Annotated in this window: 50 protein-coding genes, 1 pseudogene and 1 riboswitch (1 of these 52 running past the window's edge); of the genes and pseudogenes, 31 read left to right on the plus strand and 20 right to left on the minus strand. The window is 66.8% G+C overall.

Annotated features, from left to right (window positions below):
- Positions 1 to 198: 198 nt before the first annotated feature.
- Together IEX49_RS11885 and IEX49_RS17065 are read left to right on the plus strand one after the other, a co-directional pair.
- On the plus strand, positions 199 to 537 hold the full coding sequence (locus IEX49_RS11885) for a thiamine phosphate synthase (RefSeq protein ID WP_188806562.1): 339 nt from the start codon (positions 199 to 201) through the stop codon (positions 535 to 537).
- A gap of 141 nt (positions 538 to 678) precedes the next feature.
- Positions 679 to 945 carry a hypothetical protein gene (locus tag IEX49_RS17065; protein WP_308421946.1) on the plus strand — a complete coding sequence of 89 codons (267 nt, stop codon included), beginning with the start codon at positions 679 to 681 and terminating at the stop codon, positions 943 to 945.
- Here IEX49_RS17065 and IEX49_RS17070 read toward each other — a convergent pair.
- Together IEX49_RS17070 and IEX49_RS11895 are read right to left on the minus strand one after the other, a co-directional pair.
- Positions 903 to 1,523: pseudogene (locus IEX49_RS17070) on the minus strand (NtaA/DmoA family FMN-dependent monooxygenase); the annotation flags it as partial. The gene IEX49_RS17065 and the pseudogene IEX49_RS17070 sit on opposite strands and share 43 nt — an antisense overlap.
- 13 nt (positions 1,524 to 1,536) lie before the next feature.
- A complete protein-coding gene (locus tag IEX49_RS11895; protein WP_115932243.1) occupies positions 1,537 to 2,301 on the minus strand; it encodes a 3-oxoacyl-ACP reductase in 765 nt (254 codons plus the stop codon).
- 46 nt (positions 2,302 to 2,347) lie between these two features.
- Positions 2,348 to 2,451: riboswitch (TPP riboswitch) on the minus strand.
- Between the two features lie 277 nt (positions 2,452 to 2,728).
- Here IEX49_RS11895 and IEX49_RS11900 point away from each other — a divergent pair.
- On the plus strand, positions 2,729 to 3,904 hold the full coding sequence (locus tag IEX49_RS11900) for a zinc-dependent alcohol dehydrogenase (RefSeq protein ID WP_188806389.1): 1,176 nt from the start codon (positions 2,729 to 2,731) through the stop codon (positions 3,902 to 3,904).
- A 117-nt stretch (positions 3,905 to 4,021) separates the two neighbouring features.
- Here IEX49_RS11900 and IEX49_RS11905 read toward each other — a convergent pair whose 3' ends face one another.
- Positions 4,022 to 4,531 carry a pyrimidine dimer DNA glycosylase/endonuclease V gene (locus IEX49_RS11905; protein ID WP_188806390.1) on the minus strand — a complete coding sequence of 170 codons (510 nt, stop codon included), beginning with the start codon at positions 4,529 to 4,531 and terminating at the stop codon, positions 4,022 to 4,024.
- A gap of 158 nt (positions 4,532 to 4,689) precedes the next feature.
- On the opposite strand from IEX49_RS11905, the gene IEX49_RS11910 reads away from it, so the two are divergent.
- The 4 genes from IEX49_RS11910 (at position 4,690) to IEX49_RS11925 (ending at position 9,355) form a co-directional block, all read left to right on the plus strand.
- A complete protein-coding gene (locus tag IEX49_RS11910; RefSeq protein WP_229672621.1) occupies positions 4,690 to 5,505 on the plus strand; it encodes a TspO-related membrane protein in 816 nt (271 codons plus the stop codon).
- A gap of 272 nt (positions 5,506 to 5,777) precedes the next feature.
- Positions 5,778 to 6,830 (plus strand): Fic family protein, encoded by a 1,053-nt coding sequence (locus tag IEX49_RS11915; protein ID WP_229672622.1) that lies wholly within the window; start codon positions 5,778 to 5,780, stop codon positions 6,828 to 6,830.
- 116 nt (positions 6,831 to 6,946) lie between these two features.
- A complete protein-coding gene (locus tag IEX49_RS11920; protein ID WP_188806392.1) occupies positions 6,947 to 8,356 on the plus strand; it encodes an MFS transporter in 1,410 nt (469 codons plus the stop codon).
- 270 nt (positions 8,357 to 8,626) lie between these two features.
- On the plus strand, positions 8,627 to 9,355 hold the full coding sequence (locus IEX49_RS11925) for a class II glutamine amidotransferase domain-containing protein (RefSeq protein WP_188806393.1): 729 nt from the start codon (positions 8,627 to 8,629) through the stop codon (positions 9,353 to 9,355).
- Between the two features lie 122 nt (positions 9,356 to 9,477).
- Here the strand turns inward: IEX49_RS11925 and IEX49_RS11930 are convergent, their stop codons facing one another.
- The 5 genes from IEX49_RS11930 to IEX49_RS11950 are packed head-to-tail and all read right to left on the minus strand — an operon-like array spanning position 9,478 to position 15,131.
- A complete protein-coding gene (locus tag IEX49_RS11930) occupies positions 9,478 to 10,422 on the minus strand; it encodes a PaaX family transcriptional regulator (protein WP_188806394.1) in 945 nt (314 codons plus the stop codon).
- Positions 10,419 to 11,714, minus strand: a complete 1,296-nt coding sequence (locus IEX49_RS11935; RefSeq protein WP_188806395.1) for a cytochrome P450 — start codon at positions 11,712 to 11,714, stop codon at positions 10,419 to 10,421. Before IEX49_RS11935 ends, IEX49_RS11930 begins: the two co-directional genes overlap by 4 nt.
- Position 11,715: 1 nt before the next feature.
- Positions 11,716 to 13,359: a phosphonate ABC transporter, permease protein PhnE gene (gene phnE / locus IEX49_RS11940; protein WP_188806396.1), complete on the minus strand. Its 1,644-nt coding sequence runs from the start codon at positions 13,357 to 13,359 to the stop codon at positions 11,716 to 11,718.
- 1 nt (position 13,360) lies between these two features.
- On the minus strand, positions 13,361 to 14,149 hold the full coding sequence (gene phnC, locus IEX49_RS11945) for a phosphonate ABC transporter ATP-binding protein (protein ID WP_188806397.1): 789 nt from the start codon (positions 14,147 to 14,149) through the stop codon (positions 13,361 to 13,363).
- Positions 14,139 to 15,131 (minus strand): phosphate/phosphite/phosphonate ABC transporter substrate-binding protein, encoded by a 993-nt coding sequence (locus IEX49_RS11950; RefSeq protein ID WP_188806398.1) that lies wholly within the window; start codon positions 15,129 to 15,131, stop codon positions 14,139 to 14,141. Before IEX49_RS11950 ends, phnC begins: the two co-directional genes overlap by 11 nt.
- Positions 15,132 to 15,541: 410 nt before the next feature.
- On the opposite strand from IEX49_RS11950, the gene IEX49_RS11955 reads away from it, so the two are divergent.
- The gene (locus tag IEX49_RS11955; RefSeq protein WP_188806399.1) at positions 15,542 to 18,337 is read left to right on the plus strand and encodes an alpha/beta fold hydrolase; all 2,796 of its coding nucleotides are present in this window, start codon (positions 15,542 to 15,544) and stop codon (positions 18,335 to 18,337) included.
- Positions 18,338 to 18,399: 62 nt separating this feature from the next.
- Here IEX49_RS11955 and IEX49_RS11960 read toward each other — a convergent pair whose 3' ends face one another.
- Positions 18,400 to 19,161 (minus strand): IclR family transcriptional regulator, encoded by a 762-nt coding sequence (locus tag IEX49_RS11960; RefSeq protein ID WP_188806400.1) that lies wholly within the window; start codon positions 19,159 to 19,161, stop codon positions 18,400 to 18,402.
- Positions 19,162 to 19,355: 194 nt separating this feature from the next.
- Between IEX49_RS11960 and IEX49_RS11965 the strand changes: the two genes are divergently transcribed.
- Both IEX49_RS11965 and IEX49_RS11970 read left to right on the plus strand, forming a co-directional pair.
- Positions 19,356 to 20,390 carry an ABC transporter substrate-binding protein gene (locus tag IEX49_RS11965; protein ID WP_188806401.1) on the plus strand — a complete coding sequence of 345 codons (1,035 nt, stop codon included), beginning with the start codon at positions 19,356 to 19,358 and terminating at the stop codon, positions 20,388 to 20,390.
- 45 nt (positions 20,391 to 20,435) lie between these two features.
- Positions 20,436 to 21,611 (plus strand): FAD-dependent monooxygenase, encoded by a 1,176-nt coding sequence (locus tag IEX49_RS11970; protein WP_188806402.1) that lies wholly within the window; start codon positions 20,436 to 20,438, stop codon positions 21,609 to 21,611.
- A 51-nt stretch (positions 21,612 to 21,662) separates the two neighbouring features.
- On the opposite strand, the gene IEX49_RS11975 is transcribed toward IEX49_RS11970, so the two are convergent.
- Positions 21,663 to 22,475 (minus strand): metal-dependent hydrolase, encoded by an 813-nt coding sequence (locus IEX49_RS11975; RefSeq protein WP_188806403.1) that lies wholly within the window; start codon positions 22,473 to 22,475, stop codon positions 21,663 to 21,665.
- 301 nt (positions 22,476 to 22,776) lie between these two features.
- On the opposite strand from IEX49_RS11975, the gene IEX49_RS17075 reads away from it, so the two are divergent.
- Both IEX49_RS17075 and IEX49_RS11985 read left to right on the plus strand, forming a co-directional pair.
- Entirely contained in the window at positions 22,777 to 23,673 is an 897-nt protein-coding gene (locus IEX49_RS17075) for an excalibur calcium-binding domain-containing protein (protein WP_308421943.1), read from the plus strand.
- 110 nt (positions 23,674 to 23,783) lie between these two features.
- A complete protein-coding gene (locus IEX49_RS11985; protein WP_188806404.1) occupies positions 23,784 to 24,515 on the plus strand; it encodes an HNH endonuclease family protein in 732 nt (243 codons plus the stop codon).
- 12 nt (positions 24,516 to 24,527) lie between these two features.
- Here the strand turns inward: IEX49_RS11985 and IEX49_RS11990 are convergent, their stop codons facing one another.
- From IEX49_RS11990 to IEX49_RS12000, 3 genes are all read right to left on the minus strand, one after another.
- A complete protein-coding gene (locus IEX49_RS11990) occupies positions 24,528 to 24,785 on the minus strand; it encodes a DUF6480 family protein (protein ID WP_188806405.1) in 258 nt (85 codons plus the stop codon).
- Positions 24,786 to 24,874: 89 nt separating this feature from the next.
- Positions 24,875 to 25,660, minus strand: coding sequence for an IclR family transcriptional regulator (locus IEX49_RS11995; protein ID WP_188806406.1), 786 nt, complete (start codon positions 25,658 to 25,660; stop codon positions 24,875 to 24,877).
- A 77-nt stretch (positions 25,661 to 25,737) separates the two neighbouring features.
- Positions 25,738 to 27,117: an FAD-dependent oxidoreductase gene (locus IEX49_RS12000; protein WP_188806407.1), complete on the minus strand. Its 1,380-nt coding sequence runs from the start codon at positions 27,115 to 27,117 to the stop codon at positions 25,738 to 25,740.
- 245 nt (positions 27,118 to 27,362) lie between these two features.
- Between IEX49_RS12000 and IEX49_RS12005 the strand changes: the two genes are divergently transcribed.
- The 12 genes from IEX49_RS12005 to IEX49_RS12060 all read left to right on the plus strand — a co-directional run bounded on the left by IEX49_RS12005 (position 27,363) and on the right by IEX49_RS12060 (position 40,406).
- Entirely contained in the window at positions 27,363 to 28,586 is a 1,224-nt protein-coding gene (locus IEX49_RS12005) for an ABC transporter substrate-binding protein (RefSeq protein WP_188806408.1), read from the plus strand.
- 78 nt (positions 28,587 to 28,664) lie between these two features.
- A complete protein-coding gene (locus tag IEX49_RS12010) occupies positions 28,665 to 29,672 on the plus strand; it encodes a branched-chain amino acid ABC transporter permease (protein WP_229672626.1) in 1,008 nt (335 codons plus the stop codon).
- On the plus strand, positions 29,669 to 30,721 hold the full coding sequence (locus IEX49_RS12015) for a branched-chain amino acid ABC transporter permease (RefSeq protein WP_159553992.1): 1,053 nt from the start codon (positions 29,669 to 29,671) through the stop codon (positions 30,719 to 30,721). The genes IEX49_RS12010 and IEX49_RS12015 overlap by 4 nt, the downstream gene beginning before the upstream one ends.
- The gene (locus tag IEX49_RS12020; protein ID WP_188806409.1) at positions 30,718 to 31,434 is read left to right on the plus strand and encodes an ABC transporter ATP-binding protein; all 717 of its coding nucleotides are present in this window, start codon (positions 30,718 to 30,720) and stop codon (positions 31,432 to 31,434) included. The genes IEX49_RS12015 and IEX49_RS12020 overlap by 4 nt, the downstream gene beginning before the upstream one ends.
- Positions 31,434 to 32,138: an ABC transporter ATP-binding protein gene (locus tag IEX49_RS12025; RefSeq protein ID WP_159553996.1), complete on the plus strand. Its 705-nt coding sequence runs from the start codon at positions 31,434 to 31,436 to the stop codon at positions 32,136 to 32,138. Before IEX49_RS12020 ends, IEX49_RS12025 begins: the two co-directional genes overlap by 1 nt.
- Positions 32,139 to 32,196: 58 nt before the next feature.
- Positions 32,197 to 32,874 carry an aspartate/glutamate racemase family protein gene (locus IEX49_RS12030; protein ID WP_188806410.1) on the plus strand — a complete coding sequence of 226 codons (678 nt, stop codon included), beginning with the start codon at positions 32,197 to 32,199 and terminating at the stop codon, positions 32,872 to 32,874.
- Between the two features lie 16 nt (positions 32,875 to 32,890).
- The gene (locus tag IEX49_RS12035; RefSeq protein ID WP_188806411.1) at positions 32,891 to 34,366 is read left to right on the plus strand and encodes an MmgE/PrpD family protein; all 1,476 of its coding nucleotides are present in this window, start codon (positions 32,891 to 32,893) and stop codon (positions 34,364 to 34,366) included.
- Positions 34,367 to 34,459: 93 nt separating this feature from the next.
- On the plus strand, positions 34,460 to 35,428 hold the full coding sequence (locus IEX49_RS12040) for an HpcH/HpaI aldolase/citrate lyase family protein (protein ID WP_188806412.1): 969 nt from the start codon (positions 34,460 to 34,462) through the stop codon (positions 35,426 to 35,428).
- Complete coding sequence (locus IEX49_RS12045) at positions 35,428 to 36,615, plus strand: CaiB/BaiF CoA transferase family protein (RefSeq protein WP_188806413.1); 1,188 nt, start codon at positions 35,428 to 35,430, stop codon at positions 36,613 to 36,615. The genes IEX49_RS12040 and IEX49_RS12045 overlap by 1 nt, the downstream gene beginning before the upstream one ends.
- Entirely contained in the window at positions 36,612 to 37,424 is an 813-nt protein-coding gene (locus tag IEX49_RS12050; protein ID WP_188806414.1) for a cyclase family protein, read from the plus strand. Before IEX49_RS12045 ends, IEX49_RS12050 begins: the two co-directional genes overlap by 4 nt.
- Positions 37,421 to 38,905: an MmgE/PrpD family protein gene (locus IEX49_RS12055; RefSeq protein WP_188806415.1), complete on the plus strand. Its 1,485-nt coding sequence runs from the start codon at positions 37,421 to 37,423 to the stop codon at positions 38,903 to 38,905. The genes IEX49_RS12050 and IEX49_RS12055 overlap by 4 nt, the downstream gene beginning before the upstream one ends.
- A 13-nt stretch (positions 38,906 to 38,918) precedes the next feature.
- A complete protein-coding gene (locus IEX49_RS12060) occupies positions 38,919 to 40,406 on the plus strand; it encodes a dihydroorotase (protein WP_188806416.1) in 1,488 nt (495 codons plus the stop codon).
- A 129-nt stretch (positions 40,407 to 40,535) separates the two neighbouring features.
- On the opposite strand, the gene IEX49_RS12065 is transcribed toward IEX49_RS12060, so the two are convergent.
- Positions 40,536 to 41,255: a GntR family transcriptional regulator gene (locus IEX49_RS12065; protein ID WP_188806417.1), complete on the minus strand. Its 720-nt coding sequence runs from the start codon at positions 41,253 to 41,255 to the stop codon at positions 40,536 to 40,538.
- A gap of 196 nt (positions 41,256 to 41,451) precedes the next feature.
- Between IEX49_RS12065 and IEX49_RS12070 the strand changes: the two genes are divergently transcribed.
- The 3 genes from IEX49_RS12070 to IEX49_RS12080 all read left to right on the plus strand — a co-directional run bounded on the left by IEX49_RS12070 (position 41,452) and on the right by IEX49_RS12080 (position 44,410).
- Positions 41,452 to 42,312: an isocitrate lyase/PEP mutase family protein gene (locus tag IEX49_RS12070; protein ID WP_188806418.1), complete on the plus strand. Its 861-nt coding sequence runs from the start codon at positions 41,452 to 41,454 to the stop codon at positions 42,310 to 42,312.
- A 47-nt stretch (positions 42,313 to 42,359) separates the two neighbouring features.
- Positions 42,360 to 43,346 (plus strand): C-terminal binding protein, encoded by a 987-nt coding sequence (locus IEX49_RS12075; protein ID WP_188806419.1) that lies wholly within the window; start codon positions 42,360 to 42,362, stop codon positions 43,344 to 43,346.
- 68 nt (positions 43,347 to 43,414) lie between these two features.
- Positions 43,415 to 44,410: a tripartite tricarboxylate transporter substrate binding protein gene (locus IEX49_RS12080; RefSeq protein ID WP_188806420.1), complete on the plus strand. Its 996-nt coding sequence runs from the start codon at positions 43,415 to 43,417 to the stop codon at positions 44,408 to 44,410.
- A gap of 72 nt (positions 44,411 to 44,482) precedes the next feature.
- Here the strand turns inward: IEX49_RS12080 and IEX49_RS12085 are convergent, their stop codons facing one another.
- From IEX49_RS12085 to IEX49_RS12110, 6 genes are all read right to left on the minus strand, one after another.
- Positions 44,483 to 44,773, minus strand: a complete 291-nt coding sequence (locus IEX49_RS12085; RefSeq protein WP_188806421.1) for a DUF4287 domain-containing protein — start codon at positions 44,771 to 44,773, stop codon at positions 44,483 to 44,485.
- Between the two features lie 230 nt (positions 44,774 to 45,003).
- Entirely contained in the window at positions 45,004 to 45,468 is a 465-nt protein-coding gene (locus IEX49_RS12090; protein WP_188806422.1) for a thiamine phosphate synthase, read from the minus strand.
- A 483-nt stretch (positions 45,469 to 45,951) separates the two neighbouring features.
- Positions 45,952 to 47,901, minus strand: a complete 1,950-nt coding sequence (locus tag IEX49_RS12095; RefSeq protein WP_229672628.1) for a DUF2075 domain-containing protein — start codon at positions 47,899 to 47,901, stop codon at positions 45,952 to 45,954.
- Positions 47,888 to 48,208 carry a nucleotide pyrophosphohydrolase gene (locus IEX49_RS12100; protein ID WP_188806423.1) on the minus strand — a complete coding sequence of 107 codons (321 nt, stop codon included), beginning with the start codon at positions 48,206 to 48,208 and terminating at the stop codon, positions 47,888 to 47,890. Before IEX49_RS12100 ends, IEX49_RS12095 begins: the two co-directional genes overlap by 14 nt.
- Positions 48,209 to 48,413: 205 nt before the next feature.
- Complete coding sequence (locus IEX49_RS12105) at positions 48,414 to 51,143, minus strand: DEAD/DEAH box helicase (protein WP_188806424.1); 2,730 nt, start codon at positions 51,141 to 51,143, stop codon at positions 48,414 to 48,416.
- Positions 51,144 to 51,167: 24 nt separating this feature from the next.
- Positions 51,168 to 52,373 carry a Fic family protein gene (locus tag IEX49_RS12110; protein ID WP_229672629.1) on the minus strand — a complete coding sequence of 402 codons (1,206 nt, stop codon included), beginning with the start codon at positions 52,371 to 52,373 and terminating at the stop codon, positions 51,168 to 51,170.
- 265 nt (positions 52,374 to 52,638) lie between these two features.
- Between IEX49_RS12110 and IEX49_RS12115 the strand changes: the two genes are divergently transcribed.
- From IEX49_RS12115 to IEX49_RS12130, 4 genes are all read left to right on the plus strand, one after another.
- Positions 52,639 to 54,093 carry a GntP family permease gene (locus IEX49_RS12115; RefSeq protein WP_188806425.1) on the plus strand — a complete coding sequence of 485 codons (1,455 nt, stop codon included), beginning with the start codon at positions 52,639 to 52,641 and terminating at the stop codon, positions 54,091 to 54,093.
- 102 nt (positions 54,094 to 54,195) lie between these two features.
- Entirely contained in the window at positions 54,196 to 54,855 is a 660-nt protein-coding gene (locus IEX49_RS12120; protein WP_188806426.1) for a GntR family transcriptional regulator, read from the plus strand.
- A gap of 84 nt (positions 54,856 to 54,939) precedes the next feature.
- Positions 54,940 to 56,673: an IlvD/Edd family dehydratase gene (locus IEX49_RS12125; protein WP_229672631.1), complete on the plus strand. Its 1,734-nt coding sequence runs from the start codon at positions 54,940 to 54,942 to the stop codon at positions 56,671 to 56,673.
- Between the two features lie 92 nt (positions 56,674 to 56,765).
- On the plus strand, positions 56,766 to 56,873 hold the beginning of the coding sequence (locus tag IEX49_RS12130) for an amidohydrolase family protein (RefSeq protein ID WP_188806427.1). It continues 801 nt past the right edge of the window; only the first 108 of its 909 coding nucleotides appear in the window; it begins with the start codon at positions 56,766 to 56,768; its stop codon lies beyond the right edge, outside the window.

The following is a 56,873-nucleotide window of genomic DNA, read 5'->3' on the forward strand; positions in this document are numbered from 1 at the left end:
CCCTTTACACCCAGCGGAAGGAGCCTAAGCAGGTGGCTCTGAACCAGAATAACGATGGCTCCCAAGGCGCCCAACGCATCCAGCGGTCACTGGCTCTCAAACCCAATACGGGTGGCGCTCAGAACGCCGAATATTCAATCAACGGCCGGCTCGAGCACCTCCGCGGCTCCGCCCTCGGGTTCCGAAACCTCGCCAACTATGTGGCCAGGTCCCTGCTGGAATCCGGCGGATTCAGGCCACGTCTACACCCTCGTTTGTGATGAGCCCGATTACTTCTGCACCGGACCGCTGTGGGAGACCCCCACCAAGCCCGGCCGTCCCGCCACCGGCCCGGGTTTTGTCCGGGATGTTTCCGGGCTCATGGCGGGATCGGCGGCGGCGGGCACCCCGTGGTTCGCCATCGGTGGCATCGACGTCGACCGGCTGCCCGAGGTCCTCAATGCCGGGGCGAGCCGCATCGTCGTCGTCCGCGCCATCACCAAGGCCCCCGATCCGGGCGTCGCGGCCCGGCAACTGCGCGGACTGATCCGCGACTGAGCCCTGGACGACGTGGTCGACGAAGTCGTCCAGGTCGTTCGGTAGCCACGGTGGCATGAGGTTGAACCCGTCAGCGGCACCGCAACGGAACCACTCCTCGATCTGGTCGGCGATGTGCTCGGGGGTGCCGACCATGGTGCATTGCCCTCCTCCGGCCGCGAGACGGCCCAGCAGCTGCCGCACCGTGGGCTCCTCGACCTCCACGATCCGCAGGATCGTCGCGTAGCGGCCCTGTGGACCGCTGAACCGCTCGAGCGGGGGCAGTTCGGGGACCGGGGCGTCCAGTTGCCAACCGGTGCAGTCCTGCCCGATGAAGGTGCCAGCTGGGCCAGGGGCTGCTTCGCGGGCAGCAGTGCGTCCGCCCGGGACTGCTTCGCCACGGCCTCCGCCTCCGTGGAGCCGACATAGGTCACGAGTCCGGGCATCACCGCCACCGATGCTGGGTCCCGTCCGGCTGAGCCGATGCGCTTCTTCAGGTCCGCATAGTCACTCTGGGCGGCGGGCAGGTCGTAGGCGACGGCATAGATGCCTTCGGCGTACCGGGCGGCCAGTTCGCGCCCCGGCCCGGAGGCTCCGGCATGGAACAGCACCGGGCGGCCCTGGGATGATCGCGGAACGGTCAGTGGGCCCGACACCCGGAAGTGCTCCCCGGCGTGGTCGATCGGCCGGACCAGGGCTGGGTCTGCGTACATGCCATCTGGTTCCAGGACCAGTGCCTCATCGTCCCAGGAGTCCCACAGCCGTAGCGCCACCTCGATGAACTCGGCGGCCCGCTCGTACCGCTGGCCGTGGCCGGGTAGCGCCTCCATTCCGTGATTGCGGGCCTCGGCGTCGAACATGGACGTGACCACGTTCCAGCCCACCCGGCCGCCGCTGATGTGATCCAGTGACGCCAGCATCCGGGCCGCGAGGAACGGCTCGGAGAACGTGGTCGAGACGGTGCTGACCAGCCCCACGTGCGACGTGGCGCGGGCCATGGCCGTCATGCCGGTCCTCCACTCAATCCATGACCAGTCCGCCGTCGACCACCAGGTTCTGCCCGGTGACCGACCGGGCCCAGGGGCAGGCGAAGAACAGGACGGTGTCGGCGAACTCCTCCGGGGTGATGACCCGACCCAGGGGCGTGCCGGCGGCGATCGCCTCGAAGACCTCCTCGGGAGTGGCCGCGCTGGCGTCAGTGGTGCGTAACAGGCCCCCGGAGACCATGTTCACCGTGATGCCGTGCCGTCCCAGGTCCTTGGCCGTCGTGCGGGTGAGCGACAGCAGGGCCGCCTTCGCCGCTGTGTAGTCGTGGTAGGGCACCACGGGGTTCTGGAACAGGTTGGTGCCGACGTTGATGATCCGCCCGAAGCCCTTCTCCCGCAGGTACGGAAGGGCCGCCTGGATCGTGTTGAGCGCCCCCCGGACGCTGCCGGCGAACTGAGCGGCGAAGTCCTCCCAACCGATCTCCGTCACCCCCGGGCGGGCGTCGCCGTTGAAAGAGAAACCCATCAACGCACTGTTCACCACGGTCGTGACCGGGGCCCCGAAGTGCTCCCGTCCCGTAGCCAGCAAGGCGGCTACTTGCCCCGGGTCGGTGACATCGGCGGGCAGGGCCACGGCCCGGTCCGAACCGAACCGGGAGGCCAGCTCCTCAGCGGCCTGCCGGCTGGTGTGGTAGTTGACGAGAACCCGCGCCCCCTGACCGGCGAAGGCCTCGACGATGCTGCGGCCCAGGCCGCGACCCCCTCCGGTCACCAGGACAATCTGCTCTGCGATCTGCACGGACGCTCCTCAAGGCCGAGGCGAAGGAGCGCAGGCCCGGAGACAACGCCAACCGGGCGGACATCCCTTCGCCAGTACGAACTGGATCAGGTTCAACGGGTCTCATCTCAGCTGGTCGCCAGGTGGGCACCAGCACCCCGTGTCACTGGCCCCGAGCATAGCCGACCCCTTCTCAGCGGTAGGTCGTGGTGTCAGATCAGGAGCACATCACACCAAGGGCCAAGCCAGCGCGCAACATGTTCGCGATCACCCGCGCCAGACAGGTCGAGAGAACCACGAACTGACGAAAACTGCCGGACCCACACACCGTTTATCGGGCAGTCCCAGTAGTAGGTTATCGGGCAGTCCCAGTAGTAGGGTCGGTTCGACCGAATAGATCAGCAGGCTGCCGTTCCCGGTGGGGCGGCGGCCCTGAGACGGAGGACAGATGAAGGCTTTGACATGGCAGGGAAAGCGTTCGGTGAGCGTCGAGGAGGTTCCGGATCCCCGCATCCAGCAACCCACGGACGCGATCGTGCGGATCACCTCGACCGCCATCTGCGGGTCGGACCTTCACTTGTACGAGGTGCTCACCCCGTTCATGGACAAGGGCGACATCATCGGCCACGAGCCCATGGGGATCGTGGAGGAGGTCGGCTCCGCCGTCACCCAGATCAAGGCCGGGGACCGCGTGGTGATTCCCTTCAACGTCTCCTGCGGCCACTGCTTCATGTGCAAGCAGGGCCTGCAGTCCCAATGCGAAACGACCCAGGTTCGGGAGTACAACAGCGGTGCAGTCTTCCTGGGCTATTCCCGCCTCTACGGCTCGGTGCCCGGCGGGCAGGCCGAGTACCTGCGCGTCCCGCACGCGGACTACGGGCCCATCAAGGTCCCGAACGCCGGTGAGGACGAGCGCTACCTGTACCTCTCCGACGTGGTACCCACCGCATGGCAGGCCGTGCAGTACGCCGCGCCCCCGCAGGGCGGCTCTCTGGCCGTGCTGGGCCTGGGCCCGATCGGCCAGATGTCCGCCCGGATCGGCCGCCACCTGGGCTACCGGGTACTCGCGGTGGACCCGGTCGCCGAGCGGCGAGCCATGGCCGAGCGCCACGGCATCGAGACCTTGGACTCCTCCGGCGAGGTGGCCGAGCAGCTGAAGGACCTCACCGACGGCCGCGGCCCGGACTCCATGGTGGACGCGGTCGGGATGGAGGCCCACGGCTCTCCCGTGGCCGGGGTAGCCCACCAGGCCGTAGGGCTGCTGCCGTCCCCGCTGGGCCGCAAGGCGATGGAGACGGCCGGGGTGGACAAGCTCGATGCCCTTTACACCGCCATCGAGGCCGTCCGGCGCGGCGGGACGATCTCGATCAGCGGCGTATACGGCGGCATGAAGGACCCCCTGCCGATGCTCACGATGTTCGACAAGCAGATCCAGTTGCGCATGGGCCAGTGCAACGTGAAACGGTGGATCGACGACCTCCTTCCGCTGGTCGATGACCCCTCGGATCCGCTCGGCGTCCTGGACCTCAAGACGCACACCGCGTCGTTGGACGAAGCCCCGGAGATGTACGAGAAGTTCCAGAAGAAGCAAGACGGCTGTATCAAGGCCGTCCTCAAGCCATAGTCGTGGACCCGCACGGGAGCCCGATCCCTGCGGGGCCGGGCTCCGGCGCGTCATGGACCAACGCACTCACTGGGACACAGCCGCAAGCCGCCACAACCTCATTGAACAGTATGGGGATTAGCCCAGCCGCTCCCACGACTCAATGTCGCCCGGAACGACCTCGAACGACGGGTGGACCTGCGGCACGCTGATGCCGACCAGGCCTTCCAGCCGTTCCGGGGTCCGCTGGCCGATCTTGGCCAGGAGGTGCTTCCACTCGTAGGCGACCTGGCCTTCCGTCACCGGGATCTGGGCGACCGGGAGTCGGGGGACACCAGAGAAGGTTCCGTCCACCGGGAGGTCCCGGCCGGCGTCGTGCGCCAGTCCCGACGCCGGATGGCCGGGTCGGTCGATCCGGGTCACGTCGAAGTTGTAGCCGCGTTCGGTGGCCTCCTCCGCCGTGACCTGGAGGAAGGCGCCGATCGCGGCGGCGGGGTCCGGGTGCGCCCGGAACCTCACCAGCTGCGGGTGCGAACGGTAGCCCTTGGTGCGCCCGGCCAGCACTGCCTGGGCGAGCAGCGCCTCACGCCATCCGCCGGTGAGCCCCTGGCGGTCCAGGTATCGGGGATGGAGACTCCACAGGCGCATGCACCCCATCATCCCGCACCCACCAGACCGCACGCACGCGCACCGGTTCGTCATGTCCCGCCATGTCACCCGGCCGATCCAGCCTTTTATCTCGATGATCGAAATGGTTAGCTCGAACCACGTGCACGAGGATCGACCTACCACCCGAGGAGAGACCCATGGATGCCACTGCCCCACGGACCACCGGACTCGCGATGCCGTTGCTGGTCCTCGTCAGCGGGATCGTCGCCACGGCCGGGGCGTTCCTCGGCAGCGGGATACTCGGCGGCACGCCGATCGCCGAGGCGGCCGGTGGGTGGCTGAATGAGGACTCCACGCCGCTGGCGCCGGCTTCCGGAGCCTTCCGCATCTGGTCCGTGATCTACCTGGGACTGCTCGCCTACTCGGTCTGGCAGCTGCTGCCCGCCCAGCGCCGGTCCGACCGGCAAGGTCTGTTGCGGCCGTGGGCCGTGGCGGCGATGCTGCTCAACTCCGCATGGATCTGGGTGGTTCAGTTCGGCTGGCTGAACCTGAGTCTGGTGGTGATCATGGCGCTGCTCGCCGTGCTCGGCCGCATCCTGATGCTGCTGGTCAGCACCGGGAGCAGTGGCCGAATGGATGCCCTGATCGCGGACGGGACCTTCGGGCTGTACCTCGGCTGGGTCACCATCGCTACCGTGGCGAACACTTCCGCCGTGCTGGGCGCTGCCGGCTTCGACGGTTTCGGGCTTCCGGTCACGGTGCTGTCCTCGGTGGTGCTGGCCGTCGCCGCGGTCATCGGCGTGGCCACGGCCTGGCGCAGCGGTGGGAAGGTCGCGCCCGCCCTCGCCCTGGCCTGGGGGCTGGCCTGGATCACCGTGGGCCGCCTGGACGGCGGACTGGAATCGACCGGCACCGCGGTGGCAGCGGGAGTCGCGGCAGCCGTGGTGCTGATGGCGGCAGCGGTGTTCCGGATGATGGCTACGCCGCGAGTAGACCCCGAGCGCATCCATTGAGATGCCGTAAGGGGCCTTGCGCACCCTCCATACTTACGGTTGGTTACGTGTTTACCAAAGGATAAATCGGTAACCTTTGGTAAGCTGGTCACATGGCCATCAAAGTGCCGACGAGAGGCACATCCCCCTGGGCGGTGGCATGGGAAGACACTGAGTGGGCCGCGCCGGCTGACCGAAGCATGTCACGGCGTCAGCAGTTGGCGAGCCGGGGCCCGTACCGCTCTGCGATTCCCCCGTTCATCGCCGAGCTTTCTCTGTCCTTGGAAGCCGAGGTGGCCACGGAGGCAACCGAGGCATCGATGGAACTGGTTCGTTTCGATGCCGAGATCTCCCGGAGTCTGGGCGGCAACGAGGCGGAGGTCAGCCCCCTGTCCGCGGTGCTGTTGAGGACCGAGTCGGCTTCCTCGTCGCAGATAGAACAGATCACGGCCGGGGCTCGGGCTTTGGCCCTCGCCACCCTGGGTGAGTCCACCGGGCCGAACGCCGCCTTGGTGGCGGCCAACGTGCAGGCCATGCGCCGGGCAATCGCCTTGTCCGACGGGATCACTGCGGCCGGCATCGTCGAGGTGCAGGAAATCCTCCTGCACGATGGATCTCCAGCGCATGCCGGTGCCTTTCGCGGAGGGCCCGTGTGGATTGGCGGACGGGGTTCGACGCCCCACACGGCGACGTTCGTCGCTCCTCGCGCAGAACGGGTTCCAGAACTCATCGAGGACCTGGTGGCCTTCATCCACCGCACCGACATTGACCCCTTGGTGCAGACCGCGGTGGCCCATGCTCAATTCGAGACGATCCACCCCTTTTCCGACGGCAACGGCCGAACCGGTCGGGCCTTGGCGCACGCGATGCTGCGCCAGTACGGGGTGACCCGCCGCATGACGGTGCCCGTGTCTGCAGGACTGCTGGCGAGCGTTGAGTCATATTACGAAGCTCTCGGTTCGTATCGTCAGGGCGACCTGAACCCCATTGTGGCTGAGTTCGCCGAAGCGACGTTCGTGGCGTGCGCCAACGGCCGGCTTCTGGTCCGGGAACTGGAGGAACTCCTGGCGGAATGGACGGATCGGGTCACGGCGCGATCCGATGCGGCGGTGTGGAAGGCCTTGCCGGTCGTCATCTCGCAGCCGGCCGTCACCGTCCAGTACCTGGCGGGCCACTTGGGCGTTTCTGCCCCGGCCGCCCAACATGCCGTAGACCAGATGGTGGACGCTGGGATCCTCGTCCCGGTGGGAAACCGGAAGCGCAACCGGGTGTGGACGGCGAACGCGGCCGTCCGGCTGCTGGACGATTTCGCCGAACGGGCCGGCCGGCGTCGTCATGGCGGTTGATGAGCAGTAGTGAAGACCCCCGGGTGAGCTGGCCCCGGAACCCACCGCACAGCTGCGCGGTACACCCAGCCAGGTCCGGACCTACGATGGAGGACCACCGCCAGAGGGAGCCCGTCATGTGCGAGCAGTCCGCGTCAGCCGGAGCGGCCGGAACGGCCGGTGCACCGGCCGCCACCCACGGCAAGACCCCGAAGAAGGCGGCACTTGCCGCGTGGATCGGGTCCGCCCTGGAGTACTACGATTTCGCTGTCTATGGCACCGCCGCGGCCCTGGTGCTGAACCACCTGTTCTTCCCGGAAGATGCCTCCCCGGGCGTCGCCATCCTGTTGTCCATGGGGACCGTGGGCGTCGCCTACGTGGTCCGTCCCCTGGGCGCGCTCATCATGGGACCGCTCGGGGACCGGATGGGCCGGAAGTTCGTGCTGATGCTGACCCTGTTCATGATGGGCGGGGCCACCTTCCTCGTCGGCTGCCTGCCGACCTATGAGCAGGCCGGGCTGTGGGCACCGGCCCTACTGGTGCTCTGCCGGATCATCCAGGGGATCTCTGCCTCCGGCGAGCAGGCCAGCGCCATCTCCGTGTCCCTGGAGCACTCTGATGAGCACCGCCGGGCCTTCACCACCAGCTGGACGCTGCAGGGCACCCAGTTCGGCACGCTGCTCGCGACCGCCGTCTTCATCCCGTTCACCACGCTGCTCACCGAGGAGCAGCTGTTCTCCTGGGGATGGCGCGTCCCGTTCTGGCTCTCCGCCGTGGTGGTGGTCGTCGCCTGGGTGATCCGCCGCCGGCTGGAGGAACCGCCGGCGTTCGAGGAGACCAAGTCCCACCTGCCGGAGGAGAAGCCGGCGACCCCGCTCAGCCTGATGGTGAAGTTCCACAAGGCCGCCGTGGCCCGGATCGCCTGCGCCGCCATGATCAACACCGTCAACGTGGTGTTCCTCGTCTGGTCACTCTCCTTCGCCACCTCGGTGGTGGGCCTGGACCGCTCCACCATGCTCACCGTGGCCGTGGTGGCCAATGCCGTGGCGCTGGCGGCCATCCCACTGGGCGCACTGCTGGCGGACAAGATCGGCCGGAAACCGGTCTTCATCGCCGGCGTGGTGGGACCCGCGATGATGATGTACCCCTACCTGGGGGCCGTCGCGGCGGGGGACTGGACCCTGATCTTCGTCTACGGCGCCATCCTCTCCGGCTGCCTGTACTCGCTCTCGAACGGCATTTGGCCCTCGTTCTACGCCGAGATGTTCCCCACCCGGGTCCGCGTCACCGGCCTGGCCATGGGCACCCAGATCGGCTTCGCCGTCTCGGGCGGCCTCACCCCGATCGTCGCGTCTGCCGTGGCCGGCGCCCAGGGCACCAACTGGCTTGCTGTGTCTCTGGTGGTGAGTGGTGCCTGCCTGATCTCCGTGGCGGCAGCGCTGACGGCCAAGGAGACCAAGGACAGGACGCTGGCGGGCATCGATGAACTGCACACCACGCGCACCGAGGCGGCGGCGCTGGCCACGCTGGACCGCACTGCCCCGTAGCCCGGGCCGGGACCCTGCGTCACATGTGACGTGCTCCAGATCACATCCTTGGTATGCTAACCGTCACTCCTTCGTGTTAACGGTCAAGCAGCGGCCGCGAACTCTTCGAACGACTCTCGAGGAGGCCCTCGTGCCCATCGCTGTGCCACTGAACACCATCCTGAGCGGTCCCGGCCGTTTGCGGGCTGAACTCACCCAGCCTGCCGCGCCCCCGTGGCCATGCCGGCCGCCGGTGCCCATGGCTGCGTCCGGCTTGCGGGGGACGTGACGATGGGCATCGCTGGCGAGGTCTCCGTCCGCGGGGCGTGGGCTGATACCGCCTGTGTGGACAGGATGATCCAGGCCATGGACGCGGCGAGGGACGCGAGCGGATCAGTGGATCCGGGCATCTGTGACTGGGGTTGGGTGGCGGTGGGCCATCGCCCGCCCGAGACCGGCGATCAGGCCGGTGCCACGGCCGAGTTGATGCTCGATGAGCGGCTGGGCTGGTGCCTGGTGTTCGACGGACAGCTGGACAACGGACCGGGTCTGCGTGAGGAGCTGGACGAATGCTTCCCGTTCCGTTCGGGATCGGACGCTGAAGTGGTGCTCGCGGCCTACCACCGGTGGGGCGAGCGCTTCGTGGACCACCTGCAGGGGGTCTTCGCCCTGGCGCTGGTGGATGCGCCGCGCGAGAAGGTGCTGTTGGCCCGCGACCGGCAGGGGAGCAGGCCGCTGTACGTGTGCGCCGGGGCCGGCCGGCTGCGTTTCGCCTCCACCCTGCCCGGCCTGCTGGCCGCGGGTGGCATCGATACCTCCGCTGACCGGACCGGATTGGGACGCCCTCTGGACCACCGCGGCATGGCTCCGGCCTCGCGGACGGTCCTCTCCGGCGTCGCACCATTGCCGGCCGCCACCCTCCGGGTGCTCGAGGCCCGCGGCCGTGCGCGAGACCGGGTCTACGGTCCGGATGGTCACATCCATCACGGGCGAGAAGGCCGAGGGTGGAGGGTCAGCTGATGGACCCGACCACGGGCACACCCGTCCGGCCGAGGATGTCGTCCTCCGGTTGCTCGACCACCTCCGCCCGGTACGGGCCAGGACGTCCTTCATGATGCTCAGGGCGGGATTGGTTCGGAGGCCTACGAGGGCGAACCGCCCGGTGAGATCAGCCGGTCCGAGGCCGCGAAGGTGTGGTGGTGCACCAGGGGCGCCAGCTCGGGCTGGTGACGTTCGATGATCCTCCGGACGGCGTTCTCCGCGGAGGGCCCCAGGCCGTCGTAGAACAGGGCGGTGGCCGCGGCGGCGCGGCGCAGCGGCGGTTCCTCGGGCAGCAGCGCGTTGGGAAGCCGGGGGTCCTGGTGGACGAGCGGCCGCCATTCGGAGAGGACCTCCGTGCGCAGGCGCAGGGCCTCCACGCCGGTGGGCCACTGGTCTCCGAGGTCCCGGGCCCGGGCCTCCCACCGCAGGGCGAAGGACAGGTACTCCTCATCCAGGGCGTCCGCTTCGAAGGCCCGCCTCAGCTCCAGGGGCGAGACGAAGTGCGGCAGCCGGGCCCCCTCGAACAAGGAGATGAGTGTCAGCACGGGTTCGTCGCCCTGCTTCAGGTGGGCGAACGCCTCCTCGGCGTGGCTGCCCGGCTTGATCCACACCCCGTCATTGAGGTGGCCGAACCGCAGCTGGCGCAGGGTGTCCCGCACGGCCCGGCGCAGGGGGGCTGCGGTCTCCGGCACCCGGTAGGTGATGATGGTCCACGTCCCGTCCCAGGGGCGCTCGCGGTGGGCCTGGAAGATCCGTTCGACGCGCTGGGCCTGGGTCTTCCGGCTGCCGGCGTGGACGGAGTAGGAGGTGCGCCGCCCGTCCTTGTGGGCCGCGAGGAACCCCCGCTGCGCCAGCCGCTGGATGGCCGCCCGGGCACTGGAGGGCGTGATCTCGAGTGCGCCGAGCAGCTCCACCAGGGCACTGGAGGGCAGGGGTTCGCCGCGGCCGAACCAGTAGTCGCCGAGCAGCACCGTGAGCATGCGCTGCGGTGCCACGCCGGATTGGTAGCGGGGGAGGTTCCCGCGGCTCGGATCCGTGGGGCTCACGGCATCCTGTCAGCGGAACGCAGGGCCAGCGGAACGGAGCGGGGGCCGTATTCGAGCCAGTTCATCATCACGATGTCCCCTGCCAATGAGAAGGTCTCCGTCCGGGCGAGCAGCTCCTCTAGGGCGATGAGCAACTCGAGTCGTCCCATCGTAGCGGCCGGGCACTTGTGGGAACCGCGCCCGAAGGACAGGTGCGAGTTCTGCTTGCGCCGCAGGACGAAGGTGTCCGGGTCCTCGAAGCGGGTCTCGTCCCGGTTGGCGGAGGGGAAGATCAAGGCGATGGGCTCGTCCTGGGCCACTGCCCGCCCGTGGATCACGGTGTCCCGCTTGGCGGTCCGTGCGAATACCCGGTACGGGGCGTGCAGGCGGAGCATCTCCTCGATCGCAGAGGGCAGGTCTTCCGGGTGGGCCCGCAGGTGCGCCTGGAGGTCGAGGTCCGTGGCCAGGTGGGCGATGCAGCTGCCCAGCACGGCTTGGGGCGCTCCCATCCCGGCGACGATCAGCTGCCGGATGGTGGCGACGGCGCTGGTCTCCGTGATGGCGGTGTCCGGGTCCAGGGCCGCGCGGTGCAGGCTGGCCACCAGATCCCGGGACGGGTCCGGGTCCTCCTCCAGCCGCCGGTCGTAGATCTCGCGGGCGATCTCATACAGCCGCTTGCTGCACTCCTCAATCACGGGGTTGTCCATGTCCTGGATGGCGAAGCCGTAGCGGACGCCGATCTCCCGGATCTCCCGGGTCTGGTCCCGGGCCAGCCCGAGCAGGGAGGCGAAGCAGTCCATGGCGAACGGCGCCGCCAGGTGACGGACCCCGTCCGGGGAGGACTCCATCAGCATGCCGTCCACCAGGCGGCGGGCGCTGTCGCGGAAGGCGCCGGCGTGCTCGGTGACCACCGAGCGGCGGAACACCGGGTCGATGGCGGTGCGGTAGTCGGTGTGCTCCGGCGGGTCGAAGTGCAGCGGCGGCCGGCGGGAGGCCCGGGGCACGTGCGGCACCACGTTCTGCTTGGCCGTGCTGAACAGCTCGTCGTCCTGGGTGATGGTCAGGATGTCCTCGTAGGTGGTGGCCGCCCAGAAGCCGCCGTAGTCCGCGCTCCAGGGGAACGGGTTCTGCTCGCGCAGGGCCGCGTAGTCCGCGTGGGCCGAGCCGAACGTCTCGTTGCGGTCCGGGGACCACTCGGAGGCACGCGCCCCGCCGACGTCGTCGGTGGCCTGCGGCTCGGTGGCGGAGTGCCCGGTGAACGGGCAGCGGCCGGTGCCGGCCGTCGTCGTGCTCGGGGGGTGTGGGGTTGCCATCTCAGATGACCTTCCTGCGCGCCCAGCGCGCCATTTGCTCCACCGTGACCACCACGACGATGAGGCCGATGAGGATGCCGGCGGTGGACTGGTAGTCGATCGAGGTGACGGATTCGTGCAGCAGGAAACCGATGCCGCCGGCGCCGACAATCCCGAGGACCGCCGATTCGCGCAGCGCCAGGTCCGCGGTGAACAGGCTGTTGCCGATGAAGGAGGGCACGAACTGGGGCCACGCACCGGCCACGAAGGCCTGGAGCCGGCCCGCGCCCACGGCCTCGAGGGCACGGATCGGTCCCGGATCGATGTTCTGCAGCGCATCCGTGAAGAACTTGGAGGCCAGGGCCGTGCAGGAGATGGCCAGCGCCAGGAACCCGGCGAACGGGCCCAGGCCCAGGGCGGCCACGAACACGATCGCGTAGACGATGTCCGGCACGCCGCGGACCACCACGATGACACCGCGCAGCGCCCAGCCGAGCACCGGCACCTTCACGAGGTGATCCGTGGAGAACACCGCGATGACCAGTCCGATCAGCACGCCGAAGGTGGTGGCCGTCAAAGCCATCACGAGGCTCTCGAAGAGGCCCAGGGCGATCTCCGCGGTGAACACCGGCGGCACGAACCCGGTGAGCATGGCCACGGCGTTCTCCCAGCCCCGGGCTAGCCGGTCCGGGGAGATGCTCAGCGCGGACAGGGACAGGATGAAGAGCACGACGCCGGCCAGCAGCCCGGCGCTGCGGCCCACCCGGGGTGCGTTCCAGCCGGGGGAGGAGAGCTCCTTGCCCGGTGGGAACGTCATCGAGTGTTTGGTGTCCCCGGCATGCTCGGACACGGCGCGCTGCACCAGGTTCGAGATGAGCTCGAGGACGAGCAGCAGGACGATGATGACGGCGATGATCCCGGCGGCGCGCGGGTAGTCCAGGCTGCCGATGGAGCGCTGCAGGGCCACGCCGATGCCGCCGGCGCCCACGAGGCCGAGTATGGAGGACGCGCGGATGTTGATGTCCAGGCGGTAGAGGACGAACGAGGTCATCTGCGGCAAGGCCTGGGTGAAGGTGGTGGCGACGAAGACCTGGAAGCGGTTCGCCCCGGTGGCGTTCACGGCCTCCCGGGGTGCGGCAGAGATCTCCTCGAAGACATCCGTCATCATCTTGCCGATCATGCCCACGGAGTGGAACGCGATGGCCAGGGCTCCGGCTGCCGGGCCGAGCCCGAAGATGCGCACGAAGATGATGGCGAAGACGAGGGAGGGCACGGCGCGGCTGACCACGATCAGTGTGCGGCAGAGCCACTGGACCCAGCGCGGCCCGGTGAAGGTGTTGGCCGCGCCGGCCGCCAGCGGGATGGAGACCAAGGCGGCGATGCCGGTGCCGGCGATCGCGATCTGCAGGGTCTCGACCACGAGCGCCGCCAGCTCCGGCACGGGGCCGGTGGTGGCGGGGAACATCCGGCCCAGCAGGCGGGTGATGTCCTCGAAGCCGGCGGCGATGGCCGCGGGGCGGACATCGATCCACCACAGGCCGAAGACCGTGACGGCGCCGAGGATCAGCGGGATCACCCAGGTGGCCGCGGGAGCCCGGGGCGGCCGGGCCGGAGCGGGAGCCGGTGTCCGGCCCCTGGTGCCCGGTGGGGTCAGGGTGGTGGGCATGTCAGGCACCCCGGTGGGCTTGGTAGATGGCGCGGATCTCCGGCTCGCCGGTGGCGTTCGTGGGCTTGTCCAGGATGAACTGCCCGTCCCGCACGGCCACGATCCGGTCCGAGACCTCCAGGGCGAGGTCAACCTGGTGCAGGGAGCACACCACGGTGAACCCGTCCTCGGCACTGAGCTTCTTCAGGGTCTCCAGCACGGAGATGCTGGCCGCCGGGTCCAGGGACGCCACGGGCTCGTCCGCCAGGACCAGCCGGGCGTCCTGCATCAGCATGCGGGCGATGGCCACGCGCTGCTGCTGGCCGCCGGAGAGGGTGTCACACCGCTGGAAGCGCTGGTCCACCAGCCCGACCCGCTCCAGGTTCTCCACGGCGCGTTCGCGCAGCTGCTTCGGGTAGGTCATGATCCCGTAGCGGGGCATGGACAGGGTGCCGAGGGCACCCATCAGCACGTTCTCCAGCGCGGTCAGCCGGCCGACCAGGCCGAACTGCTGGAACACGAAGCCGATCTCGGTGCGCAGGCGCCGCAGCTCGCGCCGGCTGCAGCGGACCGGCTCCCGGCCGAGCACCTGCACGCGGCCCTCGGTGGGGGAGTGGCTGCCGTTCAGCAGGCGCAGCAGGGTCGACTTGCCGGCGCCGGAGGGGCCCACGAGGGCGATGAACTCGCCGGGGTGGATCTCCAGGTCCACCCCGTGCAGCACCGTGTTGTCCCCGAACCGCTTGACGACCCCGTCCAGGGTGATGCTGGGGGAGTGCTGCGCGGTCTCGGCCGCGGGCTTCTCAAGCGTCATCACGGCAGACCTCCGCCTGGGTGGTCTCGCAGATCTCGCGGATCGGATCGTAGTCGGCGTCCGTGGCCGGCTCGAACGCGAAGGCGCCCGTGCCGCCCCACTCGCAGGCGGGGCTGCCGGCCACGTCCTCGCCCCAGGGGGCCGGGGCCTCACGCTGGGCGTCCTCCTCGCAGAAGCCGGCCTCCACGGCGGAGACGGCATCGTACTTCTCCATGGCGCGGACCACGCCGTCCTTGATGTCCTGGGAGAGCCAGGAGCCCACCACCATGGGCGTGCCCGGGATGGGATCGGAGGTGAAGAACGTCTCCGTGTCCCCGTCCTCGATGATGCCGCGGGCCGGCAGCAGCTCCGTCACGAAGGTCTCGGCCACGAACGCGGCATCGCAGTCGCCGGCGATCATCTGTGTGACCGCGACGTCATGGGAGCCGGCGAAGACCGGGTTCAGGTCCTCCTGCGGATCGATGCCCGCCTCCATCAGGGCGGCGGCCGCGGCCAGGTATCCGGTGGTGGAGGCCGGGTCCGTGAAGCAGACGTCCTTGCCCGTCAGGTCCTCCAGCGAGCTGATGCCGCTGCCCGGCGCGGTCACGCCGAGGGAGCTGACCGAGCCGGAGCCGGGCTCGGGCGTGAGCTGGTCCTTCGCCACCGGCTCCACCTCCGCCACGTCTGAGGCCAGGTAGTAGGAGAACGCCCCGTAGACCGCGATGTCCACGCGCTCGGAGACCTGGGCCTCGATCACGCCGGCGTTGTTGCTGACGGCCTGGATCTCCACCGGCAGGCCGGTCTCCTCCTCGATGGCCGCGACCACCGGTTCGAAGGAGGCCAGCAGTTCCTCGCTGTTGTCCGTGGGGACCACGGCGAAGACGAGTTCGGCGGGGGCATCACTGGTGGTGTCCGCCGGGCGGGCGTTGGGACTCTCGCCGCAGGCTGTCAGGGCGATCGCGGCTGCGGCCAGGAGGCCCAGGGTCTTGAGATGGGTGCGCATGGTCTCTCCTCGGGAAAGTCCAGATGGGGGTCAGGTTGTTGTCTGGCCGGGTGAATAAGTGTGGCCAATGAGTGCCGGTAGGGAGAAGTGCAGGGTTAACGTGTCTCGTATCACAGCAGAATCCGTTGTCGATGTCAATGAATGTCGCCCAAAGTCACGCATTGACAGGCGTGCTTAGCCGTGCCACGGTATGAGCCATCTCACGCACTTTGCCGGCGGTGGCGGCACACATGCGCCGCACTTAGCCCTTGAAGCGGCGCGAAATATGCAGTCCATGATGCTGCCTCGTGGATCCGGGGCGGTCGTCGAACCACCGTCGTGCCCGGTGTCCAGCACCTCCGGCACCCTCGTGCACCTCTCATGTTCCCTGTTCCTCCTGTCACTCCTGCACTGAAGGCGAGCCCGAAACCATGCCCACCACCCCTGCCGAGAACCCGGCCGAGCGACACCATGATCACGCCCGACGCCGGGCCCGCATCCCGATCACCCGTCCCTCCCGCCCGGCGCGCACCAATCCCACGGCCAGGCCCCGGCGCGCCCGCGTGCTGGCGGGGGCCACGCTGGCTACTGCCCTCGCCGCGGCGCTGCTGGTCCCGGTGCCCGCGCTGGCGGCGCCGGTGAACGCGGTCGGTGCCGCGCCGACGTCGGCCACGGCCCGCGGGGCGGGTGTCCCCGGAACCGTCCGCGGAGACCTGCCGAACGGGGGCCACTACGTGCTGACGACGCCGCAACGCTGGAACGGGACGGTGCTGGTCTGGAACCCCGGCTACGGCGGCGGCGGTTCCAATCCCTCGGCCGGACCCAGCGCAGGACTCACCGATTGGCTCGTGGAGCGCGGATATGCCCTCGCGGGGACCTCCGCGGCAGAGGGCGGATGGGCCGTGGAGGGCCTGCTGGAGAACCAGCCGCTGGTCATGGGTGTCATCCGTGATCGGCTGGGCGAACCCGAGGACGTCATCGCCTGGGGCTCGTCCATGGGCGGATTGACCTCGGTGGCAGCCCTGGAACAGCATGCGGGCATCATCGACGCGGCCCTGCCGCTGTGCGGATCCGTGGCCGGGGCCATCCCCATGCTCAACGGCAGCCTGGACGGCACCTTCGCCCTGCGGACCCTGCTGGCCCCCGGAGACGAGCGCCTCCAGCTGGTCAACATCAGCGACGAGGCCGAGCGCCAGGCCGCCTTCCGCGAGGTGCTCGACGCGGCGCAGGCCACTCCGGAGGGACGCGCCCGCATCGCACTCGCCGCCAGCCTGGCCCAGATCCCCACCTGGACGCAGACCGGGGATGAGAAGCCCTCGGCGCGGGACTGGGCCGCCCAGCAGGACCAGCTCTACCAGGCGTTCATGTTCGGTGTGGTCTCGCCGCGGCAGCCCCTCGAGGACCGCGCCGGCGGCAACTTCTCCTGGAACACCGATGTGGACTATTCGAAGGCGCTGGCCGCGTCAGACAACGCCACGCTCGTGCGGACCCTGTACCGCCAGGCAGGACTCTCCCTGGACCGGGACCTGGAGACCCTGGCGGGCGCCGAACGGATCTCCGCCGATACGGAGGCGGTCGCCTACATGCAGCGGAACGCGACGCCGGCCGGCGAGATCGACGGCCCAGTCCTGTCCCTGCATGAGACCGGGGACACCGCGCCCACCGTCACCCAGGCCCGCACCTATGCGGACCGCGTGCGGGAGAACGGGGACGAGTCCCTGCTGCGGCAGACCTTCGTGGACCGTCCCGGCCACTGCGACTACGCCGATGCGGAGATCGCCGCGCTTGTGGAGGCGCTGCAACAGCGGTTGGACACCGGACGCTGGGGTTCCGCAACGAAGCCCTCGCACCTGAACCGGACCGCCGACCGGATCGCGCGCCGTGCCGGACTGGACCGGGGTGGCTCGTTCGCGGCCGCCCGCCCCGATCCCCAGAACCGCCCGGAGCGGGGCCCGGCTCCCGGGGTGGTGTCCCACCAGGGGCAACTGGAGGGAGACCGGGCGTACTCTCTGCACAAGCCGGCCGACTGGAACGGTGACCTGGTGGTGATGCCGGGCCGGGACGACCTCACGGGGACGACCGCTCAGTGGCTGGCCGAACAGGGGTACGGGGCCATCGGCTATGAGCTGAGCGACGGGTGGGACCTGGTGCTGGACGAGTCCAACGCCGGGGCAGCCGTGGAGACCTTCCAGCGGCTGGCCGGTGACGCCGATGACGTGGTGGTGGCTGGCCGGTCCCAGGGCGGGCTGACCACCAGGATCGTCGCGGATGCCGCCCCGGAGTGGCTGGCCGGCTCCCTGCCGATGTGCGGCGGTGGTGCGGGGGCCATCAGCACCTGGAACTACAAGCTGGACACGGCCTTCGCCCTGCGGGAGCTGGTGGATCCCGACTCAGCCATGCAGATCCAGGGCATCGAAGACCGTGCGGCCGAGCTGCAGGCCATGAACGAGCTTGTGGCCCTGGCTGATTCCACCGAGCAGGGACGGGCCCGGGCCGTCCTCGCCGCCGCGCTGAGCAAGATCCCGGCCGTGGACCCGGAGACCGGGCAGGAGATCCGCCGTGGCCACCTGGACGCGCGGATCGACCGGTACATCGAGCACCTGCCGTTCGCGATGGGCAGCCACGTGCGTGCCGGCTATGAACAGACCGTGGGTGGCACCTTCTCGTGGAACACTGGGGTGGACTATCGGCGCGAGCTCCAACGCTCGGGCCGCTGGGCCGAGGTGAAGCAGGCCTACCGGGAGGCCGGGCTGTCCCTGACCGAGGACCTGCGCACCCTGGACCGCGCCGAACGACTCTCCGCCGATCCGGAGACGGTACGGCTGGTGGAGCAGACCGCCACCTTCACCGGACGGCTGGAGTCTCCGGTGCTGTCCCTGCACACCACCGGGGACGGGGCCGGGACCATTGCCGATGACGCCGCCTACCGGTCCACCGTGACCGCCGCCGGGTCCGCGCGCCAGCTGCGCCAGACCTTCGTGGCCTCCGAGGGGCACTGTACCTTCACCCCCGCGGAGGAGGCTGCCGCCCTGACCGCCCTGTTCGACCGGATCGAGACCGGCCGGTGGCAGTCCACCTCGCCGCGGCAGCTTGACCGCCTCGCGGCCCGCGTGGACGCCGATTCAGGCCTGGACCTGGGCGCCGCGCGGTTCACCTCGGGCGATGTACCGGGCCAGCCGGCACGGATGTGGGACGTGCGGAACTGGGGTGACTACCGGGTGAAGTGATCATCAGGAGATCCGCCGGAGGTGCCGCGCGGTGGCGTTGCACCTCTGGCGGCCTCTCCCTGTCACCGGGCTGAACCCGAGGCCAGCCGCCGTTCCATCTGATCTGCGTACGGCCTCAGGCGGTGAGCCAGCGAGCGGGCGTCGTCCGACCGGCTGAGCCGCAGGTACGGGACCATGACCGTCACCGCGGCCACCGTCTGGCCGAAGCCGTCCCGCAGTGGCATGGCCAGCGCGGCCACCCCCGGCTGAGCCTCACCGACCTGGATGGCCCATCCCCGGTTCCGCACCTTCTTGATCTCCGCCTTGAGCTGGGCCCAGTCCTGGATCGTTCCCGGCTGGACCGTCTCCAGGGCGGCCCCCTGATACCGCGCCGCCAGATCGTCGTCGGTCAGCCCCGCCAGCAGCGCCCGTCCTGCCGCCGTGGCGTGAGCCGGGGTCACGGTCCGGACCGGGCGGGCAATCCGAACCAGGTGGGTGCCCTCCTCCGTCAGGATGAACCGGATATTCCGGCCCTCCAGGACGGCGAGGCTGGTGGTTTCGAGCATTCCCTCGGCGACCTGCCGCAACACTCCGCCGAGCAGACCTGGCAAGGTCGAGCCACGGGCCACATCGGCGGTGATCTGCCGGAGCGCGGGGCCGATCGTATAAGGGCCGTGGCGCAGTTCTTGATCGAGGTAGCCGGCCTCGGCGCACGTGCGCAAGAGCCGGTGCGCCATGGAGGCGCTGATCTGGAGGGCGCCAGCCGCTTCGGTGAGGGTCATCTCGCCCCGTGAGGCCACGAGCCGGACGAGTCGGAGGGCGCGGTCAGCAGTCTGGAGCGTCATCGCCGCGTTTCCACATAGAGGAAAGCGTGCCACGCGTCTGTGCCGCCATACAAGGGGGGATGTGGCTCCGCCCGAGGGTCGCCATTTTGGCTCGTTCCTCAAGGAGGAAAAGCCCCCCGATTCCATTGTCGATTCCCCGGTTCCGGTCTTTACTTCAGAAATCACCGGCTCCCGTCCCTGACTAAGGAAGCACCATGACCTCCCACGCTGCATCCATCACCCCCTCGCTCCGCCGGGGCCTGGTCGCCGCCCTCGCGGCGGGCACCCTGGTCCTGGCAGGGTGCGGTTCCGGATCGCCGACGGGCACCGAGGACTCCGCCTCAGAGGCCGGCTCGAGCCCCGTGGCGGCGAGTTCCGGGGAGCTGACCAGCATCTCCGTGGGCACCATCGCCATCGCCTCCTCCACGGAGCTCCGCTACGGCGTGGCCGAGGGGATCTTCGAGGACCACGGACTGGACGTCGAGCTCATCGAGGGCCAGGGCGGCGCGGCGCTGTTGCCGGCGGTCCAGAACGGGTCCATGCAGTTCGCGGTGGGCAATCCCATGTCCGTGCTGACCGCTGCGGACCAAGGCCTGCCCATGAAGGTGGTCTCCGGGTATTCCTGGTCCTCCGCCGAGGGTGATGACATCAATGCCGTGATCGCTCGCAAGGACTCTGGGATCACGGGCTTCGACGACTTGGAGGGCCAGACCGTGTCCGTCAACGCCGTCCATACCTTGGGCGACCTCTCGATCATGGAGGCCGCAGAGATGGCCGGAGCTGATCCGGAGAAGATCAACTTCAACGAGATGCCCTTCCCGGACATGCTGGCCCAGCTCGAGCAGGGGAATGTGGACGCCGTGTGGTTGCCCGAGCCCTTCATGGGCCGGGCCCTGGCAGATCCGGAGAACGTGGCCGTCGGGTATCCGAACCAGGAAGTCATGGATGGTATGCCCTTGACCATCGCCTTCACCAGCGAATCCATAGCGGAGGAGAAGCCAGAGCTCGTGACCGCCTTCCAAGAGGCGCTGACGGAATCGGCCGAGCGCGCCGCCCAGGACGAGGAGGGCGTCCGGGCCATGCTGCCCGAGTTCCTGAAGATGGACGAGGAGACCGCTCAGTCGATCCATCTGGAGCCGGCGCACACGGACCTGCCGGTCGAGAAGATGCAGACCATCTATGACCTGATGCTCAAGTACGGCATGGCCGAGAACCCGATGGATGTCGAATCCCTCTACGTCCAGCCTTAAGGCTCGTGCCGTCCGGACCGTCATCGCCACCTTGGAGGAGTAGGAATGAAAGTTGCTGTGATCGGAGCAGGCATCGGGGGATTGGCCGCGGTGGCCGCCTTGCGGCGGCGCGGTATCGAGGCCGAGGTGGTCGAACAGGCCCGGGCGCTCGGGGAGATCGGTGCCGGTATCTCGCTCGCCTCCAACGGCTGGCGATTGCTGGAGCGCCTCGGTCTGCTGGCGCAGATCGAGCAGGTCGGCTCGCACCTGGACCAGGGGTACTTCCAGCTGCGGGAGGACGGCTCCTTCATCTCCACGCTTCGCGAGCCCGGTGCCGCATGGGATCGCCGGGTCTTCGGGGTGCACCGTGCCGACCTGATCGAGGTGCTCGCCTCCGCGCTGCCGGACTCCGCGATCCATACCGGCCACCGGCTGCTCGATCTTGAGCAGGATGACTCTGGGGTGCGCCTGCGTTTTGAGAATGGCGAGACCGCCCGAGCTGATGTGGTGATCGGCGCAGACGGCATCCACTCCGTCGTGCGCCGCCACGTCGTCGGGGAGGTCGCCGCCCCGCGCTCCTCCGGGACCGCGGCCTACCGGGCCCTGGTCCCCGTCACGGGGGCGGAGGACTGGGAATGGGGCACCTCGAAGATGTGGATCGGCCCGGGGAAGCACTTCCTGGTGTATCCGATCCGGGCGGACCGGCTGATCAACATTGTCGCGGTGGTCCCGGCCCACGGGGGAGAGCGGGACTCCTGGACGGCTCCGGGCGATCCGGCGCAGCTCGCCGCGGAGTTCACGGGCTGGGATCCCGTGGTCACTGGTCTGATCGAGCGGGTCACGGACACGTTCCAATGGGGACTGTTTGACCGCCCCCCGCTGGCGAGCTGGACCAGCGGACGGCTCGCCCTACTCGGCGACGCCGCCCACGCCATGCTGCCCCACCTCGGTCAGGGCGGCAGCCAGACCATTGAGGACGCCTTCGCCCTGGCCGCCGCGCTCGAAGGGTCCTCCGTTGCGGACGCACCCGAGGCCTTGGCGCAGTACCAGTCGTTGCGCCTGGAACGGGCGAATGCCGTGCAGCTGGCATCTCTAGAGGCAGGGCATCTCTACGATTCGGTGGTCGAAGAAGAGTACGACGCGCGGGACGAAAGGATCCGGAAAATGGCGCCGTTCTACGGGTGGCTGGCCAGCCATGACGCCGATTCGCTCGTGGCGCCGCCCCTGGCGCCCTCGCGCTGACGGGCGGTGGGATCTACACCCCGACGTCAAGGATCATCCGGCCCAGGGCGCTCAGCAATCCGGCAACCGCACCAGCGAGACCACGGAGGCCAGGGCCCACTCGCGCCGTGACCCGGTGGGCCCGAGGAGGGGCAGCTTCATCCTGCCGCCGGCACTCCACAGCGTGTTGAGCAGTGGAGTCCTCAAAACCAGCCGCGGTGGCCTCAAGGCGGCCGGCCAGAGCGGGTTGCACCCGCCGTCCGTGAGCATGTCACCGGCAATATGGGCCATGACGCCGGTGGCCACGGCCACCACGAAGAGCTGACCCTGGTCGCCCAGCCCCACCGTCACCAGGGCACCCAGGGGAATGGCCACCAGCCAGGGAACCTTCCGTGCCCGGTCCGGCATGAACTTCAGTGCCTTCACCGCGAAGGAGGCCAGTAGTACGGTCCCGAGGCCGGCGCCGATCTGCACGGTGCCAGTGGTGGTGGGCATGGCCAGCAGGGACAGCAGCCATGCGATCAGGGTGAAGGCGGCGAGGCCGAGCAGTGAGTGGGTGCCGTTGCGGTGTCCGCCGGCGATCCTGCCGACAGCCGCACAGATCCACTCGGAGACCGGTGGCAGCGAATGGGCGATCGACGCGCTGCGGTGATCGGCGTCCGGCAGCAGTGCTGCCCCGGCGGCCACGATCGCGCCGGTCAGGATGCCGAGGTCCGTGATCCCCGGGAGCAGCCCGAAGCCCAGCGGGATCGCCTCGGGCAGCACAAGTGCGGATTCCGGTCCGAAGAGCCCGACGCCGGCCAGCGGGCCCAGTGGCACCGCGGAGTCTGCGGCGATCAGCACCCAGCCTGCGGCTCCACAGGCGGCATGGTGCGGTCCCATCATGGGCAGTGTTCCTTCCTGGCGGGCCTCCGAGAAGGCGGCGAGGGAGGGCCAGCTGTCGATTCGCCAGCGACTCAGTTAACCACGAGGTGTCCATGAACCGGTTTGCTCGCTGATCTCGCTGAGAGGGCGACGACGAGGATTGATGGCCACGGCCACAAAAGGAACATTGTGAGAATCAGTTCTTTACGTGAGGTAGGCGCGTGAAAGACCTCAGAGAAAAAACGCGTTTGGGGCTTACTTGTAGGTCCAAGTGCTTGTATGATTTGACTATCACTCGTCTTTTTCTCATGGGGACTTCCAAATGAATACTCTGCCTGGAGCGGACTCTGCCCAGAATGCATCCGCCAACCGAAGGCGATGGCTGATCATCGGCCTGATCGCTCTTGCGGTTCTGATCTTGCTGCTCGTTTTCGCACCCGTGGTTCTGATGCTGTTGTGCATCCCCGCGTTCATCATCGCTCTCATCGCGCTGATTGCGGGTGGTCTCCGCTGGGCCCGCATCCGGAACCGACGCGTTGCCGGTGGACTGGTGGGGGGCACCTTCGTCCTCTTCATCATCGCTGCAGTGGTCTTCAGCACGAGCCTCCCTGCCTCGACAACCGACCCCATCACAGTTTCTGAAGAACCGACTCCGACCATTAGCACGGAGCCGGAACTGGCCAGCTTCGTCGGGGAAGCCTGCGATGCCGATCACCTCATCATGACCCAAGGCGCAGACACGCTCTATTGCGACGACGACGGCCAGGGAGAGTTCGTGTGGTTCACCGCCGCGGACCACGAGGCAGCTGAGGTCGAAGCCCAGAAGGTTGCGGCTGAACAGGCTGCTGCAGAAAAGGAGGCGGCGGAGAAGGCCGCTGCCGAAAAGGAAGCAGCCGACAAGGCGGCCGCGGAGGAAGCGGCACAGAAGGCCGCCGCCGAGAAGGCCGCTGCTGACAAGGTAGCGGAGGAGAAGGCCGCTGCCGACCGGGCCGCTCAGGCCGAGTCTGAGCGGAAGGCCGAGGCTGAAGCTGAAAGGCAGGCCACGCGGGAACGCGAAGCGGCACCGGCACCGGCACCGGAACCAGCGCGAGCGCCGGCGTCGGCCTACTATGCCAACTGCTCCGAGGCTCGCGCCGCGGGTGCGGCACCCGTCTACCGCGGCGACCCGGGCTACAGCAAGAAGCTGGACCGCGATGGTGATGGTGTCGGCTGCGAGTGAAGACTCGTAGTGACAAGCGAGGGGTGATCGTCCTCGGACTCCTGCTGGGGTTCGGTGTGACGGCCTGCGGCGGCCAAGACGTCGCAGCACCGTCCCCCGCCGCTCCACTGATGATCGGTTCCGAGGAGCCCACCCCGGAGCCGATCATCGTGGGGTCAGAAACCCCCGGCCTGCCTCTCACCTCGTCGTTCGGTCCCTCGCTCGTGCCGGTCGAGGAGAGTCTCGCGGCTGGAGTAGCCGTGGAGGAGTCACGTGTTGAGGCGGGCACTGTGCTAGCCCAGTTGGAGACCATCCCCGTCAAGGGGCGTGCACCCCGGACTGGGTATGATCGCGACTTGTTCGGCAGCGGTTGGCAAGATCCTGACGGCAACGGCTGCGATGCTCGCAATGACATCCTTGGCCGCGACCTGACGGAGACGATCGCGAAACCTGGCACCCACGGTTGCGTCATCACCTCGGGTGTTCTTCAAGACCCCTTTACGGCGGAAACGATCGACTTCGTCCGTGGACAAGACACCAGCACGCTCGTGCAGATCGACCACGTGGTGGCGCTGTCGGATGCATGGCAGAAGGGGGCCCAGCTCATGGAGCCGGACCAGCGCGCCGAGTTCGCCAATGACCCGTTGAACCTGCTCGCCGTGGACGGCCCTTCCAACGCGGCCAAGGGTGACGGTGACGCCGCGACGTGGTTGCCCCCGAACCATGGCTATCGGTGTGACTACGTTGCCCGTCAGTCAGCGGTCAAGGCCAAGTATGACCTCTGGATGACTCAGGCGGAACATGATGCCATCCGGAGGATTGTCAGCACACAGTGTCCTGCCCAGAAAGTCTCGACGGAGTAGCGTCCGCACTGGTCAGAACATCCCGGCAATCCGACCGATGATCGCCAGGATGACGAAGACGAAGACCAGCGCGAGGATGACCACGAGCCAGGTCTTGTTCTTGGCACCCACACCGGGCCGGTCGACGTCGAGCTCGTTGTTGGTGGGCCCTACTCCCAGGCCCTCCGCGGGGGGAGTGTCGCCGTCAATGCTGTAGCCCGAGTCCTCGTGCGTCGCGTCGGCCGCCTTCTCGCGGTCGCTGCGTGCGTCGTCGGGATTGGTGTCTGTCACGGATGCCTGCCTTCGGGCGTTGGTGGTGCGGGGCGTGCGTAGGGTCAGGCTAACAAGGCTGACGCCGGGCAGGAGCATCTGAGATCCGATCAGTGCACGGGCGAGTGACCGCCCAGCTGCTCGGTGAGGTGTGCAGCGGCCTCCATCACCCGTCGGCCCAATTCTGCTTCCCTGTCGTCGTCGACCCGAGTTGCCAGCGCGGCAATGCTGAGGGAGCCGGTGACCTCACCGACGGCATCGAACACGGGTGCGGCGAAACTGACTGATTCGGCAACGCGTTCGCTGTCGGTGCGGGCGTAGCCGTGTTCCCGCACGAGGCCCAGTCGTTCCCGGATCCGTTCGGGACGGGTCTCCGTGCGTTCGTTCAGGGCCGGTACCGGCCGGTTGAGGACGTCCTCGATGTCCGCCTGCGGCAGGAAGGCGAGCATGGCGTGACCGGATGCGCCGACCGTGAGGGGAAGACTCAGTCCCACCTGCACTGAGATGCGGATGAGCTGTGAGCTCTCCACCTGCCCGATATAGGTTCTGCGGTACCCCATCCGGGCGGAGAGGGTGGTGGTCTCCCCGGTGTCCTCGGACAGTGCGGCGAGCATGGCCATGCCCTCTTTGCGAAGACTCGATTGTGCCGAGGCTGCGTTGGACAGGGCGAAGGCGCCGTTTCCGAGGGTGTACTTGCGGCTGGCCGGATCCTGGACCACCAAGTGGTTGGTGCCCAGTTCCTGCAGGATGCGGTGGGTCACTGCCTTGCTCAGTCCGGTGGAACGCGCGATGTCGCTGACCCCCAGCAGGGACTTGCCCTGAGAGAACGCCAGGAGGACCTGCACTACCCGTCCGGTCGTGGAGTCCGGTGGGCGGTGGACGGATGGTTCTGTCATGATCCTCATTATTCGACGGGTTCCTCGAGGGAACGAGGGCGATGCTGTGGTGATGGTGCCGGCCAGTGAAGAAAAGCCTATGACCCCCTGTCCCAGGCGGCTACATGTTCTGCTGCGAGCAGGGACAGCCCGAGAGCGGGGAGGAGGCCGTTGCCCGCGAGGTATCCGGAGGGTCCGTGACCTGAGATGCCCGTGGCTGCCCCTCCGGAAGCATAAAGCCCGGTGATCGGGGTGGAACTCTCGCTGAGGACCCGTGCATGGCCGTCCACGGCGAGGCCGCCCTGGGTGTGGAAGAGTGCCGGTTCCACGAAGACGGCACCCAGCTTTCCTTCAAGGGGTGCCTCCCATGCGGTGCGTCCCCAGGGATCGAGGCCGGCAGCGCTGGCGATCGACTGTGCCTGCCGGACGGTCTCGACGAGCCCGAGGGGCTCGATGCCGCAGGACTCGGCCAGGCTGGCAGCATCATCGGCCCAGTGGATCCCGCCGGACTCGACGACGTCCACGAAATCCTGGAAGACCAGGCAGGCATCGTAGATGCGCTGGTCGAGGATGATCCACGACCGCCCCGCGGCGTGCTCGACTGATTCTCGGGCGTACTCCGAGTAGCCCATGGTCTCGTCTCCATAGCGCTGTCCCGCCTCGTTGACCAGGAACCCTCCGTGCATGACGGTGGCCCACGTGGTGAGCATGGCGGACGGGGAGGCCAGTGCGGCATGGCCTTGGTATGAGTCCAGGAATGCGGTGGCCGCACCCAGGTCACGGCCGATCCGCAGGGCATCGCCCGTGGATTCCTCACTGCCGTAATAGGTGGCCCCGGCGATCTCGGGCAGATGCTCGTGCACCAGCTCTCGGTTGGCGCCGTAGCCGTTGGTGGCCAGCAGGACGGCGCGGGTGGGGATCTCCTCTGTTCCGTCCGGACTGGAGACGGTCACACCGCGGACCGAACCGTCCTCAGCGAGCAGAACGTGTTCGAGGCGTGCGGGCACGAGGACGTCGATCAACTCAGAATCACCGACCTTGGCCAGCAGCATGTCCAGCATCGCGCTGCCGGACCGTCCCGGCACGGTGTGGCAGCGGAACTGGCTGTGACCGGGGTACGGGAAGTCGGTCACCAGGGACAGGGGCATCTGCAGGTGATCGGCCATCCACTCCACGAGCCGCGCGCTCACGCCGGCCAGTGCTTGGGCCAGTTCCTCGTCTACGGTCCCGCCGGTCTTCTTCAGCACATCGGCGAGGAAGTTCTCGGGAGAGTCGGCGACGCCGGCCTCTCTCTGCCACCGAGACCCGGCGCCGGGGATCATGGCGGTGGACATCGAGGTGTTGTTTCCCCGCTTGAAGCGCGGGTTCGCCTCCACGACGAGAACCGAGCGTCCCAGTTCGGCGGCACGGAGGGCAGCGATCAGGCCTCCGCCGGCACCGGCCACGACGAGATCGGGACCTTCGAATTCTGCGTTCATCAGCATCTCCTCGGGGAACTGTTCGAGCTTCTGTGACAGAGAATACGCTACCAGCGTTCTGATCAGTGGAACTCGAATTTTCATGGAATTTACACAAAAGGCTAGATAATCCGTGGAAACAGCGGCAGACTATCGGCATGCTGAACCTGTGATCCCATTCACGTGGTCCGGCGGGTGGAACACTTCAGGGATTCTCCCGGCTGATGCCCAGCACCGTTTCAATGCCGACGAAGGGTTAGAGATCAATGCGTAGAAAAAGCCTTGCCGCCGCTGCGGTGGCGATGATGGTGGGACTGACGGCCTGCTCCGGTGGCGGGGCCTCCGCCGGTGCTGGGGACACGATCGCGATCGGGGCCGTCCACCCGCTCTCCGGAGGGCTGGCCGGCGTCGGCGGGATGATGAACGACGGGGCCGCCCTGGCGGTGGAGGACATCAATGAGGCCGGTGGCATCGAGGCGCTCGATGGTGCCCAGCTCGAACTGCGTGACGGGGACAGCCAGGGCTCGGCCCAGACCGGGCAGAGTGAAGCGCAGCGTCTTATCAGCGAGGGCGCTGTGGCCCTGGTGGGCACCTACCAGAGTGACGTCACCGAGAATGTCGCCTCTGCGGCGGAGCGCGCGGACGTCCCCATGGTCATCGACGTCGCCGTTGACGACAAGATCATGGAGCAGGGCTACGAGAACATCTTCCGGATCCAGCCGAACGCCAGCAGCATGGGTCAGGCCGGTGCAGAGACCCTAGCGGCGATGGGCGAGACCGCCGGCGTGGACGTGGAGAAGGTGGCCTACCTCCACATCGAGGGAGCCTTCGGCACCAGCGTGTCCGAAGCCTTCACGGAGGAGGCGGAAGCCCAAGGCATCGAGGTGGTCTCCACGGTCAGTTACCCGGCCACGAATTTCTCGGACGCCACCACCCAGGTGAAGCAGGCGTTGAGTGCGGACCCGGACGTCGTCGTGGTCACCGGGTACTACCCGGACAACGTGCTGGTCGCGGAGGCCGTCCAGGCCCTCAACCCGGACATCCTCGGGGTCTTCGGCATCGCCAGTGGCGCCTTCGACGATTCCTCGTTCCCCGCTGATGCCGGGGCGGCAGCCACCAACGTCCTCAGCGCCAATTACCACTACGCGGCCACCAGTGAGCGGAGCCAGGACATCCGAGAGCGCTTCGAGGAGAAGTATGGCCGTCCCATGGAGACTGCAGCCATGCTCTCCTACCAGGCCGTCGAGGTCATCGCCGCCGGCCTGGAGGAGTCCGGGTCAGCTGATCCGGAGGCGCTCCGGGATGCCATCGCCAACACCAGCATCGAGGATCCACTGCTGGCCTTCGACGGACCTATCGAGTTCGACGAGACCGGGGAGAACAAGAACGCGACGGTGATCGTCATGCAGTCCCAGGACGGGGAGATCGAACAGGTCTTCCCCGAGGAGTTCGCCACGGCGGAGCTCATCTTCCCGGCACGGGACCAGTAGGTCCACGCGCCTCGGACCTTGGCGGGCCGGCGCAACGTCAGCATCAGGATCATGCCAGTAATGAACAGGGGTGTCAGAGTGACACAAACGAGTACAGAGACGAAGGAAGCTCCGGCGGCTCCGCCGCGGCTCCTCGACAACCGACAACTCAGGATCGCCGCCGGGCTCGTCGTGGTGGTCGGCGCGGCCGTGGCCCTGATGTACCTCTTCGGAGGTCAGCCGTCGGGACTGCTGACCCAGTCCTTGATCACCGGGGTCCTGTTGGGTGGGGTCTACGCCCTGGTGTCCCTCGGGCTGACGCTGATCTTCGGCGTGCTGGGCATCGTGAACTTCGCGCAGGGCGCCATGCTGACGATGTCCATGTACATCGTCTTCTTCCTGGCCACGGAGTGGGGGCTCAACCTCTACCTCGCCGCCGCCCTGACCGTTCCGGTGATGTTCGGATTCGGTTGGCTCGTCCAATCGACCGTGCTGAACCGCGTGATGGGGGACAGCACCCATGAGCGCCCCTTGCTGGTGACCCTGGGCTTGTCCCTGCTCATCATCAACGTGCTGTTGATGGTTTTCGGCGGACGCCCGGTGAGCGTGGCCTCGCCGGTCGAGGGGTCGATCAACGTGATCGGTGCCCTCGTGGATGTCCCCCGGCTGATCGCCTTCGGAGGCGCGCTGGCCGTGGCCGTGGCGCTGACGCTCATCCTGCGCAAGACCACGCTGGGACTGGCCATCAGAGCGGTGGCCGCGAACGACGTCGGTGCCTCCTTGGTGGGCGTCAACGTCAAACGCATCTACGCCATGACCTTCGGCGTGGGCGCGACCTGCGTGGCCGTGGCCGGCGGCCTGATGGTCTCTTTCACCTCCCTGGTGCCGTCAGCCGGCGAGCAGTTCACCACCCTGGCCTTCGTGATCGTGGTTCTGGGGGGTCTGGGCAGTATCCCCGGCGCCCTGGTGGGCGGTCTGTTCATCGGCCTGGTCCAGACGGTGGGGTCGCTGTACCTCCCCGGTAGCGGTTCACTGCTGCTCGTCTTCGGCATCTTCCTCCTCGTCCTCTTCCTCCGGCCCCAGGGTCTGTTTGGAGCCAAGTCATGAGCGCCACCACCGAGTCACCGCGGGGCACCAAGCTGCCCTCCGCACTGCCCCAGCGGACCCACGACGGCGCCCGGCGCCAGTACATCTACCTGGCGGTCGGGCTGGTGGTGTTGTTCTTCCTGCCCTTCGTCCTGCCGGAGTCCAGCCAGCCCGTCCTCGTCCGTACCCTGATCTACGGCATCATGGCCGTCGGCTGGAATCTGATGAGCGGCTATGGCGGCATGTTCAGCTTCGGGCACGCGGCGTTCTTCGGCGTCGGCGCCTATACAGACGCAGTCCTGCTGACCAACTTCGGCATCTCCCCGTGGATCGCCATGATCATCGGTGCGGTGTTTTCCGCCGGGGTGGGCGTGCTCATCGCTTACCTGTGCCTGCGCTACAAGCTGGCCGGCTCCTACTTCGCGCTGGCGACGTTCGCCTTCGCCCAGATGTTCCTGCTCCTGGCCCAGAACCTGGAACTGGTCAACCGCACGGAGGGCATCAACATCCCCCTGCTCCCAGAGGACTCCTGGGCCATGCTCCAGTTCGGGCAGGACAGCTTCAACTACTACTGGATCCCTTTATTGCTCCTGGCGGCGGCCGTGGCGGTCACCATCGCCTTCGTCTACTCACGACCGGGCCGGTACACGCAGGCCATCAGGGACGACCCGGTGGCGGCAGAATCCCTGGGCATTCCCATCATGAAGTACCGGCTGATCACGGTGGCGTTGAGCTGTGCCATCACCTCCATCGCTGGGTCCTATTACACGCAGTACTACCTCTTCGTCGGTCCGGAGCAGGCGTTCAGCATGCATGTCTCCACGGATGCGATCGTGCCCGCCGTGATCGGCGGGGTGGGGACCATCTGGGGCCCGCTGATCGGAGCCGCCGTCGTAGGCCCCCTGTCCGAACTCGTGGCCGCGGTGGTCCGCAACCCGCCGCCGTTCCTGGAGTTCCTCCAGGGCGTCAGCGGCCTTGACGTGGCCATCTACGCGGTGCTGCTGATCGTCATCGTCGTGTTCCTGCCCAAGGGCATCTACGGAACCATCCGGGAAAGGCTTCGCAAATGAGCATCCTGAAACTCGAGGGGCTGTCCAAGTCCTTCGGCGGCCTGCGCGCACTGCGGGACGTCACCGTGGAGATCCCGGAACGGGAGTTCTTCGGCATCATCGGCCCCAACGGCGCCGGTAAGACCACCCTGTTCTCGGTCATCGCCGGGCAGCTCGGGCCGACGTCCGGCCGCGTCGTCTTCGATGGCCAGGACATCACGGGCTGGTCGGCGGACAAGGTCGCCGGCGCCGGACTGGTGCGGACGTTCCAGCTGATGCGTCCGTTCGAATCCATGACAGTTCTGGACAACGTCTCCATCGCTTCTCATCGCCGGTTCCGCTCCACGGCGAAGTCCCGCGACCATGCGGCCGAGGTCATCGAACGGGTGGGTTTGAGCCAGTACCTCAACAAGATGTCCGGGACGCTGCCCACCGCGGGGCTCAAGCGCCTCGAGCTGGCCCGCGCCCTGGCCCTGGAGCCAAAGATCCTGCTGCTGGACGAGGTGCTGGCCGGGCTGGTCCCCACGGAGCGGGCGCCGATCATCGACTTGCTGCGGGACATCCACCGAGACGGGGTCACCGTCATGTTCGTGGAGCACATCATGGCGGCCGTGATGGCGCTGTCGGAACGTCTCCTGGTCATGCATGAGGGGGCCGAACTGACCCTCGGCGTGCCAGAGGATGTCGTCCAGGACCCACGGGTCGTCGAAGCTTATCTCGGAGAGGATTTCTGATGTTCCTCCAACTCGATTCGGTGACCGCCGGATACCGCCGCCTTGACATCGTCCACGATCTCAACTTCCACGTCGAGCGCGGGGAGATCGTCTCCATCATCGGGGCCAACGGGGCGGGCAAGACCACGACTCTGCGCGCCATCGCCGGGCTGATCAACACCCGCAGCGGGCGGATCCGACTGGATGGTGAAGAGGTCCAGAACCAGCGCCCCGATCAGATCGTCAAGAACGGGATGGTCCACGTGGCGCAGGACCGGGCCCTGTTCGGAGACCTGGCCGTGCACGAGAACCTCACCATGGGAGCCTTCACCCAGCCCAAGTCCACCATCCGGGAGTCGTTGGAGCAGGTGTTTGAGCTCTTTCCGATCCTGCGGGAGCGTCGCATGCAGCGGGCCAACACCATGTCCGGCGGTCAGCAGCAGATGCTGGCCATCGGTCGGGCGCTGATGGCCCGGCCCACGTGCCTCACCCTGGATGAACCCTCCATCGGCCTGGCCCCCAACCTGGTGGCCCAAGTGCTGGAAGCCATCAAGCGCATCCGGGACGCCGGGGTGACCGTGCTGATCGTGGAGCAGAACGCCGCCCAGGCCCTGGCGATCTCGGACCGCGCCTACGTCATGGAGAGCGGATCCATCGTCCTGGAAGGGACGGGCCAGGAATTGAATGACAGTGCCGAGGTCCGCAAGGCCTACCTGGGCATGTGACCCGGTTGCCGAACCTGAAGCATGACCGCTCGGTGCTGCACCCTGAGATGAGGAAGACATGAAACTGCTGGCCATCACGCCGATCGCCGTATCGTCCGAGGAGCTGTCACGGCGGCAGGCCCGCTACGACCGACTGTGCCCGCCGGGGGTGACGATCCGCCTGGAGGCCCTGGGCGCCGGCTCGGACATCCCGAGGGCCTTGGACACCCCAGAGGACATCGAGGCGTCCGAGCAGGCGTTGCTGCACCGATTCCGCAACGCGGATCCCACGGGCGTGGACGCGTTCCTGCCCGACTGTGTCCTGGACCCGACGGTGGACGTGGCGGATGCCGGTCTCTCCAGGCCGGTGCTGGGGCTGCTCAAGCTGGCCGGCCACTTCCTGGCCGGTCAGGGTTTGAGCGTGGGTGCCCTGGCCCGCAACGAGGCCATCGCCTCGGAGCTGGACCGGAAGTATGCATCGTACGGTCTAGCCCCGATCGTGGGCGGAACCCGCGTGCTGGGACTGGCGGTGGGGGACATCGCGGACGACGAGACTTGGCAATCCGCCGTCGAGAGGCGTCTGCGCGACACCGACGCGGACGTGGCCATCAACGGCTGCTCCGCGGTGGAGGTCAGCCCCAGCGGCCGCCGGCCCGTCGTGGTCGATCCGACAGCGATGGCCCTGCAGCTGCTGGGACTGAACCAGCGGGTCATGGGAGATATCCTCCCCGTTTCTGCTGACCTGTCCCATGGATAGCGGTTCCACAGCTCCGATGTCCGCTGAGACCAGGCATGCCTGCATCAAGGCGGTGGATGGGTTGGCAGCCTTCGCCGAAGGCCTGTCCCCTGAGGACGTGCCAGCCCGGGTCCGTGAACGGCTGCAGACCATGCTGATCGATCTGTTCGGGGTCACGGCAGCCGGACACCGCACCCCGGAGATGCGTGCCTTGATCGAAGCGTGGAAACCCGCCTCCGGCACTGTCCCCCTGATCGGCACCGGCGTGCGTGCCGACCCGGACACGGCAATGCTGCTCAACGCGACGGCGGCCTGCGCGCTGGAGTTGGACGAGGGGAACAAGCATGCCCGGGGACACCCTGCCGTGCACGTCGTCTTCGCTGCCATGGCTGCAGCGCAGACGGCCGGGGCGGCCGTCAGCGGGCAACGTTTCCTGACCGCGGTGGCTGCCGGCTACGAGGTGGCTGCACGCTTCGGAGCCGCTGTGGAACGGGACCCCCGGTGGCACACCCACGGACACTGGGGTGCCACTGGCGCGGCCTGTGCAGCAGCGCTGATCCAGGGTGCCTCGAAGGCCGAGGTCGCCGCAGCCATCGACTCCGCCGCCGGATTGGTCCATGCCACACCGTGGGAGATGGTTCTGGACGGAAACTTCACCCGGAACCTGTGGGCGGGAGGCGCCAATATCGCCGGACTGAACGCGGTCCGGCTGGCGCGGTCCGGTCTCGTCAGCAACAGCGGCGCTGCAGCGTCAACACTGGGTGGACTCGTGGGGACCCTGGATCCGTCCGGGCTGACCGCAGGACTCGGGCAGGTCTGGTTGCTGGAGCAGGGCTACAGCAAGATCCATGCCTCCTGCTCCTACACGCATGCCCCCGTCGACCTCGTCCAAGGACTGAGGCGCGAGCACTCCTTCACGGCGGCCGAGGTGACCGCCGTGGCGGTGGCAACGCATTCGCTGGCAAAGCCGCTTCTCGGGCGAGATGTCCGCAACCGTCTCTCGGCCATGTTCTCCCTGCCCTTCGTGGTGGCCACGGCGATCATGCACGAGGTGGTGGACCCGGACACGATGGACCCGGAGTCCCCGGGTTTCGAGGCCACTCGACCGTTCATGGACAAGGTCTCTGTGCACGTGGAACCGGAGTTCGACGAGAGGCTGCCCGGCGAGCGGTGGGCCAGGGTCCGGATTGAGTTGACCGATGGAACGGTCCTGGAACGATCCCAGCCCAACCCCATCGGGGACACCGATTTCGAACCTTTGGACCGAGCGCAGACGGTCGCCAAGATCGAGTCGTTGATCGGCGCTGAGGAGGCCGGGTGGGTCATCGACGCGGTCCACCGCCTGGCATCGGACGCTGAGGCCCGTTCTGCCCTGGGCTCGCTGAACCGAATCGTTCCAGTGAACGAAACAATACTTGTTGTCGCCGAAGGTGACAGTGACCGCAGCATGCGGGACGGGACCGCCCAATTGCCGTATTACCTTGACTCTACGAGAGAAGACGGCCTAGCGTGATGACTATCGCCAGTGCTTCCAATGTTCCACTTACAGGAACGATAGCTAATGATTGGAGGTTCGATGGCTCCGGACCTGAGGACAGGTATAGAAGTGAACGATGATGTGAGGCGTCAGGGGCTGGCGGATACCACCGCGGTGGCGTGGCCGGCGTCGTGGCTCTACGTCCCGGCCAGCAAACCTTCACTCTTCACCAAAGCCGCAGGATCAGACGCCGAAGCCCTGATCCTGGATCTCGAGGACTCGGTGCCTCATCCGGACAAGAGGCAGGCCCGCCGGGAACTGACGGCGTGGCTGACGGCCAACGCCGTGGACGCTGATGGTGGGCCCCGTGGTTCAGTCCACGGCAAGCCGGTCTGGGTCCGCATCAATGCCGAACACGTCACCGAGGATGCAGCCGCTGTGATGGGCCCGGAAAGCGAGGCCCTTTGCGCCGGCGTCATCCTGGCCAAGGCTGAACCCGCCGTCGTGGCAGAGCTGGAGGACATCACCGGCGGCCGGCTTCCGGTGATCGGCCTCGTGGAGAGTGCCACCGGACTGAAGGGACTCGATCGGATGGCTGCCTCACCGTCCGTGGTGACGTTCGGGATCGGTGAAGTGGACCTGCTGGCCGACCTCCGGATGCGGCGGAGCCCCGCGGCAGAGGCCGCCGTGGACGCCCTCCGCCTGCAGGTGGTCGTGTCCTGTGCGTCGGCCGGCCTCCGGGCCCCACTGGCCCCGACCTCCACCGATTTCCGGGACCTGGGCGCCTTCGCGGAGTCCACGCGGAAGTTCCAGGACCTGGGGTTCCGCGCCCGTACAGCCATCCACCCCGGACAGTGCCCGGTCATCAACTCCGTCTTCACGCCCACGGCAGAGGACGTCACGGCGGCCCGGCGCATCATGGACCACTCGGCCCAGGCCTCCGGGGGCGTCACCCTGGATGACTCGGGCCGCCTCATCGATGCCGCCGTCGTCCGCGGTGCACTCGAAACCCTCGAGAGAGCCACCGCCAACCGCGAGCTCCCGGACACCACCGCCCTGCCCGCGCAGAGCCCATTTTCGTCACGAAGGAGAAACTGATGCTGCCGCTCGAGGACCTGAAGGTCATTGACGCGTCGTCCATTTTGGCGGGCCCCCTGTGCTGCCAGATCCTCGGCGATTATGGTGCCGACGTCATCAAGATCGAGCACCCGGTGCTCGGCGACAGCATGCGCGGACACGGGGAGAGCAAGGACGGCATCCCGCTGTGGTGGAAGGAAGTCTCGCGCAACAAGCGCACCCTGGCCCTCAACCTCGGCAAACCCGAGGGGGGCGAGGTCTTCCGTAAGCTGGCCGCCACGGCCGACGTCGTGGTGGAGAATTTCCGGCCGGGCACCTTCGAGCGGTGGGGGATTGGCCCCGAGGTCCTGCACCAGATCAATCCTGGCCTGGTCCTGGTCCGGATGACCGGGTTCGGGCAGACCGGACCGTACTCCTCCCGGGCGGGGTTCGGCACCCTGGCGGAGGCCATGAGCGGCTTCGCTCACCTGACTGGACCCGAGGATGGTCCCCCCACCCTGCCGGCGTTCGGCCTGGCGGACAGCATCGCCGGGATCGCCGCCTCGTCGGCGGTCCTGACGGCTCTGCGCCACCGGGATCGGACCGGGGAGGGGCAGGTCGTGGACCTGTCCATCCTGGAGCCAATCATGACCGCCGTCGGCCCTGGCCCCACGGTGTACGAGCAGCTGGGCATCATCGGCCAACGCCATGGCAACCGGTCCACCAACAACGCTCCGCGGAACACGTACCTGACGAAGGACGACAAGTGGGTGGCGGTGTCCACCAGCGCCCAGTCGATCGCGGAACGGGTCATGCAGCTGGTGGGCCACCCGGAGGTCATCGACGAGCCGTGGTTCGCGTCCGGGCATACCAGGGTCCAGCACGTCGACGAGCTCGACGAGTACGTGGGCTCCTGGATTCGTGAGCGCAACCAGGCGGAGGTCATGGACGCCTTCAAGGAGGCCGGAGCCGCCGTCGCCGCCGTCTATGACGCCAAGGACATCGTGGAGGACGAGCACATCCGGGAGTCCGAGATGCTCATCGATGTGCCGGACGAGGACCTCGGTTCGGTGCTGCAGCACAACGTGATGTGGCGCATGAGCAAGACGCCGGGGGAGATCCGCTTCACCGGACGGCCCCTGGGGCAGGACACAGACAACATCCTGGGCGAGGTCGGATACACCGACGCAGAGATCGCCCGGCTGAGGGAAGGTGAGTTCATCAAGTGAACAGTGCATTGTTGGACGTCGTGCAGTCAGGGCTGCATACGGTGGATCTGGGCCGGCAGCTGAGGGTCGGCATGCCGCAGTCCCCGAACCATCCCCAGTTCTGGCACACGCTGCCCCGTCGCCACGGTGACATGGTGCGTGCCGATGGCGGCAGCGCCGCGAATGACATGATCTCGACCGGCACCCATGTGGGCACCCACATCGACGCCTTGGCCCATGTGAGCCAGGACGGCAAGCTCCACGGCGGTGCGAACGCCGGCGACTCCTGCCTCGGTGGCAAGTACGTGGAACACGGTGTGCACACCATCGAGCCGATGCTCAAGCGGGGGCTCCTGTTGGACATTCCAGCCTACAAGGGCCTGCCGGACCTCGAGGGCGGGTACGAGATCACCGTGGAGGACCTGCAGGGGTGCATGGCCTCCCAGGACGTGGAGGTGAAGGCTGGCGACGTCGTCCTGATCCGCTCGGGCTGGGGCAAGAAATTCGCGGAGGGATCCGCCTATGTCGGCGGACCGTCCGGGGTGCCGGGCATCAGCGAGGCCGGGGCGACGTTCCTGGCCGGCCTGGGTGTCCACGCCCTCGGCGCGGACACCATCGCCTTCGAGATGCTCCCGCCGGGCGGCGGCCACGCCCAGCTGCCGGCCCACCGAATTCTCCTGGTGGAAAGCGGTATCTACATCATCGAGGCACTGGACCTGGAAGGCCTGGCTGAGCAGGGACTTCACGAGTTCCTCTTCGTCCTGGTGCCCCTGAACATCTTCGGCGCCACCGGTTCTCCGGTCCGGCCGCTGGCGGTGGTGCCAGCATGAGCACCACCGCACACACCACAGGGAAAACCACATCGGGCGCGACGCCGGCCCCCGCCTCGGACGCCACGCTCGCCGAGATCGTGGCGACTTGGGCGGAGGGCGTGGCCTTCGAGGACCTCTCTCCGGCCCTGGTCGAGAACATCAACTCCCGCGTCCTGGACATCCTGGGCATCTGTGCCGCGGCGGCTCCGCTGGATACCAGCCGCGCGGTGCGCCGCTTTGCGGCATCACAAGGCGGGGCCGGCCAGGCCAGCGCCGTCGGGGTGGGCGAGCAATTGCCGGCCGCCCAGGCGGCCTTCGTCAACGGCGTCCTCGCGCATTCCCTGGACTATGACGACACCCACTTGCCTTCGGTGCTGCACCCCAGTGCCAGTGTCATCCCGGCGGTGCTGGCCGCCGCCCAGGCCCACGGGTCAGCGGGTCAGGACGTGATTCGGGCCATCGCCATCGGCCTGGAGGTCAGTGTCCGCCTCGGCATGGCCGGCTATGACAGCACGGCGCAGAACTCGGTGTTCTTCGAACATGGCCAACATGCCACGTCCATCTGCGGCGCCATGGGATCCGCAGCGGCCGTGGCCGCCCTGCACGGGGGTGCGGAGCTGATTCGCAACTCCCTGGGCGTGGCCGCCTCGATGACTGCCGGGATCATCGAGTCGAACCGCACCGGTGGCACGGTCAAGCGCATCCACTGCGGTTGGGCCGCGCACTCGGCCATCACCGCCGTTGAGCTGGTCCGCCATGGCTTGACCGGCCCGCCCACGGTGTTGGAGGGCCGCTTCGGGTTCTTCCAGGCCTGGCTCCACGGAGCCTTCGATCCCTCGGCCATCACCGGTGACCTGGGGGAACGGTGGTCCATTGAGGACATCTTCTTCAAGCCGTACCCGGCCAACCACTTCACCCATGCTGCCGTGGACGCAGCGGCAGCCCTGCGGAGGGCCGGCATCACCCCGGAGGACATCAGCTCCATGGTCCTTGGGGTGCCGGCACCGAACCTGCGCACGATCGGCGAGCCGATCGACGTCAAGCGGACGCCCACCACCGCCTACATGGCCCAGTTCTCCGGGCCCTACGCGGTCGCCGCCGGACTGCTCGGCGGAGGGGGCTTGGAGGTCGGCCTGGACGACTACACGGACGAACTGGCGCAGGATCCGGTCCGGCGGGCCATCATGGCCAAGGTGGATGTGGTCCCGGACCCGGAGTGCACCGCGATCTTCCCGATGCAGTTCCCGGCGGTCCTCACCGCCCACCTCACGGACGGCCGGACCATCGTGGAAAAGGTTCTGGCCAACCGCGGCGGCAACGAGAATCCCCTCAGCTTCGAGGAGCTCACCCGCAAGTTCCGGGACAACGCCCGCCGCACCATGACCACAGGGGACATGGCGGCACTCGAAGAGGGCTGCCGCATCCTGGAAACAGCTATAACCGTCAATGACCTGTTCACCGGCCTCACCACGGTGGATCCAGACCACCTCCAGAAGTAAGAAAGGGACCCTCATGTCCAACTACGATCTGCTGATCAAGAACGCCACCGTGGTGCGCCCGGGCGAGCTCGCCCCCGAGCTGCTGGATGTTGCCGTCAAGGACGGCAAGTTCGCCGCCATCGCCGCTGACATCGACGCCTCCGAGGCCACCGAGGTGGTGGATGGCACCGGCAAGCACCTCTTCCCGGGCGTCGTGGACGTCCATCAGCACTGGGGCATCTACAACCCGCTCGAGGAGGATGCCGAGACCGAGAGCCGCGCCAGCGCCCAGGGCGGGGTGACCAGCGGCATCACCTACGTGCGCACCGGTGCCTACTACCTGAACAAGTCCGGCCCCTACAAGGACATCTATCCCGAGGTCTTGGAGGCCACTCGGGGCCGGGCCTACATCGACTACGGCTATCACGTGGCACCCATCCTCAAGGACCACATCAACGAGATCCCCGACCTGCTGGACATGGGCGTGGCCTCGTTCAAGATCTTCATGTTCTACGGCATCCACGGACTGCACGGCCGCTCCACTGACCAGAGCAAGTTCCTGATGATCCCGGAGGACGAGTCCTACGACTACGCCCACTTCGAGTTCGTCATGCGCGGCATCGAGAAGGCCCGCCAGGACCCGCGCTACGCGGACATCAAGGACCAGATCTCCCTATCCCTGCACTGCGAGACCGCCGAGATCATGCGCGCCTACACCAAGTTGGTGGAGGAGGAGGGCACGCTGACCGGTCTGGAGGCCTACAGCGCCTCCCGCCCGCCGCACTCGGAGGGCCTGGCCATCACCATCGCCTCCTACCTGGCGCATGAGACCGAGCTGCCCAACATCAACCTGCTGCACCTGACGAGCCGCAAGGCCATTGAAGCGGCCATGATGATGCAGCAGACCTTCCCGCACATCAACTTCCGCCGCGAGGTGACCGTGGGCCATCTGCTCGCCGACTGCCACACCGCGAACATGGGCGGCAAGGTCAACCCGCCGCTGCGCCCCCGAGAGGACGTGGAGGCCCTCTGGGACCACCTGCTGGCCGGGAACTTCTCCTGGGTCACCTCGGACCATGCCTGCTGCAAGGACGAGACCAAGTTCGGTGACCCGCGCGAGGACGTCTTCGTGGCCAAGTCCGGCTTCGGTGGCGCCGAGTACCTGCTGGCCGGGATGATCTCCGAGGGACGCAAGCGAGGCCTGTCCTACAACAAGATCGCCGAGCTGGTCTCCAAGAACCCCGCCGAGCGCTACGGCCTCAACGGCAAGGGCGACCTGCAGGTCGGCTTCGACGCGGACTTCTGCCTGGTCGACGATCAGACGAACTACGTGGTCCGGGCCGAGGACTCCCTATCCACGCAGGAGTACACGCCCTTCGAAGGGTTCGAACTGACCGCCAAGATCACGGACACCTACCTGCGAGGGAACACGGTGTTCCACGATGGCGCTGTGGTCGGTACCCCGCAGGGACAGTACTTGGACCGGACCGGCCGCACATCAGAGGTGCTGACCGAGGCGTAGGAGCAGGGAGAGCCATTCAGGAAGCCGCCTGGGCTTGTCTCGTCGAGACGGGCCCAGGGGGCTTCTCGCTCCAGAGAGGCCATGACAGAGGGCCTCTGTCCCGACCCGTGGTGCAGACGGCACGTGAACTTAAGCGGTACTGGTCAGGTACCCGCCGAGCTTCTCGCGAAGACGGGTCCGCTTGCTGAGGTTGCGCTGCTTCTCACGGTCGGCCAGGGCACGGACGTAGGTCTGCCCCGCCTGATCGATGTGCTGGGTCAGGACCCGGGCCACCCCCGGGGCATCGGCGGCTCGGACGAGGTCCACAATCTGCGCGTGCTCGCGCATGGACACGGCCACGGCGTCGCTTTTCCATGTGGAGAGATGGGCCCGGAGCGCGGAGACCTGGGTGGAGATCGCACCGTACGCCTCGGCCAGGTAGCGGTTCCCGCCGACTTCGAAGGCCACGGCATGGAACCGGGCGTCGAGTCGGTTGTACGCCGCACGGTCCTCCCGGGAGATGGCGGATTCCATCTCAGCCATGACGTCCACCAGGGCGGCCCCCGTGTGCGGTGCCGCCGTTCGCAGGGCGTCCTCCATGGCCCATGATTCCAGCCGGAAGCGAAAGCCGCATAACTCAAGCACCTGTTCGGGCGAGGGATCGAAGACGAAGGTGCCGGACTTGGGGACGATCTCTACGATTCCCTCGTTCTGCAACGCTTTCAGGGCTTCGCGCACGGGTGTCCTGCTGACGGAGAAGACCTCCGCCAGGGCATCCTCGGACAACGGCTCGCCGAGTTCGAAGGCACCGTCCGTGATGGATGCGCGGAGCGATGCAACGATCCCGTAGGCCATGGATGAGGTTCTCACTGAACGGGGCCCTCCTCTGTCGCCATCATGCTATCCGGCCCAACACTTGTATCCAAGTTGAGGTTCATCTAGTATCCAAGTTCAACGTGAGGTGCATCACGGTGATGACTCCCTTGATCCGCCGGGCCACAACCTGGCAGACCGTCGAAGTCCCCCGCGCCCCGCAACCCTCGGAGAATCAAGGACACGGAGAATCATGAACGCGGCTGCATCATTGAGAACACTGCTCGAGCCGGGGCGGCCCCTCGTGCAGGCCCCGGGGGCCTTCGATTCGCTCACCGCCCGATTGGTCGAGCAGGCAGGGTTCCCGGCCGTCTATCTCACCGGCTTCGGGGCCACAGCGTCGAGACTCGGTCAGCCGGACATCGGCCTGCTCACCGCGACCGAGATGACGGAGCATGCCAGGAACATGGTCCGGGCCGTCTCCATTCCCGTCATCGCCGATGCTGACAACGGGTACGGTGGCCCGTCCAACATTCACCGCACGGTCCTCGAATACCAGCAAGCGGGGGTCGCAGCGATTCACCTCGAGGACCAGGTCTCTCCCAAGCGCTGCGGGCAGATGGCCGGCATCAGCCTGGTGGACGCGGAAGACTCGGCCCGTCGGGTCAAAGCCGCCGTGGCGGCCCGCGGCTCTGACGACCTCGTGGTGATCGCCCGGACTGACGCCCTGGCCGCGACCTCCCGGGAGGACGCCGTCGAACGAATCCATCGCTACCGCGATGCCGGGGCAGACCTGCTCTTCGTGGACGGGGTCAAGACCATCCGTGACGTGGAGTTCATCGCCCAGTCCGTGGATGGGCACACAGTGGTCTCCATAGTGGACGGCACCGAGGCGGCGAGCCTAGCCGGCAGTGACCTGGAAGAGCTGGGATTCCGGATGGTCCTGTACCCATTAACCGCCCTGTTCTCGGCCACCTCCGCGGTGCAGCAGAGCCTGCACTCCCTGCGCGAGGACCAATCCGTACCGGCCAGCGCGATGGACTATGCCCAGTACTCGGAGATCGTCGACCTGCCGTTCCATCAGCATCTCGATGAGACCTTCGGCCAGCTCTGACTCCGCGGCCACGGCACTCTCCCCAACTCCCAAGACCTGAGGTATCCATGTACAAGATCGTTATCACCGACTACGAGTTCACAGACCTGGCCCCGGAACGGTCCGTCTTCGACGGACAGGACGTCATGGTCGATGCCGGCCCTTTCGCCGACGAGGCCACCTTGCGGGAGGCCTGCCGAGACGCGGACGCCATCATCAATCAGTACGTCCAGCTGGATGCCGCCTTCATCGCCACCCTGGAACGCTGCCGCGTGATTGCCCGGTACGGAATCGGCGTCAACACCATCGACATCGAGGCCGCCACCGCCGCCGGCATCATGGTCGCCAACGTCCCCGATGGTTCCCTGGATGATGTGTCCGACCACGCGGCAGCCATGATCCTCTCCCTCTCCCGGGGACTGGGTATCTACGACCGCGCGCTGCGGCGAGGTCAGTGGGACTATGCCCAGGCCAAGCCGCTGCACCGGCTCCGCGGAGCCACCTTGGGGCTGCTGGGCTTCGGCAACATCCCTCGGCGTCTGGCCGCGAAGATGCAGGTCTTCGGCATGAGGGTGATCGCACACGATCCGTTCGTGGACCCGGACGTCGCGTTGCGGGGGCATGACACCACGCTGGTGACGCCTGAAGAGCTCTTCGCGGCAGCGGACGTGGTCTCGATCCACCTCCCGCTGACCACCGAGACGGTCAACTTGGTGGATTCCCGGTTGCTGGGCCTGATGAAGACCACGGCGCTGTTGCTCAACACTTCCCGCGGCGGAATCGTCCAGGAAGAGGACCTGGCGGCGGCCCTGGCCGGAGGCCAGCTGGGAGGGGCCGGATTGGACGTCTTCAGCGCGGAACCGCTCGGTCATCAGTCCCCGTTCACCGAACTCGAGAACACGGTCCTAACGCCCCACGCGGCGTGGTACTCGGAAGAGTCCGAACAGGAGATCCGCACCAAGACCGCCCAGAACGTCCTCGACGCCCTGTTCCAGGGGCAACCCACGTATCTGGTGAACCGCGCCGTGGTCCCGCGCGCCGCCGTCGGGACCTGAACCACCCATCGGTAGATCTGCCCAACCCCCCCCCTCATTCGCTGCACCCCTCAGAACCAAGGAGAATCATGTCTCTGCACCTGAAGACCAGAACACTGTCCCTGGCGGCTCTCGCCCTTGCCGGCACCATAATGCTGAGCGCCTGTGCCGACAACGCCGGGAGCAAGACCGCTGACGCGGAGGACTTTCCCACTACGGACATCCGCCTCGTGGTGCCGTGGCAGCCGGGCGGCCAGGGAGACCTCACCGCCCGCACCTTGGCCCCGCTGCTGGAGGATGAGCTGGGGGTGTCCGTGATCGTGGAGAACCGGCCCGGAGCCAACGGGTCGATCGGCTACACCTGGCTGGCCGAGCAGGACCCGAACGGCTACAACCTGTCCATGATGGGCGTGGAGGTGGCGACGCTCCAGTTCATGGACTACGACGTGAGCCCGGATGACTTCGTCCCGATAGGCCAGGCCATCGAGGGCCCGGGCGCCATTGCCGTACCGGTGGACAGCCCCTACGAGTCCCTTTCAGAGCTTATCGAGGACGCCAAGGCGAACCCGGGCAAGCTGACCTATTCCTCGCCCGGGGTCGGATCCGTGTGGGATTCCCCGGCACGGGGCCTGCAGGACCTGGCTGGCATTGAGTTGACCAGCGTGCCGTACGACGGGTCTGCACCCTCTATCGCCGCGGCCGCCGCAGGTGACGTGACCTTCTCAATCGATGCGATGGGCAGCCAGAAGGCCCAGGTAGACGGTGGCGAGATGCGCTACCTCGCCATGCTCTCCGAGGAGCGCCACCCGGACTACCCTGACGTGCCGACCGCTCAGGAGGAGGGAGTCGACCTGCAGAACGCCTCATGGGCTGGCATCATGGCGCCGGCTGGCACCCCGGACGAGGTGGTCAAGGTCCTCTCCGACGCGATGGGTGTGGCCGTCCATGATCCCGGCTACATCAAGGTCATCGAGGACGGTAACCAGATCCCGACGTTCCGTGACTACGAGGAGACCGCCGCCCTGATCCAGAGCGAGGCCGACCGCTACGGGCCGTGGATCGAGATGGCCCAGCAGGGCCAGTGACCCCTCGCCCCCGCCCCGTGCCTCGGGGTGGGGGGCGTCTGACACTGAGATGTAGCTGGAAGCGGCTGCCGGTCAGGCGGGCTTGGTGGCCTTGCCGTCCAGCCAGAGCACGTCCGACTCGTCGCGGTGCGAGCCGGTGGTCCCCACGTGCTTGGCGTCGATCTGCGGGCCCTTCTTGATGACATGGACCAGAGCCATCCCGTGGCCACGGCCGAGCCCGTAGTCGGCCTTGAGCCAGTCGAGGATCTCACCCGCCTTCACCGAGGCGTCGTCATAGCCGCGACTCTGCGCGATCTCGAGTAGTTGGCGCGGGGTGAGGCCGGTCTTCTCCTCAATGGTGTCGAGGTAGGCCTGGAAGGACATGGAGGCTCCTGATGTCGGGTGTCGGCTGTGTGGTCGTCACCAGTGTCTACCGCGTGGGTGCCGACCGCCAGGCCCGGGCCAACTCGGCCGCAGCTCGCTGCGGATCCTCCGCGGCACAGATCCAGGACACGACGGCGGTCCCGGCCAGTCCGGCGGTCCGCAGACCTGGGAAGGTCGTCCGGAATCACCCCGCCGATCGAGACGGCGGGTAGTGCGGTGGTGGCGGCGAGCTACCCCAGGCGCTCCGCGCCGATGGGAGCGGGCGCGTCCGCCTTGGAGAAAGTGGTGCGCAAGGTGCCGATGCCCACGTAGGTGACGTTGGCGGTGCTGGTCTCGGCGGCCCCGAGCTGGTCCGGGGTGGCGGCGCTGAGGCCGAGGACCGCCTCGGGGCCGAGCAGTCGGCGCACATCCACCGCGTCTAGGTCCGACTGGCCCATGTGCACCCCGTGGACGCGGGCCCCACGGTGGCGGGCGGCGAGATAGACGTCCACGCGGTCGTTGACCAGCAGGGTCATGTGTGCGGGGAGCGCTGCGGACAGGGCTTCGAGCAGTTCGACCTGCTGCCGGGCCGGGGCGGTCTCCTCCCTCAGCTGAACGCTAATGACGCCACCATCGACGGCATCGAGCGCGTCGAGGAAGGCGGTGATGAAGGATCCCGGCCGGTGGGACTGTTCGGTGGCCAGCTCGGCGGCCATGGCGTAGACCGTGCAGGCGGTGCCCGACGGCTGTTTTTGGTGCCGATCGGGGCCAGTGCTAAGCGCACCTGGCCGACGCGGACACCTATCGGAACAGCGGCTTTGTGCGCTGGTGCGAGTAGGTGCTGCTCGGACTCCGAAATGACCTGCCCCGGGTCAAGTCACTGGGGAAAGTGGGTGTTGTCCGCGCCCGCGTGTTACTCCCGGCAATTGTCAGGTTACTGCGGTCCGCGTAGACCGGCGTCACAGAGGCAATGGCCCAGCGCACTACCGGATGCCGGTCCGTTGGTGTTGGCCGTGATCGGACAACTGGAGGAGTTGGGCTTCGTTCCCGCCACACGCGTAGGGCCATCCGACTCCTCCGTGGCCACGCGGCGGCAGCTAGTTGAGGTCGCGAGTACGTCAACTATCCGGATCTGTATGCGGGCTCGGTACTGGCTCACCAAGATGCGTCCATTACAGCCCGCGGTGATGTCGAGGTCGTCACGTGTCTCGAAGGGGAATGGTGTCTACCGTCTTGAGTACCACCTTGTCGATCGCCCCGCGGTGTGCTTGGGGTCGATAAGTAATCCGAGGATCAGGGTTCACGAGGTAGTCGACCCCATGGATAAGCGATGTTCCCATGAACGTAGCTTCGCTAGCTCCGGACAGGATGTCAGGGAAGTAGTGATGAGCTAGGTAATTCCGCAGGGGCTCATCGCAGACGTAAAGAAACGTACCGAGGATGCCTCGAGTCAGCAGCACGTTGTAGATGTTGATCACGTACTCCCGGATCTGGTCGTCCGTGTACGTGATCCCTAACTTCCTGTTGCTCTCCATACCCTTCGTGTCGAAGTAGGACTGCCGGTTGAAGGTGACCCGGCCCGTGGACTCGTCCAATCTCAGGTCGGGGCCGATGATCACCCCCGCGTAGTTCAGGTCGTAGCCCTGGATAGTGTGAATAGAACCGACTTCAAGCGGCGACTTTGGCGAACTGACCCAGTCTGTTGCCGTGGAATTCCATCGCAATTCCAGCCCATCGAGCTCGATGTCAAAAGCAGATCTGTTCTTCTTGCTACGCCACTTCCAGGCAAACCCTGCGAGGAGGCGGGCCAGGCCGTTTCGACCATCCAGCCGCAGAATCTCCTGTCTCATCCGCTTGAGGTCGGTAAACATGCGCAGGTCATATTTCATGATGTCGGGAGCCGGAGGTGCCACTCCGTTGCCGGCTGAACGCAGTACCTTGCCAAAGAAGTCCACATAGTCGTCGCCCGCCCGCACTCGGAGTTGGGACTGGAGCGTGAAAAGCCGATCAGCTGCCGAGGCATCTCGGATCACAGCCTCGACGGCGTCACGGGGCAGGTCTGCGGGCCTGACGGTCTGGTTGGGGTCAAGGATCAGAACTTGGTGTCGGCTCTTCTTGCGGATCCAGTCCAGTTGGGTCTTGGAGTAGTCATCCCCGTTGAACAGATCTTCGGTGATGTTCTGGAACTGAATGTTGAGCGGGCCGGCCGGCTGATTGGCGCGTTGGCTGAGCCGGTGGGCTTCGTCCACGACCAGCAAGTCGTACTCAGTATCCGACTGGCCGACCTTGAACGGGTCCACCACCTGCGATGGCTTCAGCCCCGGTGCCTTCTTGAAAACCTTCTGGATGGACTTCCGAAGAGATTGCTGGGGGATCACCAACCCGATGGACAGCCCCTGAAGCCGGTCCCTGTTCTCTCGGGTGAAAAGGTCGCTGAACGGGCGTCCCTCCTGAATCAGGTTTTCCAGTTCCGCATCTGTGGACTCCCCGATATCCGCGAGAAGCTTCATCAACACCACGGCAAGCACGGTCTTGCCGGTTCCGGGACCGCCCTGAACCACCATCGTCTCGACGGAGGAGGGCTGACTTGTAGCGTCGTCGACGTCGGCGAGAACTGCCTCCGCCATGCGGCGCACTGACTCGTCCTGCTCGGGCGAGAGCTCCTTGAACGGAGAGAGCTTATAGAGGTCCTGATTGATGATGTCCAGCTGGGTTTGGGAGAAGAGCCCATCCGCATACAGCTGCTGGAAGATCTGCTGGAAGGTCTCCTGGTAGTACTCGCGGGCGAAGTAGTGCCCGGCAACGATCCCCTCATTCCGGTTCTGAATTTCGTGGCCGTCACCGGAAAACATCCGGATGAGGAAGGCCTCCAAATCGAGGGTGGCGGACTTGTTGTACATATCGTGCAACACCACACGTGTTTGCGTGAGATCCCTCTTGGCCTCGCTCTGCATGTGCTGCGTGAGTCGGCGGTCCGCCTTGAGCGTTTCGCCCACATAGATTTTCTGAGCCACCCGATGGGACTTGGTGGACAGGCCCTCATGCAGGATGTAGACCGCTGGCCAGTTCTTCAGTCGCTGCTCCTTCGAAACGGCTGCGCTGACACCCTCACTGGTCAGCGGAAAGCTCTGGATCTCAAAGTCGGTCATACTTCGTGCTCCTGCCTTTGGCGAGGTTCACGGGATACTTCTCGTGTGTCTTGCCCAACTTGGTCTGAACGATCTCGTCCACGTCTAGGCCAAGGGCATCCGCGAGCAGGAAGCAGTACGTGAGGACGTCGGCGAGCTCCGACTGAACCTCATCGATGTCGGCCTCGCCGCCCCATTGGAAACTTTCCAGAAGTTCACCGGACTCGATGGAGATACTCTTCGCAAGGTTCTCCGGGGTGTGGAATTGACTCCACTCTCTTTCGGAGACCATCTGACGGATCAGGTCCATGGTGCGCTCATGACTCATACATTGAAGCTATCGGATGATGGAGGCGGCTCGCCTCTGCGCATGTTGAAACCCAGTGAAGCAGTTCAGTACGGCGGCAGAACTTTTGCCCAGGCGTTGATTGACCCCATCACCGGATTGCGGCGGCAAGTAATGAATCGGTGGGCTGTCTTGACGATCGAGTGCTCGTAATCCCGATGGGTGCTGCCTGGCACTTCAGGCCTTCTTACGTCGCGCAGGGACTGTCGGGAGCTTGGTAGGTGCCTCGATCGCCGAGCAACCGCTCCTGCTCCACCGCAATAACCTTCCGCGCCAGTGCCGCCTCGGACACGTCCACGGCCTCCGGCGCCGCCTCGGCCACGTCGGACTCGGCGGCGAACTGCTCGAACAGCTCCGCCTTGACCGCCAACATCTCGGTCAGGCGCTGGTCCACGCCGTCCTCGGAGAGCAGTCGGTGCACCTGCACGGTCTCCAACTGCCCCATCCGCCGGGCCCGTGCGATGGCCTGCCATTCGATCGCTGGGTTCAGCTGCGGCTCGCAGAGCACCACCACGGAGGCGGCCTGGATGTTGAGCCCGACGCCACCCGCGCTCACCTGCGCTACCAGCGCCGCCCCGCCGGGAGCAGCAGAAAAAGCGTCCACCATGGACTGCCGCTGGGTCGCCGCCACCGAGCCGGTCAGTGGCCCGAACACCGGACCGTCCAAGGCGCCCACCACCGCGTCCAGCACGTCTCGGAAGAACGAGAACACGATCACCCGCCGCCCGTTCTCCTCGGCCTCGGACACGATCTCCACCAGCCGCTGCATCTTCTCGGACGCACCCCCAGAAGAAAACGCGGCAGTCCGCATCGCCATGAAGTTCCCCTCGGCCACGGCCTCCCGGTAGGCCAGAGAATCCGCAGCGTTCATCGGCAGCAGTTCCTCGACCTCCACCAGCTCCGGCAGCTCGGTGAGCACGTCCTCCTGGTTGCGTCGCAGATAGGCAGGGGCCACCTGCTGACGGAACCGCGCTGGCGCCAGGGCGTGTGAGTCGAGCACCAGATCCGGACGGAGATAGCCGATGAGCACCCGGAACTCCTCGAGCCGATTCATCAGCGGAGTGCCGGTCAGCAGGATCGCCCGCTCCGTCCGGTCGATCACCTCCGCCACCGCCTGGGACCGCAGCGCCTCCGGATTCTTGATGTACTGCGCCTCATCGACCACCACGCAGTCCAGCGGTATCGGCTCGGCACCCTCATCGCCGAAGGCAGCACTGCGCAGCGTGGCGAAGGTCGTCACAGCCACACCACCGGCCCGCCGCCAGGCACTCGCCGCGGCCTCCCGGTTCGCTCCGTGCAGCCGATGCGCGGGCAGCGTGGTCATCTTCTCGATCTCGCGCATCCAGTTCGTGACCACGGCCGCCGGGCACACCACCAGGAAGTGCACCGGCTTCTTCGCCCCACCGGTCGCGGCCAGATGCGTCAGCACGGCCAGCGCCTCCACGGTCTTGCCCAGGCCCATCTCGTCGCCGATCACCACCTTGCCCTGCACCAGCGCGAACTTCGCTCCGAAGCTCTGGTATCCGCGCAGTGACGCGGTCAGGTGCGTGGTGTCCAGACGGAAGGCCCGCACCGCCTCCACGATCTCCGCGGGCAGGTCGCCCTGCGTCTTCTCCGGGTCCTCCGTGGTGAATCCGAGCTCGGCGAACAGCGCGTAGTAGTCGGACGGCCTCGCCAGAAAGTCGTCCCAGACCTCGTCCCCGGCCCCCTCCGCACCCGGGTGCGGGCCGGCGTCGGGCCCGGTGTGCTTGTCGGTGGGCACCGTTCCGGCCAACTGGAGCACGGAGACCACCGCCTCCCGGAACTGCGCGGCGGTCCGCGCACGCGGCGCCAGCAGCACTGGATGGCCCGGCGCCTGAGCGTGAGCCAGCGGAGCGAGGGCCTCGGCCAGCGCGACCCCGGCCGTGGCCCGCCGCAGCGGCAGCAGCTGCTCCCAGGCCCGGGTCCGGCGCAGCAGCTCAGTGGCGGATTCGGTGCGGTCGGCGGGGTCCAGCCGCAGGCCCGTGCCATCCACGGCGAGGTCCCACAGCGTGCGGGCGGCGCCGCGCAGACGGGCGGCAGTGGTCTTCCCGACGCCGTCCAGCGCCTCGAGCTCGGCGCCACGGTCCCAGACCTGCAGCACCGTGGTGATGCCCGCCTCGAGCAGCGGGCCGATGGACAGCCGGTCGGCGGTGGCGTCCTTGAGCCGCTCCACGTCCATGGTGTCCAGCAGGGCGCGTGCCTCGCCGTCCCGGATCACGACGCCGGCCCGGTGGGCTGCCGCGCGGCGCTCGGCTTCGCGGCGCAGCGCTTCCTCGAGGGGCGCGATGGCCTGGGGGAGCAGGGCGATGTCCTCAGCCGGAATCAACTCAGGAGCGATCCCGAGCTCGGGCAGGCGGCGGAGCAGGCCGATACTCGGATGGAGGGCGTCCTCGGTGGGGATGGACGCGGCGATGGTGGGGTGCTGCTCGAGCCGGTCCAGCAGCTGCGGCAGGCCCTGGGTGTGGGCCCAGAGGCGGTAGTCGTTCAGCTGCCGGGCGGACTGCTCGGCCTGGTGGCGGACCTCGCCGAAGGTGATGAGGCGCCGCAGGCCGAGGAGCTTCCGAGCCCGGTTCATCTCCTGCTCCCGGCCGCCGGCCAGGGTTGCCAGCGCCTCCTCCTCGTGCGCCGCGATAGGCGGGAGGGCCCGTAGGCGAGCGAGAGCAGCGAGGTGGGCGCCGTCGTCGGGCCCCAGGGGGAGGACACGCCAGTACTCGGTGGTCTGGTGCTGAAGGTCTCGAGATTGGAGGTCAAGGACGGCGGAACTGAGCCGGCGGCTCGCCTCATTGCTGTCCATCATGATCTGGGTGCGCCGCCCGAACAGGGCAGCGGCGCGCTCCATCCAGGAGGCGACCTCGCTGATGGTGCGCTGCAGGGTGGCGCGGTCGGTGCTGTTCATGGGATGCTTCCGAGTTGGCAGGTCCTAGTCATGCGGAGCAACCAGGACGTCTAGCACGGCGGGAGCGTAATAGCGGCGTCGATAGCCAGTGGTGGATTGAAGGACGGTCAGGATCTTCAAGTCCACCAACTGCTCGATCACCCGGCGGGCACCTCCATCGCTCAGCCCGAGCTCAGCTGCCGCCTGCTTGACGGTGAAGGTCGGACGGGCCGTCGCGAGGTCGATCAACCCGTGGGCACTGTCAGCGCGGATACGAGCATTTCTGATGGCTTCCTTCAGGCTGGCCTGAACGGAAGCCAACTCCAGCATCTGTTGACGCGTCGCTGCGGCCGCATGTTTCAAACCTCGAAGGAAGAACTCCAAGTAACCATCCCAGTCACCTGAGGTACTGACTGCCAAGAGTCGTTGATAGTACTCGGTTCGCCGTGCTTCGAACCACGGTGAGACGGTCAGCGTCGGCTCGCTCAGAACGCCGGTGGATAGGAGATCCAGGACAATGAGATACCGTCCGAGCCGGCCGTTTCCGTCCCTGAAGGGGTGAAGAGTTTCAAACTGATAGTGAGCCATGCCGACCTTGATGACGGGATCGATCGTGTCGGAATGGTCGTGGGACTTCCACGCCATGAGGCCGTCCACGCCGGCGTTCAACTGGTCGCCCGGCGGAACAGGAACGAACCGGGCTGCCTTGACGGGGAGATCGGTCGGTAGAAACCCTTCCCGCCGCCCGATCACCACCTGAGTTGGCCGCAGCCGCCCCGATTCTCCAGCAAGCGAGGTGCCCTTCATGAGGATGCCTTGCAAGTCCGACAAGAGGGATGTCGAAATTGGGCGCTCGCTGGCATGCCAGAAGTACCCGGTGTTTGCCATCTGCACGTAGTTCATGATCTCGCGCATTTCTGCGGAGTCCACGTCTTCTTCGTCCGCAGTGATGACCGCGGGGAGCGGTGCGTAGGTGCCCTCCAAAGCGGAGGTGCTCTGTGCTTCCGTGCGCAGAGTTGGCTGTCGCAGGAGCTGCGGGTTGGGCAATTGGCGAGCCGTATTGTCCAATGCGGCCAAAGCTGCCCGTGAATCCGCCAATGCCATGATCGTCGCCGGGGAGAGCGTTGGCATGTCATCCGGAAGGGAGTTCGGGAGAAACGCTCTGTGCTCCCAATCGCCGTGTTGTGTGGTTGAGCCACGGATGGTGATGAGCTCGCCGGTGGCCGTGCTGGAAAACTGGGAAAGTTCCACATGCACACATTACGGCTGAACTGTGGGATTGTCGCTGTACATTTACACAAAACACGGGGTTTTGTGTGAATGTGGCGGAACTTTCACACAGAACTGTCGATGCTGAGGCTGGTTCCAGGATCCTGCGGCCCCCTTGCCCTGCTCACTGTGATGTGGTTCACTCAACCTTGGTATTATTAATAATCTCATCGATGGCTCGCGGGTTCGTCGATGATCTCACTCGCCCACCGCTCGCACTTGCGTGACCGAGACAGGACTTCCCGGCATGAATTTCACTATCCCCCATGAGGCATGGGTGATCACGGCAGCAGTTCTCGCCGTGGCCCTGTTGCTCTTGCTCATCATCAGATTCAAGTGGCAGGAGTTCGTTGCCCTGATCTTCGTGTCGATCGTCTTCGGCATCGGGATCGGGTCGAACCCCAATGAGATGCTCGAATTCATCGTCGGAGAGATGGGCTCATCGCTGGGGCAATTGTCCTTGGTGATCGGTCTCGGGGCCATCTTCGGCATGATGCTTCAGCGTGCTGGTGCCGCCGAGAGGATTGCCATCACCTTGGTGGAGAAATTCTCCGACAAGACCGTGGCTCTCGGCTTGAGTGCGGCCGGGTTCCTGGTCGGTACCTCGGTGTACATCGATGTCGCCATCGTCATCTTGGTCCCGATGCTCTACGGCGTTGCCCAGCGGACCGGAAAATCTCTGCTGCACTACGGCATCCCCCTCTGCGCCGGGCTCAGCACCGCCTACACCTTCATGCCGCCGGCCCCCGGTCCGCTGGCCACGGCCGGCATCATGAACGCCGACGTCGGCCTGGTGATCCTCTTTGGCGTGATCTGCGGTTTCCCAGCCGTCATCGTCGCCGGCCCCATCTTCGGGAAGTTCATCTCGCGGCGCATCTTTGTTGCCCCTCCGGTGGCAACGGACACCGACAGCTCCGGCGGTCAGGGCTCCGGCCAGGCGAATTCCTCTCCATCACGGGGTGGCGGGGCCAACGGATATGGGGTCGCGCTCCAAGAGGGGCAGGTTCAGGTGGCAGTCGATGACCGCGGCGTTCCCCTGCCTAGCCTCGCCTCGGTGCTCGGGGCGCTGTTTCTGCCGCTCATCCTGATCGTGGTCGGCACAGTGGGGCGCCTGATCGGCGGACCCGCTGGTGAGGTCTTCCAGTTCATCGGCAACCCGGTCATTGCCATGCTGGTGACCTGCTTGTTCTCGCTCTACTTCTTCGGCACGCGCCGGAAAATGAGCAAGGAGGACCTCCAGATGGTGGCCACGGCGGCCTTGGGGCCGGCTGGCATGATCATCCTCGTGACCGGTGCCGGAAGCGTCTTCGGCGGCGTCCTGGTGGAGTCCGGGCTGGGGGACACCCTGTCCGAGGGAATGCAGAACGCCAGTGTTCCCTTGGTTGTCTTCGGCTTCATCGTGGCCTCGGTCATGCGCATCTCCCAAGGGTCCGGGCTGGTTGCCATGGTCACTGGCGCCTCCTTCAGCGCACCGCTGGCGGAGGCGATGGGGGCGAGTCCCGCTGTGGTGGCCCTGACCTGCATTGCCATTGCTTGCGGCGGTGCCGGCTACTCGCACGTCAATGACTCGGGCTTCTGGATGGCCAACAGATACTTCGGCATGTCCGTGGCGGATACGTTGAAGTCCTGGACCATCATGAAGACCCTCGTGGCGCTGACAGGCTTCGTGATGGTCCTGATCCTCAGCATCTTCATCCACTGATCGTGCCCGCCTACAATGACATGATCGTAAGGTGCCATCTGAAGAACGCCTGAGGTGGGGCCATCGGGCGTCGAGGCGAGCAGCAAGGAGCAGGACATCACCATGGCGAGCGTCACTGCGGCTAGCACAGCGGCCAGCATTGCCGATTCCCTGGAAGAGCAGATTGTCCTGGGGCGTGTGTACCCCCGGGAGCGGCTCCTTGAGGATGAACTCATGGCACGTTTCGACGCCAAGAGGCATGTGGTCAGGGCCGCGTTCCAGCTGTTGGAAGGGCGAGGACTCGTCGAGCGGCGCCCCAACGTGGGTGTCGCCGTCAAGTCCTTCTCCGATGCTGAGGTTGAGCAGTTGTATGAGCTGCGCATGCTGCTCGAATCCAATGCCGCTCAACTCATCCAGTTGCCGGTCTCTGACGAAGCACTGCGTCCCATTGTTGAGGCGCGTGACGAACACCGGGCAGCGGTCGAAAGCCGCGATCTTCCGGCGATCGTCCAGGCGAATGACCGGTTCCACCGCGAGATCTTCAGCCTCACAAACAATCCGTACCTGACCGATGTCATCCGCCGCCACGCCCAGATGGCCTCGCCGATCCGGTTCCTCAATGTCTCTTCCCCGGAGAAGATGCAACGCTCCATGGCGGAGCATGACCTCATTGTTGAAGCGCTCCGGGGTCAGGATTCACTCGAACTGGCTCGACTGTGCCGTGATCACCTTTTGCCGTCGCGCAATTTCTACCTGAACCAGAAGGCGTCGAGCTCCGCTTGATCGGTCCTGCGGCCCTGCCGGCCGTTTGCGCCAAGGGTGACGCCGACCCTACTATTATCAATAATATTATCGAACGGAGCTCCTGTGACTACACCAGCCCAAGGCCTTCAAGGTGGTCTAACGAACTACGGAGATGCCGGTTTTTCGCTCTTCCTCCGCAAGGCGTTCATCAAGGGTGCCGGCTATACGGACCATGCGCTGGACCGCCCGGTGGTGGGCATCATCAATACCACCTCCGGGTTCAACCCCTGCCATGGGAACGTCCCGCAACTGGTGGAGGCCGTGAGCCGCGGTGTCATGTTGTCCGGCGCCTTGCCGATGGCCTTCCCGACCATCTCGATCCATGAGTCCTTCTCGCAGCCGACGTCGATGTACCTCCGCAACCTGATGTCGATGGACACGGAGGAGATGATCCGGGCTCAGCCGATGGATGCCGTGGTTCTCATCGGTGGGTGTGACAAGACCGTGCCGGCGCAGTTGATGGGCGCGATCTCCGCGCAGGTACCGGCCATCCAGCTGGTGACGGGCCCCATGCTGACCGGGGGGCACCGCGGAACCGTGGTCGGAGCCTGTACGGACTGCCGGATGTTCTGGGGGAAGTACCGAGCCGAGGAGATCGACGAAGAGGAGATCAGCGAGGTCAACTCGCGACTCGTTGGTTCGGTGGGGACCTGTGGCGTGATGGGCACCGCTTCCACGATGGCGTGCATCGCCGAGGCCATGGGTGCAGCCCTCCCCGGGTCCGCCACGGCTCCGGCCGTCACGGCGGACAGGATGCGTCTGGCCGAGATGACCGGAACGCGCGCCGTGGAGATGGCGCGCGAGGGCCTGTCGCTGGACCAGGTGATTTCGCCTGCGTCAGTGACCAACGCTTTCCGCATCCTCCATGCCATCGGCGGTTCGACGAATGCAGTCGTTCATCTGGCGGCCGTTGCGGGGCGTCTGGGATACAAGCTGGACCTGGATGCCGTGGACGAGCTGGGCCGCGACACTCCCGTGCTGGTGGACCTGAAGCCCTCGGGCGACAGCTACATGCAGGACCTCCACCGCGCTGGTGGTCTCCCCGCCGTGATGCGACGGATCCGCCATCTGCTAGACCTCGATGTCATGACGGTCAGTGGCAGGACGCTGGGCGAGGAACTCGATGCGGCTCACGACGCGTACGACGACACGATCATCAGGGATCTGGAGCATCCTGTCTCCCCAACCGGGGGCATCGCCGTCCTTCGGGGCAACCTCGCACCGCAGGGAGCCATCCTCAAGCAATCGGCCGCATCCCCCGAGCTCGTCGAGCACACGGGGAGGGCGGTGGTCTTCGAGAACAGCAGGGACATGGCCGAACGGATCGATTCCGATGACCTCGACGTCATGCGGGACGATGTCGTTGTGCTCAAGAGCATCGGCCCAGTGGGTGCACCGGGCATGCCGGAAGCCGGATACATCCCCATTCCCCGCAAGCTGGCTCGTCAAGGCGTCAAGGACATGGTGCGTGTTTCCGATGGGCGCATGTCCGGCACCGCCTTCGGCACGATTGTCCTGCACGTATCGCCCGAGTCTGCCGTGGGCGGCCCCTTGGCTGCGGTTCGCAACGGTGACCGCATCCGCTTGTCTCTGAGTGAGCGATCCATCAACGTCGAGATCTCCGATGAGGAACTGGCTGCCCGGCTTGAATCCATGGAGGTAGTTCCCCGGTCGGCCGAACGGGGATACCAGAGGCTTTACCTGGAACAGGTCACCCAGGCCGAGGATGGGCTCGACTTCGCCTTCCTTCAGCCCGCTGAGCGCGAGACCCCTGTTCCGGTCGTCAAGCGGGGCTAGTAGGTTCGCTGTGGGCCCATATGGTTGCGGGCGCCGAGTCTGTGTGCTGTGCATAGGCTCGCAGGACACGATTCCGTTCAGGAGGGTCACGGGTGACCGAGCATTCCGAGAAGACCGCCGGCTGGCTCGACTGGGTGAAGGACCGCGGTGAACCCGCCTTCGTCCTCCCGGAGGGTGCGGTGGATGCTCACTGCCACGTC

Source organism: Citricoccus zhacaiensis, assembly GCF_014645315.1.
Lineage (GTDB): Bacteria > Actinomycetota > Actinomycetes > Actinomycetales > Micrococcaceae > Citricoccus > Citricoccus zhacaiensis.

What these genes read in the sequence shown, in the direction of transcription:
- IEX49_RS11985 (WP_188806404.1), top strand. Translation starts at nt 23,784, where the DNA reads ATGATCGGTTCCGAGGAGCCCACCCCGGAGCCGATCATCGTGGGGTCA.
- IEX49_RS11905 (WP_188806390.1), bottom strand. Translation starts at nt 4,531, where the DNA reads ATGCGCCTGTGGAGTCTCCATCCCCGATACCTGGACCGCCAGGGGCTC.
- IEX49_RS12105 (WP_188806424.1), bottom strand. Translation starts at nt 51,143, where the DNA reads ATGAACAGCACCGACCGCGCCACCCTGCAGCGCACCATCAGCGAGGTC.
- IEX49_RS12020 (WP_188806409.1), top strand. Translation starts at nt 30,718, where the DNA reads ATGAGCATCCTGAAACTCGAGGGGCTGTCCAAGTCCTTCGGCGGCCTG.
- IEX49_RS12090 (WP_188806422.1), bottom strand. Translation starts at nt 45,468, where the DNA reads ATGGCCGCCGAGCTGGCCACCGAACAGTCCCACCGGCCGGGATCCTTC.
- IEX49_RS11970 (WP_188806402.1), top strand. Translation starts at nt 20,436, where the DNA reads ATGAAAGTTGCTGTGATCGGAGCAGGCATCGGGGGATTGGCCGCGGTG.
- IEX49_RS11925 (WP_188806393.1), top strand. Translation starts at nt 8,627, where the DNA reads ATGGGCATCGCTGGCGAGGTCTCCGTCCGCGGGGCGTGGGCTGATACC.
- IEX49_RS12070 (WP_188806418.1), top strand. Translation starts at nt 41,452, where the DNA reads ATGAACGCGGCTGCATCATTGAGAACACTGCTCGAGCCGGGGCGGCCC.
- IEX49_RS11900 (WP_188806389.1), top strand. Translation starts at nt 2,729, where the DNA reads ATGAAGGCTTTGACATGGCAGGGAAAGCGTTCGGTGAGCGTCGAGGAG.
- IEX49_RS12025 (WP_159553996.1), top strand. Translation starts at nt 31,434, where the DNA reads ATGTTCCTCCAACTCGATTCGGTGACCGCCGGATACCGCCGCCTTGAC.
- IEX49_RS11910 (WP_229672621.1), top strand. Translation starts at nt 4,690, where the DNA reads ATGGATGCCACTGCCCCACGGACCACCGGACTCGCGATGCCGTTGCTG.
- IEX49_RS17075 (WP_308421943.1), top strand. Translation starts at nt 22,777, where the DNA reads ATGAATACTCTGCCTGGAGCGGACTCTGCCCAGAATGCATCCGCCAAC.
- IEX49_RS11995 (WP_188806406.1), bottom strand. Translation starts at nt 25,660, where the DNA reads ATGACAGAACCATCCGTCCACCGCCCACCGGACTCCACGACCGGACGG.
- IEX49_RS11885 (WP_188806562.1), top strand. Translation starts at nt 199, where the DNA reads ATGTGGCCAGGTCCCTGCTGGAATCCGGCGGATTCAGGCCACGTCTAC.
- IEX49_RS12060 (WP_188806416.1), top strand. Translation starts at nt 38,919, where the DNA reads ATGTCCAACTACGATCTGCTGATCAAGAACGCCACCGTGGTGCGCCCG.
- IEX49_RS11960 (WP_188806400.1), bottom strand. Translation starts at nt 19,161, where the DNA reads ATGACGCTCCAGACTGCTGACCGCGCCCTCCGACTCGTCCGGCTCGTG.
- IEX49_RS11935 (WP_188806395.1), bottom strand. Translation starts at nt 11,714, where the DNA reads ATGGCAACCCCACACCCCCCGAGCACGACGACGGCCGGCACCGGCCGC.
- IEX49_RS12085 (WP_188806421.1), bottom strand. Translation starts at nt 44,773, where the DNA reads ATGTCCTTCCAGGCCTACCTCGACACCATTGAGGAGAAGACCGGCCTC.
- IEX49_RS12000 (WP_188806407.1), bottom strand. Translation starts at nt 27,117, where the DNA reads ATGAACGCAGAATTCGAAGGTCCCGATCTCGTCGTGGCCGGTGCCGGC.
- IEX49_RS11965 (WP_188806401.1), top strand. Translation starts at nt 19,356, where the DNA reads ATGACCTCCCACGCTGCATCCATCACCCCCTCGCTCCGCCGGGGCCTG.
- IEX49_RS12015 (WP_159553992.1), top strand. Translation starts at nt 29,669, where the DNA reads ATGAGCGCCACCACCGAGTCACCGCGGGGCACCAAGCTGCCCTCCGCA.
- IEX49_RS12035 (WP_188806411.1), top strand. Translation starts at nt 32,891, where the DNA reads ATGTCCGCTGAGACCAGGCATGCCTGCATCAAGGCGGTGGATGGGTTG.
- IEX49_RS12030 (WP_188806410.1), top strand. Translation starts at nt 32,197, where the DNA reads ATGAAACTGCTGGCCATCACGCCGATCGCCGTATCGTCCGAGGAGCTG.
- IEX49_RS11950 (WP_188806398.1), bottom strand. Translation starts at nt 15,131, where the DNA reads ATGCGCACCCATCTCAAGACCCTGGGCCTCCTGGCCGCAGCCGCGATC.
- IEX49_RS12005 (WP_188806408.1), top strand. Translation starts at nt 27,363, where the DNA reads ATGCGTAGAAAAAGCCTTGCCGCCGCTGCGGTGGCGATGATGGTGGGA.
- IEX49_RS12075 (WP_188806419.1), top strand. Translation starts at nt 42,360, where the DNA reads ATGTACAAGATCGTTATCACCGACTACGAGTTCACAGACCTGGCCCCG.
- IEX49_RS11955 (WP_188806399.1), top strand. Translation starts at nt 15,542, where the DNA reads ATGCCCACCACCCCTGCCGAGAACCCGGCCGAGCGACACCATGATCAC.
- phnC (WP_188806397.1), bottom strand. Translation starts at nt 14,149, where the DNA reads ATGACGCTTGAGAAGCCCGCGGCCGAGACCGCGCAGCACTCCCCCAGC.
- IEX49_RS11975 (WP_188806403.1), bottom strand. Translation starts at nt 22,475, where the DNA reads ATGATGGGACCGCACCATGCCGCCTGTGGAGCCGCAGGCTGGGTGCTG.
- IEX49_RS12120 (WP_188806426.1), top strand. Translation starts at nt 54,196, where the DNA reads ATGGCGAGCGTCACTGCGGCTAGCACAGCGGCCAGCATTGCCGATTCC.
- IEX49_RS12045 (WP_188806413.1), top strand. Translation starts at nt 35,428, where the DNA reads ATGCTGCCGCTCGAGGACCTGAAGGTCATTGACGCGTCGTCCATTTTG.
- phnE (WP_188806396.1), bottom strand. Translation starts at nt 13,359, where the DNA reads ATGCCCACCACCCTGACCCCACCGGGCACCAGGGGCCGGACACCGGCT.
- IEX49_RS12100 (WP_188806423.1), bottom strand. Translation starts at nt 48,208, where the DNA reads ATGAGTCATGAGCGCACCATGGACCTGATCCGTCAGATGGTCTCCGAA.
- IEX49_RS12080 (WP_188806420.1), top strand. Translation starts at nt 43,415, where the DNA reads ATGTCTCTGCACCTGAAGACCAGAACACTGTCCCTGGCGGCTCTCGCC.
- IEX49_RS11920 (WP_188806392.1), top strand. Translation starts at nt 6,947, where the DNA reads ATGTGCGAGCAGTCCGCGTCAGCCGGAGCGGCCGGAACGGCCGGTGCA.
- IEX49_RS12055 (WP_188806415.1), top strand. Translation starts at nt 37,421, where the DNA reads ATGAGCACCACCGCACACACCACAGGGAAAACCACATCGGGCGCGACG.
- IEX49_RS12095 (WP_229672628.1), bottom strand. Translation starts at nt 47,901, where the DNA reads ATGACCGACTTTGAGATCCAGAGCTTTCCGCTGACCAGTGAGGGTGTC.
- IEX49_RS12115 (WP_188806425.1), top strand. Translation starts at nt 52,639, where the DNA reads ATGAATTTCACTATCCCCCATGAGGCATGGGTGATCACGGCAGCAGTT.